We start from the raw sequence: 57,256 nt of genomic DNA on the forward strand, positions 1-57,256 counted from the left end.
AACTTCTTACGCCCCTGCGGAGCCCGGTCCGCTCGGATCTCGAAATCCATCGCACCCCTTGAGCTGGGGTGTTGCGACGACTACTAGAACCTAAGGTGGCCGTTGGGCCCCAGGGCCGTGGGGCCGCCGTGCGGGGCCGCCGTCATCCGCCGCCCCGCGCGGTGGTGCCGGGCCGGGGGCCGAGGTTGTGCAGGATCGTCTTGTGCAGGGCCGCGTGCAGCAGCGGTGCGGGGGTGAGGGAGGCGGCCGGGGTGCACGGTACGGCCCAGTGCGGGCCCGGCGGGTGCAGGCGGCTGCTGGGCGGTACGGTCACCCAGCTCGCGGTGGAGAGCACCTGCACGGCGGCGAACTCGTTGAACGACCAGTCGCGGGCGCTGCCCGGTTCGATGAGCCAGTAGAGCCTGCTGCCGTACGGGTCGCGGATGACGGCACCGGACGAGCCGCCGAGCCGGGACAGCACGTCCTCGCCCAGGTAGGCGGGCACCCGGACGGCGTCCCACCATTCCCCCGCGGGTAACAGCACGGCATCCAGGCCCTTCGGCAGCGGCCACCATACGGTCACGGCTTCTCCTGTGCTCTCGCGCGTCGTCGGCGTGTGAGGCGCTTTCTTCTCGACGCGCTCAGCGTGCCGACCGCACAAGCGGCAAAGTGTCACCGATGAGTGACACTTTGCTTGCTTTCTGTAGTCGTTCCGCCCAAGGCCGCCGCCTCACAGGCCGAGCCAGGCCGCCAGGCTGTCCAGGGTGTCGGGGGTGCGGCGGCGCTGGGCGACCAGTCCGTTGATGGTTTCGCGGGCGCCCGGGTGGTAGCGGGTCTGTTCGGGGGCCAGTTTCCGTGCCGTCATCACCGACTCCAGTGCGGCGTCGCACCGCCCGGTCTCCATCTCGGCGCGGGCCCGGTCCACGTAGAAGTGGGCGCGGCGGGACATCGGCCAGCCGTGCGGGAGGCGGACCTGGTGCGCCTTGTCGAGCGCGGCACCGTAGCGCCGCAGCTCCACCTGGGCCGACACCTCGTGGACGGCGACGTTGGCGGGGCCGAAGCTCAGCCAGTGGACGCGGCCGGCCTCGCCGGTGCGTTCGGCGACTGCGGCGGCCTCGTGCAGATGGGTGCGCACGGCGTCGGCGTCGTGGGCGCGGGCCGCGATGACGCCGGCGCCCAGGTGCAGTTGGCCGCGTACGGCGAGGGCGGCGCGGGCCTCCCGTTCGCCGCGGTCGGCGCGCTGGAGGGCCCGGTGGCCGGCGTCGATGAGGCGCAGCCCGATGGTGTGCTCGCCCTCGCGGAAGTAGGTGAGGGCGCGCATGTACTGGCGGACGGCGGCCAGTTGCGGGTCGGAGCCGCGTTCGGCGGCCCAGCCGAGCCGGTCGAGAGCGATGGTCGCCAGGTCGTAGAAGCCGAGTTTGGTGGCGATGTCGTGCGCCGTGCGGTAGGCGGAGCCGAGTGTCTGCCACAGCTGGGTGCTGGGCCTGCTGTGTGCGGCGGCGGTGACCTCCGCGATGAACGCGGGCAGCGCGTGCGCGGCCTTGCTCAGCTGGGTGGCGCGCACCATCCGGCACAGGTCGTCGGCCTGGACGGCGAGTTCGGCCGGGCTGCGGGGCGCCGCCGCCCCGGAGTCGTGGCCGGCGACGGGGCCGCCGGGAGGCCGCTGCCCCGCGGTGCGGCCGGCGGGGGGTGTGTATCCGTCGTCGAGGTCGTACAGGTCGAGCGCCTCGCGGATGGGGCGGATGAGCGCGGCGAGTTTGTCCTGCTGGAGCTCGGTGACGTACGGCTGGCCGGTCAGCACCGTCACATCGATCCGCAGGACTCTGGCGACCGCGGAGATCAGGTCGGGCGATGCGTTCTTGCGGCCTTCCTCGACCTGCCGTAACAGGCTGTAGGAGTAGGGGATCCTGGCGGCCAGCCCGCGCTGGGTCAGCCCGGCCAGTTTGCGTTGGTGGGCGATGCGGACGCCCGCGTGTTCTTCCTTCTGCCCGCGCATCCGCGACTCCGTTCCGCTCATCGGTGCCCCGGAACGGTACGCACGGCGCACCACGGCGCAGGCGCCCGGCGGTGAGGACCACCCGAACGTGTCGCGGGGAGTTGCGCGGGAAAGGGGTGGTGTGAGAAGTGCCGGTGAGGTGCCCCCGGAACGCGAACTCGGCGGTTCCCGTGGTGTGATGCGGCCATGTCCTCACGCGTCCTGTATCTGTTCGCCTGTGCGGCGCCTCCCGTTCTGCGCGTCGGCGAGGTCGTCGCCGACGCGCAGCGCGCGGGCTGGGACGTGTGCCTGGGGCTCACGCCGACCGCCGCGCGCTGGCTGGAGGACCGGCTTCCCGTGCTGGAGCGCCAGTGCGGGTACCCGGTGCGGTCCGCCTACAAGCTGCCGGGCCGGCCCGATGTGTGGCCGCCCGCCACGGTGGCCCTGGTGGCGCCCGCCACCTTCAACACCGTCAACCAGTGGGCGCTCGGTATCACGGACAAGTTCGTCGTCGGGTTCGCGGCCGAGGCGATCGGCAAGGGCATACCGCTGGTGACGATGCCGTGCGTGAACGCGGCCTACGCCCGCCACCCCCAGTTCGCCCGCTCCTTGGAGGTGCTGCGGCAGGCGGGGGTGCGGGTGCTGTACGGGGAGGGCGGTTTCGTCCCCAACCCGCCGGGCGAGGGCCGCCCCGGCGCGTTCCCCTGGGAGCTGGCGCTGGCCGCGGCGGACGAGGCCGCCCCGGCCCGCGGCGTGGCGGGGTGACACGGTGACGGGGCCGGGCGCGGGGAGACGGGCGGCGGGCTGACGCGGCGGCGGTCGCCCGGCCCAGGCCCACGGCCGCGGGCACCCCGACGGCGGTCGTACGACCAAGGGCCGAGCCGCCGGGCGAAATTCCGGGCCGGGGGCGGTTCGTTGTGCAGGGTGACGGTTGCAGCACGCAGCGCACCGGATTCCGCCGGGCGCGCCGCACCGATCCGAGCCCAGGGAGGCTGTCGTGCCCGTCCAGCTCAACCACACCATCGTGTACGCCGGTGACCAGCAGCGGTCCGCGGAGTTCTACGCCCGGCTGCTGGGACTGACGGTGCAGCCCCGCTTCGGCCCGTTCCTGCCGGTCACCACCGCCAACGGCGTCACCCTCGACTTCGCCGAGGCGGGCGAGGGGCCGGTCGCTCCGCAGCACTACGCGTTCCTCGTCACCGAGGAGGAGTTCGACGCGATCCTCGGCCGCATCGAGGAAGCGGGCCTGACCCACTACGCCGATCCCCACCTCCGGCGGGCCGGGGAGATCAACCACAACGACGGGGGCCGCGGGGTGTACTGGCAGGACCCGGACGGTCACGTCCTGGAGATCATCACCCGGCCCTACGGTTCGGCGGGGCGCACGGGCTGATCCCGTGCCGGGCGGACGCACGGGCACCCGCCGGGCCCCGGCACACCGTGCGGCGGTCCGGCGGGTGGCGTCAGTCCTGGCTGTCCTCGGCCCCGCGCTCGTCGGGGCAGGGGGTGCCGCGCGGCAGTTTGTAGGGGGCGGCGATGCGGTAGACGCCGGCGCGCGGCGCGTCCAGCACCGTCCAGGTGTCCAGCACCGGCTCGTCCTTGCCCTCCGGCGGCGGGCCGCCGAAGGTCGGTTCGGCCTCCCGCAGGCAGCCGTTGACGTTCTCGTCGTCGCGGTCCGGCGGCGCCACCCGGTCGCCGTCCGCGTCGACCAGCCCCAGCCACGGCGAGTACGGCACCCGCACCAGCACCCGGCCGCTCTTGCCGACCCGCACCGTGACGGACTCCGCGTCGGCGCGCTCGACCGTGGCGGAGGCGCCCACCAGCGGTACGGCGTCCTTGACGCGGAAGAGCCGCCAGCTGCTGTCGGACCAGATCTCCTCCAGATACGGCTGCCCCTGCCCCACCAGTCTGGCCTCCGCGACGCCACCGGCGATGTCGGGCGGGTCGGCGGGCAGGACGACGTAGTGGACCGCCCAACGGCGCAGCCACGCGTGGTAGCGCTCGGGGCTGAGGTCCTCCTCGTAGAAGAGGGGGTTGCGCTCCAGGTCGGCCTGCCGGTTCCAGCCGCGGGCCAGGTTCACGTACGGCGCCAGCGCCGAGGCCTCGCGGTGGCTGTTGACCGGCACCACCTCGACCCTCGCCCGGTCGGCGTGCACCTTCCGGAGCTGCTGCACCAGCGGTTTCAGCTCCCGGTTCCAGTCGGTGTCGGGGGTCGTGTGCAGGACGTCCCAGGTGGGCTTGGCGACCTGCCAGCCCATCGTCACCACCAGTGCCAGCACCATGGCCAGCCCCTTGCGGGACTTCCACGCGGCCGGGTTCCGGCCCACCACCAGGGGCGCCGCCGCCAGCAGCGCCACCGCGGCGAACAGCAGCCCGAGCCGTTCGACGTTGGAGCCGACCTGCGAGGGGATCGCCCAGGTCAGCACGATGCCCAGCGCGTAGATGGCGCCGCCCACCCGCACGGCCGTCCAGCTCCTGGGCACCAGCAGGGTCACCGCGACCGCGCCCAGCACCGGGAAGATCAGCGACACGAACGGCATCGGCTGCACCCCGGTGAACGGGAACAGCAGCGCCGAGCAGGCCACCACCAGCGGCGGCGGCACCGCGACGGCGAACATCGCGGCGGGCCGCCGGGCCAGCAGCAGCGAGGCCGCGACGACCTCCAGGAACAGTCCGGCGACCGGACTGGCCGCGGTCGCCAGCGCGGCCAGCAGTATGGCGAGCACCGCCCGCAGCCAGCGTGCCGTCCGGCTGGCCCGGCCGCCGCGCCAGCGCGCCGGCCACGTCCACACGACGGCGACCGCACCCAGCCCGAAGAAGATGCCCAGCGCGAAGGTGACCCGCCCCGAGGCGGCGTTGCACACCAGCGCGAACGCACCCCACAAGGACGGCACCAGCGGGTGGGGCACGGTCCGTGCGAGCAGCAGCGCCAGCAGTCCCGCCGAGAGCACCCCGGCCAGTATCAGCGTCGAGCGGACGCCGAGGACGGCCATCAGATAGGGCGAGATGACGCTGTAGGAGACGGGGTGCATCCCCCCGTACCAGGCGAGGTTGTACGCGGAGCCGGGGTGCTCCCCCGCGAACTCCGCCCAGGCGTCCTGCGCCGCCAGGTCGCCGCCGCCGCTGGCGAGGAACCACAGCCACAGCAGGTGCAGCACGGCTGCCGCGGCCGTTGCGGCGCCGACGACGAACAGCGGCCGGGACCGCGCCTCGCCGATCCGCCGCCACCACGGCACCGCCTCCGGCGACCGGGTCCCGGCCGCCGCGCCCGCACCCGGCAGCCCGGGCACCGGCTCCCCGGCGGCCTGGGCGATACCGGCGTCCTTGTCGGTTCCAGCAGTCCCCACGGCCGCACGGACGCCGCCGGCCTCACCGGCCTCGCGGGCCCTGCTCGTGGCATGGCCCCCGACGGCCTCCGTCACCCCGGCAGTACCGGCAGCCGCCGCCGCGGCACTGCCCTCGACAAGATCGGCCACCGCACCGCCCCCGGCGACACCCGCAGTCGCACGAGCCCCGGCAGCCCCCGCAGACGTTGCAGCCGCGGTGGCGCCCGCGGACATACCCGCCGCGGTGGCGCCCGAAGCCGTGGAGCGGTCCGCCGCGGGAGCGCCGGCGTCGGGCGGTCCGGCGGTGTCCGTGTCCCCGCGCGCCCCGTCGGCCTCCGTCGTCGTACGAGGCCCGGCGGTCCCGTCCGTGGCGGAGGCCGGGTCCGGTCGCAGGGGCTCACCGGCCGGCTGCCCGCCGGCACCGTCGATACCGGTGCCGGCGGGTGCCTTGTGCGTACCGGGGGTACGGGAGTTCTCCGCCCCGCCGTCCTCGCGGACAGGGGACGGCGGGGCGGCGTCCTCCGCAGGCGCCCGCTGGGGGCGCTGGCCGGGGACGGGTGTCCGAACGGCGTCCGCGGCGTCCTCCACGCCCGGACGTCCGGCTATGCCACCGGGGCCGGCGTCGGGGTCCGACTCCGGCGTCCGCGGTGGGTGCACGGTGGCCATCGCGTCTCTTCCCCCGTCCTCCCCGTACGGCTGTGCGGCTCAGATCCGCTTGACGTTACCGGACGCCGCCCGCGCCCTCGGCCGCCGCCCCACGCGCTCCCCGGATTTCCGCCACGGGGAGCGCGGGGCGCGCGGGCGGGTGCGGCCTGCCGGACCGGAACAGGGGACGCGGCCGGGCCCGGAAAGGTTCAGCCCACTCGCGTCAGCTTGTTCCCGAAGCCGGGCTCGGTCAGCTCGTCCTTGACGGCGACGGGGACGCGCACCTGGCCGGGCCCGTCGCCCGCGGTGAGGGTGCCCACCTTGGTGCCGGGGGCCGCCTCGTGCGGGACGGGCTTGCCGTTGCCGGTCAGGGCCAGCTTCACCTTCAGGCCGGACCAGCCCACGGCGGTCACGTCCTTGGTGGCCACCACGGGCGTGTGGCCGCCGAGCTGGTCGTCCACGTAGCCGACGACCTGGCCCTTCTTGACGACCGTCCGGGAGGTGAGGGAGTCCTGGGCGGAGTCGATCAGCTTCTTGCTGTTGGCCAGCACCGTGTCCAGGATGGACGGCTTGTACTGGCCCAGCATCGCGCCGACGATCAGCTGCCTGGTGCCGCCGATCTCTTTCTCGGCCGCGAACACCAGGTTGCCGCCCGCCTTGGTGGTGGTGCCGGTCTTGATGCCGACGACCCCGTCGAGCGGGACGAGCCGGTTCCAGTTGGGCTGGGTCTTGCCGTTGGCGTCCACGTAGTTCGGCTGCCGCACGACCTCGCGGAAGAGCGGGAACTCCATGACCTTCTTGGCCAGCTTCACCTGGTCCGCGGCGGTGCTGACGGTGGAGGCCGTCAGACCGCTGGGGTCGGTGTAGTGGGTGTTGGTCATGCCCAGGTCCTTGGCGGCGGCGTTCATCTTCGTCACGAACGCCTTCTCCGAGCCGGCGTCCCAGCGCCCCAGCAGCCGGGCCACGTTGTTCGCGGAGGCGATCATTATCGCGTTGAGCGCCTCGCGCTGCGAGATCCGCGTACCGGCCTTGACCTTGACCGTCGACTCGTTCTGAGCGCTGAGCCCGGCCTCCTTCTCGGCCTTCTTGTCGACGGGGATCATCGTGCCCTTGGTGCCCTTCTTGACCGGGTGGTCGCGCAGGACCACATAGGCCGTCATCACCTTGGCCACACTGGCGATCGGCACCGGCTTCTGCTCGCCGTAGGTGCCGAACGAGCCGAGCCCGTCCACCTCGATCACGGCCTGCCCCTCGGACGGCCAGGGCATCGAGGGCTTGGCGCCGTCGAAGGTGTAGGTGCTCCTGGCCGTCAGGGAGAGCGTCGGGTCCGGCAGCGGGCGCACCGACTGCACGACGACGAAGATCACCGCGAGCAGCAGCACCAGCGGCGTCCAGATCTTGACCCGCCGTACGACGGTGCGCATCGGCGTCTCGGGCGGCGGCGGGCTGTTGGTCAGCTGCGCCAGCAGGTCCAGCGGCTGCGGTTCCTGGCGGGCCGCCTCCGCCTCCGGGGTGCCCGGCATCGGCTGCTGGCGGGTGCGCTCCGCATCGGCCTCGGCCGCACCCTGTGTCTGCGCGCCGGGGCTGCCCGCGGGGCGCGGCGGGGCCGCGGCCCAGGGGTTGGCGGTGGGCGCCGGCGGGGCGTCAGGCCTGGCCGGCGCGGTGGGGGCGGCGGCCGTGGGCGGCAGCGTCCGCGCGGGGGTGCGCGGCTCGTCGGCCGAGCGGAGGGGGATGAACTGGCTGGTGCGCTCGGCGTCCGACTCGTCGGCGTCCGGCTTGCCCTTGCCGGTGTCCGTACCGGCCGGGGCGGCGGTGGCCGTCGCGGCGCGGGGGTCGGGGGTGGCTGAACCCTTTCTCCCGGAGGTTCCCGGCGCATCGTCCTTTTCGGACGTACCGGACTTCTCCGGCTGGCCCTTCGCCGTCTTCGCGGACTTGTCCCCGCCCTGCGGCGCGGCGGCCTTGCCCTTGCTCTCCTTCTTGTCCGCCTCGGCCGGCTTGCCCGCACCGTCCGCCGTGTCCGGCTTCTTCGGTGCGCGGCTGACGTCGGGCGCGCGGAAGACCGCCGTCGGCTGATCGACGGCGGGCTTCTTCCCGGCAGTGGCCGCCGCGGCACCCTCTCCGGAGGCCGTACCGCGCCCGCCGTCCGCGGGCTCACCCTTGCCGTTCTTGGGTGAACCGAAGAACGCCGAGGTCAGGCGCTCGGCCCGGTCGGCAGCAGCCTCCTCGCCGCCCTTCCCGGCGCCGCCTTCACCGCGCCGCACGATGCCGAACATCGCGGTCGCCGTGTCCGACGAGCCGTTCGATCCGGCGGCGTCGCCCGCCTGCCGGGGGGCGTCCTTCGCGCGGGACGCGTCCGCCGCGCCACTCCGGCCGGCTTCCTCCGCCGCGTCCGGGGCACCGGCGCCGCGGCCCTCGCCCCCGGCGGGCTTGCCCTCGCCGTCGGAGCCGCCCGTGCGGCCGTTGTCGCCCGCGACCCAGGCGGCGACGGCGGTCTTCAGCCGCGCGTCACCCTCGTCGGCCCCGTCGGCCTTGCCGCCCGTGCCGCTCTTGTCACCCGCGCTGCCGGCGCCGGTCTTGCCGGCCTCGTCGGAGTTGCCGGCCCGGCCGCCCTTGCCGCGCGCGTCGGGGCCGTCACCGCCTTTGCCGGTGCCGGTGCTCCTGCCGTGGCCGCCGGTGCCGCCGCTCTCGTGGGTCGCGCTCCCGTCGGCCTCCGCCGCCTCGTCGGCCCCCTCCGCTGCGTCGGGGCCGCCCGCTTCCTCCCCCGGGGGTGTCGGCGCGGGAATGCGGGAGGAGCCCTGGGGGTCGGCCGTGGAAGTGCCGCCCTTCTCCGGGGCCGCACCGCTCAACCGTTCGTTTTCGGCCGTCTCGCCGGGGCGCGCAACCGTGCCCCCGCTCCCCGTCGTCTCCCCCGACGACCTCTCCCGCTCCGACCTGTCGGGGGATTCGCCCGCCACCGATGCCTCCTGATGCTGCTGCTCGCCGCTCGCCATACCAGTTAACAGTGTCCCGTGCACCGAGGCCGCCACCGGCGTGACGGCACTCCTCCAGAGGGCGGCTCCAACGGCCTCCCACATCGGCAGACGAGAACGACATACCTACTGGTTCCCGCCCATAACGTCCAGGCACTCTCGACAGACCAATGTGAGAGGGGTCACCCTGTCATTCATCCACGCGGGGAGGCATGGATGGGCAGGAGCCGCAGAACAATTCCCGAGGAGCTTCTGCTGCTCGCTCTGGACCCGGCCACGGGTACCACGGCGCAGCCGCAGTCGCTTGACCTCGGCCTGGCCGGGGCGCAGCTAGTGGAGCTGGCTCTGGCGGGACGGATAGCCCCGGATGGGGATCGTATCGCCGTGGTGCTGCCACGGCCGACCGGAGATCCGACACTGGACTCCGCACTGGAACTGCTGCGCAGGCGCGGCAGCCCGGTGCGCGCCGTCCACTGGATCGGCGGGCCCCGGCTGGGGCTGCGCCAAACCTATCTCACACATCTGGAGCGGTGCGGCATGGTGCATGCCGTTTCCGGCCAGATGTGCGGGGTGCTGCCGACGACGCGCTACCAAGCCACGGACACGGCCATCAGCCGGGAGATCAGGGCCCGGCTCGACGCCGCGATCCGCACCGGGGTCCCGCCGGACCCCCGGACGGCGGCGCTCGCCGCGCTGGCCCACGCGGTCGGCCTCGGCAAGCACCTCTACCCCGGCAACGAGGGGCGGTCCTGCCGCTCCCGGCTGCGGGACCTGATCAGGCACGACCCGATGGGCGGCCTGGTGGCGCACGCGGTGATGGACGTGCAGAACGGCGTCGCGGCCCAGCCGCGGCGGGCCCCGGCGGGCGGCGCGGCTGCGGGCCGCTCCCCGGCCAGGGCGGCGTCCGCCCCCGCGGCACGGCGCGTGCCCCAACAGGCACGGCACCTGGCGGGCGGCATGGTCCGCGCGGGAGCACGCTGAGCCGCGGGCGCACCGAGGACCGGTACGGCACCCGGCCGTCCGACGCACCGGACGGCCGGTGGCCGGCCGCCGCCTCACGCGCGGCGGCGACGCGGCACCGGACGTGGCACCGGGTACGCCGGCGCCTTCGGGAACGTCTCTTCCCGGCGGGCACCACCGGCCCCGGTGCGGCGCCGTGATGCCGCCCTCGTTCGCGACGGCGCGACGCCGGGCACGCTGCGGCGCCGCGGTGCCGTGCACGGTCGCGGCGGCGGGCGTGCGGAAGCGGAAGCGGCGCCGGGCCGGCAGTGCGCGGCACCGAAGGCCGAATCCGCACCCCGCGCGTGCGTCTTTCGGCTAAGGCACCGCGATTTGTACTCGGTTACGCACTCTGTGTCGTCATTTCCCAGCGGGAGCGCCCCTTTTGATGGCAACCTGCTGGGAGTAGTCGTACTTACACGGAGGTGCGGTCCCGTGGCGTCGAACGTCAACCCCACAGTCCGGCGTCGCCGACTGGGCCAGGAGCTGCGCCGCCTGCGCGAGCAGCGCGGTATGACGGCCGAGGAGGTCGCGGACCGGCTTCTGGTGTCCCAGTCGAAGATCAGCAGACTGGAGAACGGCAGACGCAGCATCAGCCAGCGGGACGTGCGCGACCTGTGCGGGGTCTACGAGGTGGAGGACCGCCGGATAGTCGACTCCTTGATGCAGATGGCCAAGGAGTCGCGGCAGCAGGGCTGGTGGCACGCGTTCGGGGACATCCCCTACAGCGTCTACATCGGTCTGGAGACGGACGCCGCTTCGCTGCGCGTCTACGAACCGCAGGTCGTGCCGGGGCTGTTGCAGACGCAGGCGTACGCGGAGGCCGTTGTGGCCGGTGCGCTGCCGGAGGCCACGGCGGCGGACATCGAGCGCCGGGTGCAGGTGCGGATGCGGCGGCAGGACCGCATCAGGGACGAGCGCAATCCGCTGCGGCTGTGGGCGGTGCTGGACGAGTCGGTGCTGCGCCGTGAGGTCGGCGGCAAGCACACGATGGCCGAGCAGCTGGAATACCTCAACGAGATGTCGCAGCACCCGCATGTCACGCTCCAGGTGATGCCGTTCTCCATGGGCGCGCACCCGGGTGTGAACGGGCAGTACGCCATTCTGGAGTTCCCGGACGCCTCGGATTCCACCGTGATCTATCTCGAAGGCGTCACCAGCGACCTCTATCTGGAGAAGGCGAACGACGTCCAGAACTACAGCGTCATGTACGAGCACCTGCGGGCGCAGGCGCTGAACCCGGACCAGACGCGGGAGTTCATCGAGAACGTCGCCAAGGAGTACGCCCGGGGCTGAGCCCCGGACGCGGGAGCGCGGGCCCGCTCTTTTCCCGGCCGGAAATTGCCGCTGTGTCATGCCGCGTGCGGTGCCGGCCGTTCTGTGCCGTGCGCACGTCCTGTGCTGACATGCCCCTGGAAAAAGCCGGAGGCTACACCGCTCCGTACTCCCCGGGGAGGGCGCATTGGTACATGCCATCCGGTTGAGTGAACGTTTGCTTGCTGCGCACGAATCGCCGCGTAGTGTCGTTCGCACGTCAGGAACAACACGGATCAACCGGAGCGAACATGCCCATTCAGCAGGGAACGACGCACGCGTGGACGAAGTCGAGCTACTCGGGCGGTAACGGCGCCTGCGTCGAGGTGAAGTCCCCGGCGCCGGCCACGGTCGCCGTGCGCGACTCGAAGGAGCCGCAGGGCCCCGCCCTCAGCTTCCGTCCGGAGGCGTGGGGGGCGTTCGTGACGCGGGTGAACGACGGAGACTTCGGCCTCCCGGCCTGAGCCCGGGAGGCCGGCGGCCCCGTCCCGGCCCCGACGGCCCGCCCCCGTGGCGCGGGCCGTGGTGACGAGGGCCGCCGCGAGCAGTACCGAACCCCCTCGACCGGACCGCTCGTCCCGGCCGAGGGGAACCGGCGGTGAGGACCGTCCCGGCGCTCCTCACCGCAACCGGTCCACATAGGTGTCCGTGCCCGGGATCGTCGGGATGAACGGCGCCACCAGTTCCGTCCGGGCCGCACCGCCCCGGGCGACGGCCTCCTCCAGCCCCGTGAACCATGCCTCCCAGCACGCGCGCGGGTCCTTCTGGAGGAACCACAGCAGGGTGAGCCGGGTATCCACGCCCTCCACCTGCTTGACGTACGACATCCTGTCCCCCGGCAGCGGGGTGGGGCGGAAGACCGTGACCATGGCGGCGGGTGAGCCCGCCAGCCGGGCCGGGAGATGCGTGGTGCGCAGCCATTCCAGCACCGCGGTGCGCTCCTTCGGCCCCGCCGCGTCGATGACCTGGAGCACCAGGCCCCGGTAGGGGTGGTCGAGCGCGTGGTGGTCGCGCGGGCCGGCGGCGCCGTCGCGGTAGACGGTGGTCTCGTGGTCCTGGAAGCTGGTGAAGACGTGGGTGCGCTCGTGGTGGACGCGCCCGTCCTGGTTGAGCCGCCGGTTGATGGCGACGGTCCACTTCATGTGGTCCGCGTAGCGGCCCTCGGTCAGCCAGTAGGTGGACAGATAGCAGCCCGCCGTGACCGGCTGGGCGACGGCCGAGGCGGCGGGGTAGCGCAGCAGCTGGAGGTCGCGGGTGGCGACCCAGCGGCGGCCCGCGTAGATCCAGGGCATGGCCATGGCGCCGGCGATGTAGTGGTCGTCCTCGTACCAGCGGTTGTAGGCGTACTCGTGGCCCGGGTGCGGCTCGACCATCGTGATCAGGGCGTGCCCGGGTCGTACGCCGTAGGGGCCGACGGCGGCCAGGCGGGCGTAGGTGTCGCCGCCCGTGGCGGCGGGCGGCTCGGTCGGTTCGTCCATCGCGGCTCTTCCTCCCCCTTCGCTCCTCCCCTACGGTGTAACTGACTGAGCGTCAGAAATCGATGGCCGTGCGGGAGGGGATCGGGCGTGCTGCTCGCCAACAGGACCGTGGTGGTCTCCGGGGTCGGTGCCGGGCTCGGCCGCGAGGTGGCGGCCGTCTGTGTGCGGGAGGGCGCCCGCGTCGTGCTCGGCGCCCGTACCCGCGAGAATCTCGCCGCCTGCGCCGCCGCCGTCGATCCGGACGGCACCCGCAGCGCCTACCGGGTCACCGACATCGGCGACGAGGAGCAGTGCGCGCGTCTGGCCGAGCTGGCCGTGGAACGGTTCGGCGGTCTGGACGCCGTCGTGCACGTCGCCGCCCTCGACACCGTCATGGGCGGTCTGGAGGACGCCGACTTCGCCGAGTGGCAGCGCGTCCTGGACGTCAATCTGCTGGGCACCTTGCGGATGACCCGCGCCTGTCTGCCCGCGCTGCGTGAGGCCGGGGCGCGCGGTGACGGCTCCGTCGTCATGATCGGCACCCAGTCGTCGGTCGCCGCCCCCACCGAGGTGCGGCAGGCCGCGTACGCCGCGTCCAAGGGCGCGCTGGTGTCCGCCATGTACTCCCTCGCCCGGGAGCTGGGCCCCTACGGGGTGCGCGTCAACACCGTGCAGCCCGGCTGGATGTGGGGACCCATGGTCGAGGGCTACGTGGCGTGGGCGGCCGAGAGCGAGCAGGTGCCCCACCAGGCGGTGCGGCAGCGGCTGGACGCGCGGATGGCGCTGCCGCGCATGGCGGAGGACGGCGACGTGGCCGAGACCGTGGCGTTCTTCGCCTCCGCGCGCTCCCGCGGCATCACCGGCCAGTGCCTGATGGTGAACGCCGGGGAGCTGATGCGCTGAAGTCGGCTCAGGCCCTCGGGTACCGCGCCAGCCAGGCCGGGGAGGCGGCGCCGGGGCCGTGCAGGGCGGGGCCCTGGGTCATCTCCAGGGCGAAGTCGTCGGCCAGCTCCAGGATGGTGGCGCGGCCCTCCAGCTCGGCGACCCAGCCGGCCGGCAGGGCCGTCTCCCCGTGCATGGCGCCCAGCAGATTGCCGCAGACCGAGCCCGTGGAGTCGCTGTCGCCGCCGTGGTTGACGGCCAGCAGCAGTCCGTGCCGTACGTCCTCGGCGACGAGCGCGCAGTACACGCCGATCGCCAGGGCCTCCTCGGCGGTCCAGCCCTCCCCCAGCACCGCGACGCGTTCCGGGGACGGCATGCCCTGCCGTACGGCGCCCAGCGCCCGCTTGAGTGCCTCGGTGGTCTCCTCGTGGCCGGGGCGGGTGGCCAGGTGGACGAGGGCGCGCTGGACGGCGGTGTCCAGGTCGTCGCCGCGGGCCAGGGCGTGCACGATCGCGGCGAACGCGCCCGCCGCCAGATACCCGGTGGGGTGGCCGTGCGTCTGGGCGGCGCACTCGACGGCGAGCTGGAAGACCAGGCCCGCCTCCCAGCCGACGAGCAGCCCGAACGGCGCGGACCGCATGACGGTGCCGCACCCCTTGGAGCCGGGGTTCTTCGGCTGGTCGAGGGTGCCCATCCGGGTGTCGGCCAGCCCGCTGAGGCAGGCGTTGCCCGGGGCCCGCCGCGCGTACAGCCACTCCTGGCGGGCGAGCCAGCCGTCGCCCTCCCGGCGTTCGTCGGGGCCCCAGTCGCGCTGGGTGGCCGCCCAGCGCAGATACGCGGCGTGCACATCGGTGGGCGGGTGCCAGGCGCCGGTGTCGCGGCGGACGTGGGCGCGGATGAGGCCGTCCACGGTGAACAGCGTCATCTGGGTGTCGTCGGTGACGGCGCCGCGGCGGCCGTACGCGGGCACGTAGTCGGTCACGCCCTGGGGGCCGTGCGCCTGGCGGATCCGGTCGAGGGAGTCGAACTCGACGCCCGCGCCGAGCGCGTCCCCGATGGCGCCGCCCAGCAGGCAGCCGCGCACTCTGCTGCGGAAGTCCTGCTGTTCGGCACGGCCCCAGATGGCCGTCGTCCCGCTGTCCGCCCCACCCGTACCCGTCACGGTCGTCCCCCTTTTCCCGGCGCCTCCTTCGGCTGTGGCCCCCGCACTCTAGTGGACGGGGGCCGGCCCGGGGCGGCTCAGTCCAGCACGGGCAGCAGCTGTGGCAGGTGGCCGTCGGAGGCGTGCGCCGCGCGCATCCGCTCCTCGGGCACCTCGCCGTAGCCGGTGGTGCGGGCACGGGCCGGCCGGCCCGCCGCCTCGGCGATGGCGACCAGGTCCCGGATGGAGCGGTACGAGCCGTACGAGGACCCGGCCATCCGGGAGATGGTCTCCTCCATGAGGGTGCCGCCCAGGTCGTTGGCGCCGGAGCGGAGCATCTCCGCGGCACCCTCGGTGCCCAGTTTGACCCAGCTCGTCTGGATGTTGGGGATCCAGGGGTGGAGCAGCAGACGGGCCATGGCGGTCACCGCGCGGTTGTCCCGCGTGGTGGGGCCGGGACGGGCGATACCGGCGAGGTAGACGGGCGCGTTGGTGTGGATGAACGGCAGGGTGACGAACTCGCTGAACCCGGCCAGCCCCTTCTCCAGCGCCGACCGCTGGATGCGCGCCAGCAGCCGCAGATGCCCCAGCCAGTGGCGGGGCTGGTCGACGTGCCCGTACATCATCGTGGACGTGGTGCCCAGCCCCACCTCGTGCGCGGCCTCGATGACCTCCACCCAGGTGGCCGCCGGCAGCTTGCCCTTGGTGAGGACCCAGCGGACCTCGTCGTCCAGGATCTCCGCCGCCGTGCCCGGGATGGAGTCGAGCCCGGCCTCCTTGGCGGCGGTCAGCCACTCGCGGACGGACATCCCGGTGCGGGTGGCGCCGTTGACGACCTCCATCGGTGAGAACGCGTGCACATGGATGCCGGGGACGCGTTCCTTGACGGCCCGCGCGATGTCGAAGTAGGCGGTGCCGGGCAGGTCGGGGTGGATGCCGCCTTGCATGCACACCTCGACGGCGCCCACGTCCCACGCCTGCTGCGCCCGGTCGGCGACCTGCTCCAGGGAGAGCGTGTAGGCGTCGGCGTCGGTGCGGCGCTGCGCGAAGGCGCAGAACCGGCAGCCGGTGTAGCAGACGTTGGTGAAGTTGATGTTGCGGGTGACGATGTAGGTCACGTCGTCGCCGACCGCGTCGCGCCGCACGTCGTCCGCGATACGGCACAGGGCGTCCAGCGCCGGGCCGTCGGCGTGCAGCAGGGCGAGGGCCTGCTCGTCGGTGAGCCGCCGCGGGTCGTCGGCGGCCTGCGCGAGGGCCTCGCGCACGTCCGCGTCCACGCGCTGCGGCGCCATACCGGGGGCGGCGCGCTCCCGCAGCTCCGCCCAGTCGCCGTACACCTCGTCGAAGTCGTCGCGGCGGTCGGCGGTGCGGCCCTCGGTGTCGATGGTGCGGTGCAGATCGGTGCGGCCGGAGGGGACGAACGCCTCGTCGGGCTCCTGCCAGGGCAGCCCCCGGGGGCGTACGTCCTCGCGTGCCAGGCCCGTGACGGGGTCGGCGAGCGCCCGCACGTGCGGCATGACGCGCGGGTCCAGCCACGGTTCGCCCCGGCGGACGAACTCGGGGTAGACGGCGAGGCGTTCGCGCAGCTGGAAACCGGCCGCGGCGGTGCGCTCGGACAGCTCGTCGAGCTGCGGCCAGGGGCGCTCGGGGTTGACATGGTCGGGCGTGACCGGTGAGACGCCGCCCCAGTCGTCGATACCGGCGGCGATGAGCCGGCCGTACTCGGCGTCCAGCAGGTTCGGCGGGGCCTGGAGGCAGCCGGAGGGGCCGAGGATGTGCCGGGCGACGGCGACGGTCGCCACCAGATCGTCCAGCTCGGCGTCGGGCATACCGCGCATCGCCGTGTCCGGCTTGGCGCGGAAGTTCTGGATGATCAGCTCCTGGATGCCGTGGTACGCGCGCTGCACGCGGCGCAGCGCGAACAGCGACTCCGCGCGCTCCTCGTACGTCTCCCCGATGCCGATGAGCAGGCCGCTGGTGAACGGCACGTTCGAGCGTCCGGCGTCCTCCAGCACCCGCAGCCGCACGGCCGGCTCCTTGTCCGGGGAGCCGTAGTGCGGGGCGCCCGGCTCGCTCCACAGCCGCTCGGCGGTGGTCTCCAGCATCATGCCCATGGACGCGGCCACGGGCTTGAGCCGCTGGAAGTCCGTCCAGGACAGCACCCCGGGGTTGAGGTGCGGCAACAGCCCCGTCTCCTCCAGGATGCGGACGGAGACGGCCCGCACATAGGCGAGGGTGTCGTCGTATCCCTCGGCGTCCAGCCACTCCCGCGCCTCGGGCCAGCGGTCCTCCGGCTTGTCCCCGAGAGTGATCAGCGCTTCCTTGCAGCCGAGCTCGGCGCCGCGGCGGGCGATGTCGAGGACCTCGTCCATCGACATGTACATCCCGTGCCCCGCGCGCCGCAGCTTGCCGGGCACGGTCGCGAAGGTGCAGTAGTGGCACTTGTCCCGGCACAGGCGGGTGAGGGGGATGAAGACACTCTTGGAGTACGTGATGACGCCGGGCCGCCCCGCCGCCGCCAGGCCCGCGTCCCTGACCCGGGCCGCCGAAGCGGTCAGATCCGCCAGGTCCTCGCCCCGCGCCTGGAGGAGGACGGCGGCTTCCGTCCGGTCCAGCGCCACCCCGTCCCGCGCCCGCTTGAGCGCCCGCCGCATCGCATTGGCCGTAGGGGGCGCCGACGCCTGTCCGTGTGAGGTCATCCCCCCACCGTAACCGGGGGCCTCGGCATCGGTGCAGGCGGCAAGCGTGCGGGCCGCTTTCCGGGCGGTCTCACAGATACCGCACGTAATCGTCCAGGGTGCGCAGGACCTCGTCCCGGGTGCCGGAGGGGAGTTGGAGGACGACCTCCTCGGCGCCCAGGCCCCGGTAGTGGGCCAGTTTCCCGGGCGAGGGCAGCACGAAGCCGGGGACGAGGGCGGGGGTGCCCTCCCGTCCGGCCGTGCGCCAGGCGGCGTGCAGCTGTGGCACCGTCTCGGTGAGGCCGCGCCCGCCGACGGGGAGCCAGCCGTCGGCGTACTCGGCGATGTGGGCGAAGAGGGTGGGGCCCGCGGCGCCGCCCAGCAGCAGACGGGGGCCGCCCTCGCGGACCGGCTTGGGGTGGGCGAGGGAGGCGCGTACGGAGCCGAACTCGCCCTCGTACGCGGTCGGCTCGGCCGCCCACAGGGCCCGCATCAGCGCGATGCGGTCGCGCACCAGATCGCGGCGGCGGTGCCAGTCGACGCCGTGGTCGGCGGCTTCCTCCACGTTCCAGCCGAAGCCCACGCCGAGGGTGAGCCGGCCGCCGCTCAGCCAGTCGAGGGTGGCGATCTGCTTGGCCAGCACGATGGGGTCGTGCTGGGCGACGAGCGTGATGCCGGTGCCCAGCGTGAGCCGTTCGGTGACGGTCGCCGCGGCGGCCAGGCCGACGAAGGGGTCGAGGGTGCGCCCGTAGGGGCGGGGCAGCGGGTCGCCCATGGGGGCGGGCGTCTGCCGGCTGACGGGGATGTGGGTGTGCTCGGGCAGGTAGAGCCCGTCGAAGCCCCGCTCCTCCAGGGCGCGGGCGAGCGGGGCGGGCCGGATGGTCTCGTCGGTCAGGATGAGGGTCGTCGAGATCCGCATCCTGTCACTGTGCCCGCCCGGCGGTGCGAACTCCACGGCTCCGCACGACCGGTTGACCCCGGCGGGACGGGCCCGCGTCCCCCCGGTGTCGCCCGGGGTACTTCTCGGCGCCGCCCGCAGGGCGTACAACGTGCCCATGGAGCCCATGGACGCACGGCGGACCACCGGCGAAGGGGAGCGGCAGGGGACGCGGATGGACCGGCGCGGCGCGCTCCGGTTCTCCGCCGCGGCGGGCGCGGCAGCGGCGGCTGCCCTCTCCGGCGCCGGCCCGGCGCGGGGCGAGGAGCACGCCGCGGACGGCCACGCGGGGCGGGAGGAGCGGCGCGTGCTGCGCGGCCATCTGCCCACCGGCGCCCCCGATTTCGTGTACCTGCCCGTCAAGGTGCCCGAAGGGGTGCGGGAGATCTCCGTCTCCTACCGCTACGACAAGCCGGAGGTGCCCGCGGGCACGCCCGGCAACGCCCTGGACATCGGCATCTTCGACGAGCGGGGCACCGCGCCGCCGGGCCGCGGCTTCCGCGGCTGGTCCGGCGGGTTCCGCGACTCCTTCACCCTCGGCGCGCAGCAGGCCACGCCCGGCTATCTGCCGGGCCCGGTGCGGGCCGGCACCTGGCACGTGGTGCTCGGCCCCTACACGGTGGCGCCCCAGGGCCTGGACTACGAGGTGACGGTGGTGCTGCGGTACGGCCCGGCCGGGCGCACCCCGCGGCCCGTCCATCCGCCCGAGCGGGCCAAGGGCCGGGGCCGGGACTGGTACCGGGGGGACTGCCATCTGCACACGGTGCACTCCGACGGTGCCCGTACTCCGCGCGAGGTGGCCGCCGCCGCACGGGCCGCCGGGCTGGACTTCCTGGCCACCACCGAGCACAACACGGTCTCGGGGCACGCGGCCTGGGAGGGACTGTGGGGTGACGACCTGCTGGTGCTGTGCGGCGAGGAGGTCACCACGCGCAACGGGCACTGGCTGGCGCTCGGCACGGACCCGGGCACGTTCATCGACTGGCGCTACCGGGCGCGCGACGACGCCTTCCCGCGCTTCGCCCGCGCCGTCCACCGCGCCGACGGCCTGGTCGTCCCGGCGCATCCGAGCTGCCCGTTCGTGGGCTGCCAGTGGAAGTTCGGGTACGCGCACGCCGACGCGGTGGAGGTGTGGAACGGCCCGTGGACGGCCGACGACGAACTGGCGCTGGCCGCCTGGGACAACATGCTCGTCAGCCGCGAGGAGTGGCTGCCCGCGATGGGCAACAGCGACGCCCACAAGGAGGGCCAGGACGTCGGCCTGCCGCAGACGGTGGTGCTGGCCGACGATCTGGCGCGGCGCCCACTGCTGGCGGCGATCCGCGCGGGCCGCTCGTATCTGGCCGAGTCGTCCCGCATCTCGCTGGAGCTGGCGGCGACGACCGGCACCGCGGGGCACGCCGGGATCGGCGGCACCCTGCGGGCGGCTCCGGACGCCGGGGTGACGGTCGCCCTCACGGTGCGGGGCGCCCCCGACGGTGCCACGCTGCACCTGGTCACGGACGAGGGCACCATGTGCACCGGTCCGGCGCCGTCGTTGACGTGGCGCACCACGCCGTCGCTGGCCACCTATGTGCGGGCCGAGGTGCGGCATCCGGCCCGGCCGGGTTCGGGGCTGCCGGGGGCGATGGCGGCCATGACGAACCCGGTCTGGCTGGGCGGGCCCGCCTGACGGCCACCGCCCGGCCGGTCCGCGGGCGCCGGCGGCGGCCCGCGGGGATCAGCGGGTGCTGACGGTCTCCGTGTCGCGGCCCGAGCGCAGGACCGTGCCCGGCACGGCGCCCGTCACCTGGTCGTCGCGTACCGTCTCGACGCCGTTGACCCACACGCCGACGATGCCGGTGGCCCGCGAGTCGAGGCGTGGGCTGTCGCCGGGCAGGTCGTGGACGAGGGTGGCCGGCCCTGCGTCGATGCGCTCGGGGTCGAAGAGGACGAGGTCGGCGTGCCAGCCCTGCCGGACCCTCCCCCGCTCGCGCAGGCCGAAGAGCCGGGCGGGTTCGTCGGTGAGCATCTGGACGGCGCGCTCCAGGCCGACCAGCTTGCGCCCGCGCAGACAGTCGCCGAGGAACCGGGTGGTGTAGGGCGCCCCGCACATGCGGTCGAGGTGGGCCCCGGCGTCGGAGCCGCCGAGCAGTACGTCGGGGTGTTCCCAGGTGCGGCGGCGCAGCTCCCAGCTGTCGGGGTCGTTGTCGGTGGGCATCGGCCACAGCACGGTGCGCAGTTCGTCGGCGGCGCAGATCTCCACCAGGCAGCCGAAGGGGTCCTGGCCGCGTTCGGCGGCGATGTCGGCGACGACCCGTCCGGTGAGGCCCTCGTTGGCGGCGGAGTAGGTGTCGCCGATGACGTAGCGGTCGAAGCGGGCCAGGCGGCGGAAGACCCCGGCTTCCTTGCTGTCGGCGCGGCGGAGCATCTCGGCGCGGACGGCGGGGTCGCGGAGCCTGGCGATGCGCTCGGGCACCGGCAGGGAGAGGATGTCGCCCCAGCCGGGGATGAGGTTGAGGGCGCAGAAGGTGCCCAGGGACATGTTCATGGGCGTGAGGATCGGCATGGTGAGGGCGACGACGCGCCCTCCGGCCTCGCGGGCGCGTTCACTGGCCGCCAGCTGGCGCGGGACGCGTTCGGGTACGGCCGCGTCGATGGTGAGCACGTTCCAGTTGAGCGGCCGGCCGGACTGTGCGGACATGGCCACGAACAGGTCGATCTCTTCGTCGGAGAACTGGTCGAGGCAGCCGGCGACGATGGCCTCGATCTGGGTGCCCTCGTGGTCGGCGACGGCGCGGGAGAGGGCCAGCAGTTCGTCCGGTGCGGCGTGCCGGGAGGCGACGGGCCGGCCGTCGCCGTCGGAGTGGCTGGAGGACTGGGTGGTGGACAGCCCCCAGGCGCCGGCGTCCATGGCCTCGTGGAGGAGCCGCAGCATCGCGGCGAGCTGTTCCTCGGTGGGCCGGCCGCCGATGGCGTCCTCGCCCATGACGTGCCGGCGCAGCGCGCAGTGGCCGACCATGAAGCCGGCGTTGACGGCGGTGCGGCCCTCCAGTGCGTCGAGGTAGTCGCCGAAGCTGTGCCAGGTCCAGGGGGCGCCCTCCTCCAGGGCGACCAGGGACATGCCCTCGACCCTGGCCATCATGCGCCGGGTGTAGTCGGCGTCCTGGGGGCGGTCGGGGTTGAGGGGTGCCAGGGTGAAGCCGCAGTTGCCGCCGGAGACGGTGGTGACGCCGTGGTTCATGGAGGGCGTCGCGTACGGGTCCCAGAACAGCTGGGCGTCGTAGTGGGTGTGCGGGTCGACGAATCCGGGGGCGAGGACGAGCCCGGTGGCGTCCTGGCTGCTGCGGGCTTCCTCGCGGACGGTGCCGGGGGCGGCGACGAGGGCGATACGGCCGTCGCGGATGCCCACGTCGGCCCGGTAGGAGGGTGCCCCGGTGCCGTCCACGACGGTGACGCCGGTGATGAGGTGGTCAAGCATGCGTGCGCGTTCCTCCCTGTACCGTCCGGGGTGGTCGGGTCGGGTTCAGCCGCGGGCCGCGTTGCGGAAGCGGGTGGTGCGGTGCACGGGGTCGGTGTCGATCTGCGGGATGACGTGCTCGCCGATCAGCTTGATCGTGTTCATGGTGTCCTCGTACGGGATGCCGATGGGCAGCCCGAAGGAGAGCTGGTCGGCGCCGGCCTGCTCCCAGCGCTTGCACTGGCGCAGCACCTCTTCGGGGTTGCCGCAGATCATCAGCTCCTCGGCGATGAGCAGTTCGACGACCTCTTCGGTGTACTCGGGGATCAGCTCGGGCCACTCGGGGATGCCCTCGGGCCGCGGGAAGGTGTCGTGGTACCGGAAGAGGAGCGACTGGAGGTAGTTGAGGCCGCCCTCGACGGCGATCCGTTTGGCCTTCTCGGTCGTCTCGGCGCAGATGGCGGTGGAGGTGACCATCACGTTGTCGTTGACGTAGCCGCCGATGGGTTCCGCGTCCCGTACGGCTCCCTTGTAGGACTCGAGGACCCACTCCATGTCGGAGACCTTCTGCACGCTGAAGCCGAGCACTCCCAGGCCCTTCTTGGCGGCCATCGCGTAGGAGGAGGGCGAGCCGGCCGCGTACCACATGGCCGGGTGCGAACCCCCGTACGGCTTGGGGAGGATCTTGCGCGGGGGCAGTGACCAGTGCTTCCCGCGGAACCCCTGGTACTCGTCCTGGAGCCACATCTTGGGGAACTCGGCGATGGTCTCCTCCCAGATCTCCTTGGTGTGGTTCATGTCGGTGACGCCCGGCAGGAACCCGAGGATCTCGTGGGAGCCGGCGCCGCGTCCGGAGCCGAACTCGAAGCGTCCGCCGGAGAGGTGGTCGAGCATGGCGACCTTCTCGGCGACCTTCACCGGGTGGTTGACCTGCGGCAGCGGGTTGAAGATCCCGGAGCCGAGGTGGATGCGTTCGGTGGCGTGCGCCAGGTAGCCGAGGAAGACGTCGTTGGCGGACAGGTGGCTGTACTCCTCCAGGAAGTGGTGCTCGGAGGCCCAGGCGTATTTGAAGCCGGACTTGTCCGCCTGGATGACGTACTCGGTCTCCTCTACCAGTGCCTTGTGCTCGGCCTCCGGATCGGCCTGGGCCCGCGAGGCGGGCACGTACCCCTGAACAAAGAGCCCGAATTCCACGGTGTCATCTCTCCCTCGGCCAGTATCTGACGAGCCGTCAGATAGCGATGCGTCCGACTGTGGCACCGCCCGCCGAGGGCGTCAATACGGCGGGGCACCCCCGCCCGAAGGGGAGAACGGACCCCCGCCGGGCACCCCGGCGGGGGTCCGGGCACCCGGGAACACGACGTGAGGGAAGCGTGAAGAGATGATCACCAAACGCGTCAGGGCTTGCGAAGTCTTCCTGACGGAGATCTCCGCGGCGCACCCTTCGCCCCTGTGACCGTTTCAGACGCGAAGGAGCAAACTCGTATTCGAGCAATCCCCCGTGAGGGTGAAATCGCGCAGCCCGGCGGGGCGCGCCTCAACCGCGTCTCACACCACGGAGACCCCGGCCAGCCAGCCGCCGTCCACCACGAACGGCTGCCCCGTGACGTACGAGGAATCGGCACAGCTGAGGAAGAGCACCAGCCGCGCCACCTCCTCCGGCCTGCCCATCCGGCCCTGCGGCACCAGCTTGGCGTAGAACGCGTCCATGGCGGCCGGATCCGCCCCCGCCGCGTCCCGCGCCCCCTCATCCCCCAGCGGCAGCCCCGCGTCGGCCGCCGCGGCCGGATTCGTCATCGGCGTGTCGATCGCGCCGGGGCACACGGCGTTGACCCGCACGCCCCGCCCCGCCAGCTCCAGCGCAGCCACCCGGGTCATCCCGACCACGGCCGCCTTGCTCGCCGCGTACGCGGTCAGGAACGTCATGCCCGTCAGCCCCGCGTACGAGGAGGTGTTGACGATGGTGCCGCCGCCCGCCCGCTCGATGTACGGGGCCAGCGTCTTCATCCCCAGGAAGCAGCCGGTCTGGTTGACGTCCACCACCTCGCGGAACTCCGCCACGGGGGTGTCGGCCAGCGCGTTGAAGCGGAGGATGCCCGCATTGTTGACCAGCCCGCCGACCTTGCCGAACCGCTCCACCGCCACCCGGGCCGCCGCCTGCCAGTCCGCCTCCTCGCGCACGTCGAGCCGCACACAGCACGCCACGTCCCCGCCCAGCCCGGCGGCGACCCGCTCCCCCTGCTCGACCAGCACGTCCCCCAGCACCACCTTGGCGCCCTCCGACACGAACAGGCGTGCCTCCTCGGCCCCCTGGCCGCGCGCCGCCCCGCTGATGACGAAGACCCGTCCGTCCAGCTTGCCCATGTCTGCCTCCTCGGTGGACGACGGCACCGCACCCGTGTGCGGCGCCGCACAGTGCGCGGCCCCGCGCGGTCAGGCACCCACCAGTGCGGGCGCCACCCGGGTGGCGAACAGCTCCATCTGCTCGGTCAGCTCGTCCACCGAACGGGAACGGAACCGCACCTGGAGCTGGCTGACCCCCATGGCCCGGTAGGCGCGCAGCGACTCGGCGAGCGCCTCCGGTTCGCCGCTCAGGGTGCGGCGGCCCACCTCCCACCGCGGCTCGCCCACGTACAGCGGCTCGGCGATGGCGCCGACGGTGAACGGCTCGCCCTCCAGTCCGGCCTCGGCCCGCAGCCGCCGGATGCGGTCGATCTTGGCCGGGAGGGCCACGCGGGCATCGCCCTGCGGGAGCCAGCCGTCGCCGCGCAGTGCGGCGCGGCGTACCGCCGCGGGAGAGGAGCCACCGATCCACAGCGGCGGGCGGGGCCGCTGGACGGGCCGGGGCCGCTGGCCCAGACCGGAGAAGGAGAAGCGTTCGCCCTCCCACACGGGGAACTCCTCCTCGCCCAGGGCCGCCTTCAGCGCGTCCACCGTCTCGTCGAGGAGGGCGCCGCGGGAGGTGAAGTCGACCCCCAGCGCGTCGAATTCCTCGCGCACGTGTCCGGCACCCACACCGAGGACGAGCCGTCCCCCGGACAGGTGGTCAACGGTGGCGTACTGCTTCGCGGTCGCCAGCGGGTGCCGCAGGCCGACGACGGCGACGTGGGCGAGGAGGGCGACCCGTCCGGTGACGGCCGCCAGATGGGAGAGGGTGGCCACCGGGTCGTACCACACGGTGCTCATGGCACCGGCCAGGCGCCGCGGGACGCCCACGTGGTCGCAGCAGGCGACGTAGGCGAAACCGTGCTGGTCGGCGGCGCGCGCCACCGCCAGCAGTTCCGCGGGGCCGGCCGCCGCCTCCCAGGGCTCGGCGTACAGAGTGCTCTGCGACTGGACCGGCAGCTGGATCCCGTAGGCGAGCTGTCCGGGGGGATAGGTCAGCACGGCTCCCATGCTCGTTCCTGACGTCTCGTCAGACAAGAGTGTCGCACGGAGGTCCGAAAAATAGCTGATGACCGGTCAACCCCCAGGCCGTGATGGGCAGCAGCGGATTTGCTTCCACTAACCAAGAGGGTGTATTCCGCATACGGCTGCGAGAACCCGCGCCCCTGAGAGAACATAGCCGCAGCTGTTCCGTGACCGGCCCCCGACGAGGGCCCGTCCACCGCACGACAACCAATCGCTCAAGGACGCCGATGACCGAGATACCGGTGGCGCTCACCGTCACCCTGTCCGTGGGGACGGCGGCTGCCGTGGCGCTCGCCCTGCTGCTGGCGCGCTCGATGCGGGAGGCCAGGCGGTTGCGTCAGCGCTCCGCCACCGCAGAGAAGGAGCTCCAGGACGCCCTGCGCCACCAAGCCGCCCTCTCCGCCCGGACCCAGGCCGTCGAGGCGGAGGTGCGGCACCTGGCGGCGAACCGTGTGCCGGACCTGGCCGCGTCCCTCGCCCACCCCCACGTGCCCGTACGCGGTCTGCTCGACCCCGGCTTCCGCGGCACCGAGCTGGACCGCTCCCTCACCGCCGTGATGGACCAGGTCGTCGACGCCGTCACCAAGGAGCGGCTGCGCATGGACAGCGCGGCCCAGTCCGCCATGCGCGGCTCCACCACCACCATCCAGGCGCTCCTCTACCAGCTCCAGAGCAAGCTCCAGGCCATGCAGGAACGCTACGACGACCCCTTCGTCGCCGAGGACCTGCTGACCGCGGACTTCCTCAACGAGCAGGCGCTGCGCCGCATCCAGGCCACCGCCATCGTCTGTGGTGCCTGGCCGGGTCTCACCCGCCAGGACTCCCACCTGGGCGACATGGTGCTGGGCGCCATGTCCCGGCTGGTCGGCTACGAGCGCGTCCAGGTCACCAACCAGCTCCGCGACCCGCTCGGCGTGGTGGCCCGCGCCGTGGAGCCGGTGGTGGTCGCCCTCGCCGAGCTCATCGCCAACGCGCTGCACTACTCCCACCCCGAACTGCCCGTCGCGGTCACCATCCAGCAGGGCAACCGGGGCGCGTCGATCATCGTGGACGACGCGGGCGTCGGTATGCACGCCGAGGAGATGGAGCGCGCCCAGCGGCTGATGAGCGGCCAGGACCCGATGCTGCTGACCGAACTGGGCGACCCGCCCCGGACCGGTTTCGCCTCCGTCGGCCAGCTGGTGCGGCAGTACGGTTTCGCCGCGTCCGTCGAGGCCTCGCCCTACGGCGGCGTACGCGCCATCGTGCACATCCCCGGCGAGCCGCTGCTGACGCTGATGGACGTCGAGAAGCAGCCCATGTCGCCGATGACGCCGCCGCCCCGCGGCAGCTCGAGCGGCGCCCCGCCGATCCCCCCGGCGCTGCCCGGGGACACCACCTCCCAGCGCCCGCCCCGGCAGCCCGAGCCGGCTCCCGCGCACGGCGAGACGGTGCAGCTGGGCACCGTTCCCGAGCGCCCCGCCGCGGACACCACCGCCACCACCGGCACCGCGCCGTCCCCGGACCGGGTGCCCGCGCCCGACGGCGACCTGCCGCGCCGGCGCCGGCGCCGCGCGGTACCCGAGGCGGCGCTCGACCAGCCGTTCGGCGGCGCGGCCGAGGCCCCGCCGCAGCCGCGGACCCAGCCGGCCGCGCCCTCCGCACCGCCGGCGCAGTCGTCGCCGGAGGAGAGCGCCGAGCGCTGGGCGGCCTTCCAGCGCGGCACCGCCTCCGGCCGCGCGGCGGCCGACGAGGGCGCCGACGACTGGCCGCACCCCTCCCAAGGCCGGCACGCCGCGCCGCCGCACGCCGCAGACCCCCACGCCGATCCCCGTTCCGCTGAAGGGAATCCGCAGGAATGACAATCCCCGCACGCAGGTCACTGAGGGACGACACCTCCTGGGTGCTGGCACCACTGCTGGACCTGCCGCACGTCATCCACGCGGCCGTCATCTCCGGAGACGGCCTGATAGAGGGTCGCTCGCCCAACCTGGAGCGGGACGCCGCGGAGGGCGTGGCCGCGATGCTCTCCGCGCTCCAGGGCGCCGCCAGGACGACGACCTCGGCGTTCGCCGGCACCTACGAGACCCGGCTGCGGCAGACCGTCGTGGAGTCCGACCAGGGCTGGGTCTTCGCGATCCCGGCCGGTGAGAACACCACTCTGGCCGTCTTCGCCGGCCCGGACGTCAACATGGGCATCGTCACCCACCAGATGCAGGTGCAGGTCGCGTCACTGGGCAAGGCCATGAACAGCCCGGCCCGGAACGACAGGGCGACATGACCCCGCCGCCCGCCGACGACAGGCGTCTGGTCCCCGCCTTCCTGGCGACGACCGGACGCGCCCGGCCCAGCCGCAACACGCTCGACCGGCTCACCGTGCTGCACGGTGCGACGGACCCGGCGACGGTCACCGGGCTGCGCCCCGAGGAGACACGGCTGCTGGAACTGCTGCGCGGCGGCGCGCTCTCGCTCGCCGAGGCCGCCGCGCACCTGCGGCTCCCGGTCAGTGTGGTCAAGGTCCTGGTGGCCGACCTGGTGGACGGGGGCCGCCTGATGGCCCGCGCTCCGATTCCCGACGCCGAACTGCCGGAGCGGCAGATTCTGGAGAAAGTTCTCAATGGTCTCCGCACACTCAAGTCCTTCTGACCCGGACAGCCCGGACGGTCCGGGCGCCCCCTCGGGGAACGGCTCCATATATCTGGACGACAAGCCGCAGACGCTGGTGAAGCTGCTGGTCGCCGGACCGTTCGGGGTCGGCAAGACGACGTTCATCCGCTCGCTGTCCGAGACCCAGCCGCTGCACACCGAGGAGGTGATGACGCAGACCGGCGCCCTGGTGGACGACCTGGCCGGGGTGCGGGACAAGACCACCACCACGGTGGCCATCGACTTCGGCCGGCTCACGCTCCCCGGCGATCTGGTGCTGTACATGTTCGGCACCCCGGGGCAGCGGCGGTTCCGCCCGCTGTGGCAGGACATCGCCCGCGGCGCCCTGGGGGCCCTGGTGCTCGCCGACACCCGGCGGCTCGCGGACTCGTTCGAGGTGATGGACATGATCGAGGAGGCGGGGCTGCGCTACGCGGTGGCCGTCAACTCGTTCCCGGACTCCCCCGCCCACCACCCCGAAACCCTCCGCGACCACCTGGACCTGCACCCGGACACCCCGCTGGTGATGTGCGACGCCCGGGACCGCGAGCAGTCCGCGGACGCCCTCATCGCACTCGTCGGCCACGTCCTGGAGGTCCTGGACCGTCAGCAGGAGGCCGGCATCGTGCCGCAGTACCAGCCACAGCCCCAGGAGACCGCGTGAGCATCCCGCCAGCGCCCGGCCGGCAGGCCGCAGACGCCCAGACCACCGGCCAGCTGCCCCCGCCGCTGGCCCGGCCGGCCCATGAGGTCACCCCGCTGTACGGTGCGGAGTTCGCGGCCGACCCGTACGCGGTCTACGAGCGGCTGCGCCGGTACGGGGCCCTCGCGCCCGTGGAGATCGCCCCCGGGGTCGGCGCCATGCTGGTGATCGACTACCGGGCGGCGCTCGACCTGCTGCACGACCCGGTCACCTGGTCCAAGGACCCGAGCGGCTGGCAGGAGACGATCCCGCAGGACTCGCAGGTGCTGCCGATGATGCGGGCCCGGCCCAACGCGCTGTTCACCGACGGCGAGATACACGCGCGGTACCGCAAGGTGATCTCCGACAGCTTCGACCGGCTGGAGCCGCACGAGGTGCGCCGCAACGTGCGGGAGGTCTCCGACCAGCTGATCGCCGAGTTCGCGCAGGACGGCGAGGTCGATCTGATCGGGCAGTACGCGCGGCTGCTGCCGCTGCTGTTCTTCAACCGGGCCTTCGGCCTGGCCGACGACCGCAGTGACCTGCTCATCCAGGGCATCGCGGGGATGTTCGACAGCAACACCCCGGAGGAGGCGGCGGCGGCCGACGCCGCCTACACCCGGTACATCACCGAGCTGACCCAGGCCAAGCAGCTGGAGCGGGGCCAGGATCTGACCTCCTGGTTCATGGACCACCCCGCGGGGCTGAGCGTCGAGGAGATCATCCAGCAGATCGTGCTGACGCTGGCCGCCAGCTACGAGCCGCTCTCCAACCTCATCGGCAACGCGCTCAGCCGGATGCTCGTGGACGACCGGTACTACCGGGACCTGTCCGGGGGCGCCCTGACCCCGCGCGACGCGCTGGCCGACGTGCTGCGCAACGAGCCGCCGATGGCCAACTACTCGGCGCACTTCCCCAAGCGGGACGTCTACTTCCACGGCCACTGGCTGCGCGCCGGCCAGCTGGTGCTGGTCAGCTATGCGGCGGCCACCACCCAGGCCGGGCGGGCCGCACCCGGGGAGAGCACCGGGGCCGCGGCGTCCGGCGGCGGCGCCCACCTGGCGTGGGCGGCGGGCCCGCACGCCTGCCCCGCACAGCAGCCGGCGCTGCTGATCGCCACCACGGCGATCGAACGGCTCACCGCGTGGCTGTCCGACATCCGGCTGTCGGTGCGCTACGACGAGCTGCGGTGGCGGCCGGGGCCCTTCCAGCGCGGGCTGGTGGCGCTGCCCGCGCACTTCAGCCCCGTCTCCCCGGAGCAGGCGAAGGGCATGACATGGCAGAACCGGGACCGATAGCCGGGCGGTCCTCGGCCTGACCCCGCCGCCGGCGGTTCTTCCCGAGCCGGAGACGGCGGGGGGCGGGCGGCCCGGAGGACAGGGCCGGGCCGCCGCTTTCCGCCGTCTCCCCGACCGGCCCGGGCCGCCCCCTCACGGCCCGGGCCACAGCCCTTCGTCCGTCAGGCTCAGCAGGTCGATGGCGTTGCCGCGCACGATCCGCTCCACCACGTCGCCGGGCAGATGGCCCATCTGGGCCTCGGCGACCTGCCGGGACTTGGGCCAGGTCGAGTCGGAGTGCGGGTAGTCCGTCTCGTAGAGGACGTTGGGGACGCCGATGGCGTCCACGTTGCGCAGGCCGAACGCGTCGTCGAAGAAGCAGCCGTAGACGTGCTCGGCGAACAGCTCCGACGGCGGGCGCAGCACCTTGTCGGCGACCCCGCCCCAGCCGCGGTTCTCCTCCCACACCACGTCGGCCCGCTCCAGGATGTACGGGATCCAGCCGATCTGGCCCTCCGCGTACATGATCTTCAGGTTGGGGAAGCGTTCGAAGACGCCGCTCATCAGCCAGTCGACCATCGAGAAGCAGCAGTTGGCGAAGGTGATCGTGGAGCCGACGGCGGGTGGCGCGTCGTCCGAGGTGGAGGGCATCCGGCTGGAGGAGCCGATGTGCATGGCGATCACGGTGCCGGTCTCGTCGCAGGCCCGCAGGAACGGGTCCCAGGCGTCGGTGTGCACGGACGGCAGACCCAGCCGGGGCGGGATCTCGGAGAAGCACACGGCCCGCACCCCGCGTTCGGCGTTGCGCCGCACCTCCGCGGCGGCCAGTTCCGCGTCCCACAGGGGTATGAGGGTGAGTGGTATCAGGCGTCCACGGGCGTCCGGACCGCACCACTCCTCGACCATCCAGTCGTTGTAGGCGCGGACCCCCAGCAGGCCCAGTTCGCGATCGGTGGCCTCGGTGAAGGTCTGGCCGCAGAAGCGGGGGAAGGTGGGGAAGCAGAGCGCCGAGGTGACGTGGTTGACGTCCATGTCGGCCAGCCGCGCGGTCACGTCGTAGGACCCGGGCCGCATCTGCTCGTAGGTGATGGCCTCCAGCCGCACCTCGTCCCTGTCGTAGCCGACCGCGGTGTCCAGCCTGGTCAGCGGGCGGTGCAGGTCCTCGTACACCCACCAGTCGGCCACCGGCCCCTCGTCGCCCGGCTCGCCCATCTTCGGGGCGAATTTTCCGCCGACGAAGGTCATCTCCTTCAGCGGGGCCCGCACGATGCGGGGGCCCACCTCGCGGTACTTGGACGGCAGCCGGTCCGTCCACACATGGGGCGGTTCGACCGTGTGGTCGTCCACCGAAATGATCCTGGGGAAGGCATCCATGCCGACCACCGTAGCTCTCATCTGACGACCCGTCAGCTAGCTGCGCGCCGCCCGCGGCCCGGCCGCCGGGCGCCCTGCCGGCCTCGCCCGAATACGAAGGCTTCGTAGAGAGGCCGGTACCCGAGCTGACGTAATCGGCATGGACAAGGCAGACTGACCCGTGCGGGGAACGGAGGAGTGCGGATAAGCAGGGGGCACACCAATGGGCGCCGGGGATCATGCGCGGAACGGAACGGAGCACCACGAGCGCCGACTTCGCTTCGCCGTGCTCGGCCCCGTACGCGCCTGGCGCGGGGACCAGCCCCTCAACCTGGGCTCCCCCCAGCAGAAGGCGCTGCTCGCCGCCCTGCTGCTGCGCGGCGGCCAGACAGCCACCGCCGAGGAACTCATCGACGCCATCTGGGGCGAGGAGCCGCCGGAACAGGCCAAGGCCGCCCTGCGCACCTACGCCTCCCGCATCCGCAAGGCCCTCGGCCCCGACGCCTCCCTCCTCGTCAGCGAATCCGGCGGCTACGCCCTGCGCACCGGGCCCGAGGCGCCGCTCGACCTGGAGACCGCGCAGGAGACCGCGCAGCGCGCCGAGAAGGCCGCCGGTGCCGGGGACCGCGCCCAGGCCCGCGAGTTGTACACCGAGGCCCTCGCCCACTGGGACGGCGAACCCCTCGCCCGCATCCCCGGCCCCTACGCGGAACACCAGCGCGTCCGCCTGGAGGAGTGGCGCCTGGGCCTGCTCGAAGTCCGGCTCGACCTCGACCTCCAGGTCGGCGGCCACGCTGAGGCCGTCAGCGAACTGACCGCGCTGACCGCGGCGCACCCGCTGCGCGAACGCTTCCGCGAGCTGCTCATGCTCGCCCTCTACCGCAGCGGCAGGCAGGCCGAGGCCCTCGCCGTCTACGCCGACACCCGCCGGCTGCTGGCCGAGGAGCTCGGCGTCGATCCGCGCCCCGAGCTGTCGGAGCTCCAGCAGCGCATCCTGGAGGCCGACGACGACCTCACCTACCAGGCCGACGAGCCCGCCACCGCCGGGCGGACCACCGTCACCCGGCCCGCCCAGCTGCCCGCCACCGTCGCCGACTTCACCGGCCGGGCCTCCTTCGTCGCCGAACTCGGCGACCAGCTCGCCCAGGCCGACGGCACCGTCATGGCCGTCTCCGCGGTCGCCGGTATCGGCGGCGTCGGCAAGACCACCCTGGCCATCCACGTCGCCCACGCCGCCGCCGACCGCTTCCCCGACGGACAGCTCTACGTCGATCTCCAGGGCGCCGGGTCCACCCCCGCCGACCCCGAAGCGGTCCTCGGCTCCTTCCTGCGCGCCCTCGGCGTCGCCGACTCGGCCATCCCCAGCGGCGTCCACGACCGCGCCGCGCTCTTCCGCTCGCTGCTCGCCGGCCGCCGCGTCCTGGCCCTCCTGGACAACGCCCGCGACGCCGCGCAGGTCCGCCCGCTGCTGCCCGGCACCGCCGGCTGCGCCGCCCTGGTCACCAGCCGGATGCGCATGGTCGATCTGGCCGGGGCGCACCTCGTCGACCTCGACGTGATGAGCCCCGACGAGGCCCTGGCCCTCTTCACCCGCATCGTCGGCGAGGAGCGGGTGCTGTCCGAACGCGACGCCGCCATGGACGTCGTCGCCGCCTGCGGATTCCTGCCGCTCGCCATCCGTATCGCCGCGGCCCGGCTCTCCGCCCGCCGCACCTGGACCGTCTCGGTGCTCGCCGCCAAACTCGCCGACGAGCGGCGCCGACTGGACGAACTCCAGGCCGGCGACCAGGCCGTCAAGGCCACCTTCGAACTCGGCTACGGGCAGCTCGACCCCGAGCAGGCCCGCGCCTTCCGGCTGATCGGCCTCGCCGAGGGACCCGACATCTCCCTGGAGGCCGCCGCCGCGCTCCTGGACCGCTCCCCCGAGGACGCCGAGGACCTGCTGGAGTCCCTCGTGGACACCTCGCTCCTCGAATCCGCCGCGCCCCGCCGCTACCGCTTCCACGATCTGGTCCGGCTGTTCGCGCGGGCCTGCGCCGAACGTGACGAGCAGCCGCCCAGCGAGTGCGACGCCGCGCTGGAGCGGCTGGTGGACTTCTACCTGGCCACGGCACGGCACGTCTTCGCCGCGGACCACCCGGGCGACCGGACCGTCGCGCACCTGGGGCCGCCCCGGCAGGAGGGGCTGGCCTTCCCCGGCCAGGAGAAGGCCCTGGAATGGCTCTTCGCGGAAGGCGAGTGCCTCATGTCCGCCGTCCGGCAGAGCGCCGACCGCGGGCTGCTGCGGCCCGCCGCGGACCTGCTGGTGGCCACCAAGGACCTGGCGGACTCGGGCATCCACTCGCTGCGGTACGAACGCGCCGCCGGCGCGGTGCGCGACGCGGCCGAGCGGGCCGGCGACAACCGCGCGGGCGCCCGCGCCCGCATCATGCTCACGCACGCCTACGCGCTCGGCGGTCGCTTCCCCGAGGCGCAGGAAGAAGCCCTGCGCGCCATGGAGCTGGGGCGGCTGGCCGGTGATCCGGTCTCCACCTCCTACGCACCCAACGACCTGGGCATCATCAGCACCTACCTCGGCCGGTACCACGAGGCGGAGAAGCATCTGGAACAGGCCATCGAGGCGTTCCGCGCGGACCGCAACCGGCCGTCCGAGGCGAGCGCGCTGTGCAATCTGTCCCGGGTGCACATCGCGCTGGGTCTGCACGACAGCGCCATCGAGCTGGCCAAACGGGGTGTGACCATCTACGAGGAGATGGACAGCACCCTGCGGATGGCGAACGCGCGCTATTCGCTCGGCTGCGCCCTCTCCCAGGCGGGCCGGGTGACCGAGGGGCTGCGCGATCTGATGATCGCCCGGCAGATCTTCCACGACAGCCGGCAGTCGCTGTGGGAGGGCGTCACCCACTACCGCATCGCCGAGGCCCATCTGCTGGACGGCGACGCCGCCCGTGCGGCCAGCCACGCCGAGCAGGCCATCGCGCTGCGGGTCATCGGCGGCGAGTGGCGCAGGGGCACCGTGCTGGTGGTGCTGGGCAAGGCGCTGTCGCAGCTGGGGCAGTTCGGCCGCGCGCGGGCCTGTCTGACCGAGGCGTCCACGATCTTCGACTCCCTGGACGCGCCGGAGGCGGCGGAGGTCCGCGACCTGCTGACCCTCGTACCCGACCGCTGAACGCCCGGCGTACAAGTCGTTCATCATTCGTTTATCGCCGTGGGCGATGCTCTTATCCAACGATCCGCCGCGTCGGGGGGCAGGCGGGTCAGGGGGGAAGCCGCTGCCCTGTACGGTGAGCGGCCGTAACACACCCGTCCGGCGGTCCACGGGGGAGCCGCTGGGCGGGTGGCCGTCGCACCACCGTTCACGTCGAGGAGCTAGCCACCATGGCCACTCACGAGCAGACAGAAGAGAAGCCGAGCCGAACGACCACCACCGGGACCGAGAACAACCACGGGACGAGCGTGCCGAGCCCGGACAACAACCACGGCACCTCCGAGCCCGTGAGCGTCCAGAACAACCACGGCACCATCCGTCCCGAGGTCGCCCAGAACAACCACGGCACGGCCCTTCCCGAGGCACTGCAGAACAATCACGGCACCGCCCGTCCCGAGGTTCTGCAGAACAACCACGGCACCATACGTCCCGAGGTGCCGGCCGAGGAGCAGGAAGCCACCGCCCGCTGAGGCGGGCGTTTCGCACGGGGGGAGACGCGGGCTGCCATCGACGGCGTAGAGGGGGAGCCGTCGATGGTGGCCCGCGCGGTTTACCGCCCGGCGCCCCGGGGCCGTCGTCGTTCATGAGTGGCCGACGAGCGGCGGTCGACGGAGGCGGGGCGCAAGGTGGGTAGCTACTAACCAGCAACGCCCGGAAGAGAACCGAACACAACGGCCGATCCCCTGGAGTTCATCGTGACTGTCCTGAAGAGAATCCTCGCCGCGTCCGCCCTCGCCGCCGCCGTGCTCGGCGGGCTCGCCGGGCCCGCACTGGCCGACAGCACGGCGCCGTCGGCGTCGGCGGGCCATGTCGTGACCACCGTCGGGATCGACAACAACCACTCCAGCTGACACGGCACCCGCACGTCACACGGTGGGGCCGCCCCTGGGAAGGGGGCGGCCCCACCGGCTTCTCCCCCCAGGCTCCCCGGCTCCCCGTCCCGCTCAGCTTCCTGGGCCCTCCCGGCCGCGTTCGGGCAGACGGGTCCTTTCGCGCAGGCGGGTCTTGAGGACCTTGCCGCCCGCGTTGCGGGGGAGTTCGGGGACGAACTCGACCTCCCGGGGGACCTTGTAGTTGGCCATCTCGCGGCGGGACCAGGCGATCAGGTCGTCGGCGGTGACGGTCGCGCCCGGGTGGCGGACGGCGTAGGCCTTGGCGACCTCGCCCAGGCGCGGGTCCGGGATGCCGACGACGGCCGCCTCCGCGATGCCCGGATGGTGGGCCAGCACCTGTTCGATCTCGGCCGGGTAGGCGTTGAAGCCGCCGACGATGAACATGTCCTTGATGCGGTCGGTGATGCGCAGATTGCCGTCGGCGTCCAGCACGCCGACGTCGCCGGTGCGCAGCCAGCCGTCCGGGGTGAGGACCTTCGCCGTCTCCTCGGGTTCCTCGAAGTAGCCGGACATGACGTGGTAGCCGCGCACCAGGACCTCGCCGGGTTCGCCGGGCGGCAGCGGGGTGCCGTCGGGAGCGGCGACCCGTACCTCGGTGCCGGGGATGGCCCGCCCCGAGGTGGCGGCGACGGTCTTCGCGGGGTCGCCGCGGCGGCACATGGTGACGGTGCCGGACGCCTCGGTCAGCCCGTAGGCGGTCAGTACGGTGCCGACCTCCAGCTCGGCGCGCAGCCGCTCCACCAGTTCCAGGGGGACGACGGCGGCGCCGGTGACGACGAGCCGCAGTGCGGACAGGTCGTGCCGGTGGCGGGCCGGGTGGTCCAGGACGGACTGGTGGAGGGTGGGGGGTCCGGGCAGCACGGTGACGCGTTCGGCGGCGATGTGGGCCAGCGCGGTCTCCACGCTGAAGACGGGCTGCGGGATCATCGTGGCGCCGCGCAGCAGGCAGGCGATGACGCCGGCCTTGTAGCCGAAGGTGTGGAAGAACGGGTTGACGATCAGATAGCGGTCGCCCTCGGTGAGTCCCGCCAGTTCGCTCCAGGTGCGGTAGACGCGCACGGTCTGTTCGTGGGTGATGACCGCGCCCTTGGGGTGCCCGGTGGTGCCGGAGGTGAAGGTGATGTCGGAGGGGTCGCCGGGGGCGATGCTCCCCGCCCGCTCCCGTACGGCCTCCACCGGAACGTCCGCGCCGCGCGCCAGGAAGGCGGGCCAGGTGGTGAAGGTCTCGGGTGCGTCGGAGGCCAGGACCACGACCTCGCGCAGGTGCGGCAGCCCGGGCAGCGGGCCCGCACCGGGGCCTTCGGCGGCGGTACGGCGCAGGGCGGCCACGTACGAGGTGCCCAGGAAGGTGCCGGTGACGAACAGCAGCCGGGCCCGGGTCCTGGCCAGCACATAGGCGGCTTCCCGCCCCTTGAACCGGGTGTTGAGCGGGACGAGGACGCCGCCGGCGGTGACGGCGCCGAGAGCCGCGACGATCCAGTCGAGGGTGTTGGGCGCCCAGACGGCCACCCGGTCGCCGGGCTCCAGCCCGTGGGCGAGGCAGGCCGCCGCCGCCTCCTCCACCCGCCGGCCGAGCTCGGCGTAGGTGAGCCGGGTGCGCCCTTCGACGACGGCTTCGCGGGGCCCGAAGCGGGCCGCGGCGTCCTGGACGAGAGCCGGGACGGTGCCGGGGGCGGGCCGGTCCCGCCCTGTGGTGCCGTTCGCGGGTGACGGGGCCGGGTCGCTCACCGTGCGCCTCCTCCTGCCGTGCCGGCGGGCCAACCGCCGCGGCCCGCTGGGCGTGGCCGGACGGTGCTCGGTCAGGCACCGGGACCTGACACACCGTCAGGTTAGCTGTAGCCTCCCGCACTGTCAGCAGCGATGCAGCGATCAGGTCGCCAGAGGGAGGACGCCATGAAGGACGCCACGGCGATCGTCGGGATAGGACAGACGCCGTTCGCCAAACAGCTCCCCGAATCCGAGAAGACCCTCGCCTGCCGCGCGATCCTGGCCGCGCTCGACGACGCCGGGATCGCCCCCCACGAGGTGGACGCCTTCGCCTCGTACACCATGGAGGAGACCGACGAGGTCGAGGTCGCCAAGGCCATCGGCGCCGGCGATGTGACCTTCTTCTCCAAGGTCGGCTACGGCGGCGGCGGTTCGTGCGCCACCGTCGCCCACCTGGCGGCGGCCATCGCCACCGGCCAGGCCACCGTCGGGGTCGCCTGGCGGTCCCGCAAACGCGGCTCGGGAGCCCGCCCCTGGAAGAACACCACCGTGCAGTTGCCGACACCCGCGCAGTGGACGCGGCCGTTCGGCCTGCTGCGGCCGGCCGACGAGATCGGCATGCTCGCCCGCCGCTACATGCACGAGTACGGCGCCACCCGCGACCACCTGTTCAACGTGGCCCTGGCCTGCCGCAACCGTGCCAACCAGAACCCGGCCGCGATGATGTACGAGAGGCCGCTCACCCGCGAGATGTACATGACGGCCCGCTGGATCAGCGAGCCCCTGTGCCTGTTCGACAACTGCCTGGAGACCGACGGCGCACTGGCCTGCGTCCTGGTCTCCGCCGACCGGGCCCGCGACTGCCGCCGCCGCCCCGTCTACGTGCACGCCGCCGCGCAGGGCCTGCCCGCCCAGCACCACGGCATGGTCAACTACTGGAACGACGACCCGCTGCGCGGACCCGCCTGGACCGCGGCGCAACAACTGTGGAAACACGCCGACTTCTGTCCACAGGATGTGGATGTCGCCCAGATCTACGACGCGTTCACCGTGCTGATCCCGCTCTCGCTGGAGGGCTACGGCTTCTGCGGACGCGGCGAGGGGGCGGCCTTCACCGAGGGCGGCGCACTGGAGATCGGCGGACGGCTGCCGCTCAACACCTCCGGCGGCGGACTGAGCGAAGCGTACGTGCACGGCTTCAACCTGATCACCGAAGGGGTGCGGCAACTGCGCGGCACCTCCACCGCACAGGTGCCCGACGCCGCCACCTGCCTGGTGACGGCGGGCGAGGGCGTACCCACTTCCGCGCTGCTGCTGAGGAGCTGAGGACGATGAGCGCACCGACGGCACCGACAGCCCTGACAGCCCTCACGAAGGACGGGCTGCTGCTGCCGGTCCCCGACGACGACGGCGCACCGTTCTGGTCGTACGCCGCCGCCGGTGAACTGCGCGTACAGGCGTGCGCCGGCTGCGGCACACGCCGCTTCCCGCCGCGGCCGTGCTGCCCGCGCTGCCAGTCCTTCGACACCGAGTGGCAGCGCATGAGCGGGCGCGGCCGGATCTGGTCATACGTGATCGCCCATCCGCCGCTGCTGCCCGGCTACGCGAGGACCGCGCCCTACGACGTGCTCGTGGTGGAACTGGCCGACGACCCCGCCATCCGGCTGGTGGGCAACCTGGTCGCCGCGCCGGACGCGCCGCTGGGTTCCGTGCCCGCCGCCAGACTGCGCATCGGCGCCCCGGTCAAGGCCGTCTTCCCGGTGCTCGGCGAGGGCGAGAACCGGGTGACGGTGGTGCGCTGGATGCTGGAGCGCCCGTGAGCATCCGCCTGTCCGTACGGGACGGGGTCGCGACGGTGACGCTCGACCGCCCCGAGAAGCACAACGCGCTCGACCTGGCCGACGCCCGCGAATTGGGCCGGGTGTGGCAGCGGCTGCGGACCGACGCCGCCGTCCGGGCCGCGGTGGTGACCGGCGCCGGCTCCCGGGCGTTCTGCACCGGCATCGACCGGGACGCGGTCGCCGACCCGGACGCCGTGCCGCAGCCGCACTCGCCGTTCGCCGTCGAGGACCCGCTGCTGCGGATCGGCCCCAAGAGCAACGACCTGTGGATCCCCGTACTGGCCGCCGTCGAGGGGATGGCCTGCGGCGGCGCCTTCTACCTGCTGGGCGAGGCGGAGTTCCTGATCGCCACGGAGGAGTCCGTCTTCTTCGACCCGCACACCACCTACGGCATGGTCAGCGCCTACGAGGCCATGGGGATGGCGCAGCGGATGCCGTTCGGCGAGGTGGCGCGGATGGCACTGATGGGCACGGCCGAACGGATCTCCGGGCGGCGCGCGTACGAGACGGGGCTGGTCTCCGAACTGGCCCCGCCCGGCGGGGCACTGGAGGCGGCACTGCGCTGCGCCCGGGTGCTGGCCGGCTATCCGCCGGCCGCGGTGCAGGGCACGGTGCGGGCCGTGTGGGCGGCCAGGGAAGCGGCCCGCGAACGGGCCATGGCCCACGCCCCGTCCCTGATCGCCCTCGGCAACCTGCCGCCGGACCGGCAGACGGACCTCTTCCACGGCCGGCCGCGGGGCGCCCACAGCGCCCCGCGCATCCGCTGAGGCCCGGCCGCCCCGTCGTGAGGAGACGAGGGTCCCCCTCACGACGGGGCGGGACGGGCCTCGCCGGGGGCGTGGGCGTACCCAGGGGCAGGACGGCACCGCCAGGAGAGGGGGGAGGGCGTTCCCAAGCAGCGGGCCCCACCTTCCCGAAGGGCGGGGCCTCGCCTCCGGTTGGCACGGGCCCCACCTCCCCGAGGCGCGGGCTTCACCTCCCCCGGGGCACGGGCCTCACCTCCCCGAGGCACCGGCCCCGCCTCCCCCGAGGCACGGGCCCCCAGGCACCGGCCCCGCGTTGCCGCGTCGGCCCGAAGGGGGCCGGCACGGGAGACGGTTCAGACGAGCAGGACGCGGCGACCGCGCGCGTGGCCGGCCTGGCTGTCGGCGTGCGCCGCCGCGGCCTCGGCCAGCGGGTACGACTTCTCGACCGGGATGTGGAGCTTCCCCCGCGAGATGAGGTCCACCGCCTCGGCCAGCGCCGCCGGAACGCTCCCGGCCACACCGGAGAAGCGGACACCGGACCGGGGCGCGTCCAGATCGGCGATGGAGACGACCTTGTGCGGGTCTCCCGTCAGCTCGACGAGTTCGCGGATCACCCCGGAGCCGGCCAGGTCGAGGGCCGTGTCGACGGGGCCGAGCTGCCGCACCCGCTCGACCCAGCCCTCACCGTAGGTGGTGGCCCGGGCGCCCAGGCTGCGCAGATAGTCCTGGTTGGCGGCTCCGGCCGTGCCGATCACCGGGATGCCGCGCTCGCGGGCGATCTGCAAGACCGCCGAGCCGACTCCCCCGGACGCGCCGCTGACCAGCAGCGTGTGCCCGGGCCGCGCGCCGACCTCGCTGAGGATGCGCAGCGCGGTCTCCACCACCGAGGGGTATCCGGCCGCCTCTTCGAAGCTCAGCCCCTCGGGCATCCGGGCCCAGGCCGTCAGCACGGCGAACTCGGCGTAGGTGCTCGCGCCTTCGCCGAACACCCGGTCGCCGACCGCGACCCCTTCGACGCCCTCGCCGACCTCGTCCACCACCCCGGAGGCGTCCAGCCCGACGCCGGAGGGCAGCGCGATCGGATGGGCGGAGAGGACCTGGCCCTCACGGATGCGCCAGTCGACGGGGTTGACGCCCGCCGCCCGTACGGCGATGCGTATGCGGCCGGGGCCCGCGTGGGGCTCCTCGGCGTCCACGAGTCGGAGCACTTCGGGGCCGCCGAACTCGGCGAAGATCACTTTTTTCATACCGGCACCGTAACACTAACCGTTAGGTTTTCCTGCCCGTTAGTTTTTCCTCACTGTTGTGATTTCGCATTTGATAGGGTCCAGCCCATGACCGTGCCGACCGGACGACGTGAGCGCAAGAAGGCCGCGACCCGCCGGAAGATCGCCGACACGGCCCTGCGGCTCTTCCTGGAGCGCGGCTACGACGCGGTGGGCATCCGCGAGGTGGCCGCCGAGGCGGACGTGGCCGTCACCACCGTCTTCTCCCACTTCGCCTCGAAAGAGGCCCTGGTCTTCGAACAGGACGAGGGCTTCGAACAGCGCCTCGCGCAGGCGGTCACGAACCGGGCGCCGGACGAGCCCCTCATCCCCGCGCTGCGCCGCGAGGTCCTGGCCCTGGTGCGCCACTGCACGGCGGACGGCGCCGCCCCGATCCAGCGCATGATCGCCGCGTCACCCGCTCTGCGGCAGTACGAGGACTCGATGCGGCTGCGCCACGCGGAGTCGCTGGCGGCGGCCGTCGCCGCCGACCCCGCCCTGGCACGGACCGGCACGGTCTGCCGGACACTGGCCCGGTTCGTGGTCGACGCCTACGCGCTGGCCCGCGAGGCGGACGACCCGGACGCCGCGGTGGACGAGATCTTCCGCATGATCGAGGCCGCCTGGGAAGTCACCGCGCCCTCCAGGTAGCGCGGCGGCCGGGGCCGCAGGACACGCACGGGCGGTCATGCGAACGCCCCCGCCAGGAGGTGGGGGCGTTCGCGGGAGCAGGGGCGGGGCTCCGGGCGGGGACCGGGCCGCCGCCGGTCACCCGACGGAGGCGACCTCGCACTCCTTCACCTTGCCGACCAGGCTCGGGGTGTCCATGGGCACCTTCACCGTCCTGGAGCGGCCGTCCTCGACGGTGGTGACGGCGGAACCGGAGTCGACGAGGCCGCCGTCGGCGTCGAGGAAGTTCACCCGCACGGTGAAAGTGCCCCTGGCGGTACCGGTGTTGCGCACCCGTACGGTCGCCGCCGGCTTCCCGCCGGGGACTTCCCGGGCGCACTCGGTGACGTGACCGGAGCCGTCGGCCCTGGTGCCGCCGGAGGACGACGAAGAAGACGAAGAAGAGGACGACGAGGACGAGCCGTAGGAGGAACCGGAGGAGCCGTAGGAGCGGTCCCAGTCGCTGTCGGACGAACTGTGGCTGCCGGACTTCTCGCTGCTGCATCCGCCGCCACCGCCGCCGTGGCTCTTGCTGCCGCCACCGCGCCCGCCGGAGGAGCGGGCCTGGCTGAAACCGCTCAGTGCCAGCAGCACCACGGTGACCGCGGCGATCAGTTTCAGGTGGCGCAGACGCTTCATGAGGACCCCCCGGTAGTGCGCGACCCATTACTTGTCGCGTCCTGTACAACTTATGTCATCGGCTCCAGACGCCCTCAGTGGCGAGCGGGTTCCCGGCGGCGTAGCGTCGGAAGCGGATCACGCATTCGGACGGCGTCCGCGTGACGCCGGGGAAGCGAGACGAGACCATGATCCGGAACGCGATCGGGTCGCTCCTCGCCCTCATCGGAGCGGCGGCCGTCGTCTACAGCCCCTTCCGCCCCTGGTACAACGGCCGCCTCGGGCGCGACTTCAGGCTCGACCAGCTCTTCCAGGCAGGCGGCATCACCCGCGCCGCCGCCGCGCTCTTCACCGGCCTGTTCGTGCTGATGCTGATCGCCGCGGTGGTGGCGGTCCTGGGGATACTGGCCCGTTCCCGCACGGTGGTGCTGATCGCGGGCGTGCTCGCCCTCGGCTTCACCGTCCTGTGGATGGTGCGGCAGGGCCAGGCCGCCGGCAGTCTGACCGCCGGCAATGCCGGAGGGCTCGCCTCCGGTGCCTGGCTCGCCCTGGCCGGCGGGGCGCTGCTGCTGATCGGCGGCGCGCTGATGGCGGGGCGCCGCGCGGTGGCCCGCCGCCGTCGCGGCGCGGAACCGGCCGCCGCGGGTGCCGCGGGTACCGCTGCTGTCCCGGGCGGTGCGGCCGGTGCGGGGGCACAGCCGTACGGCAGCCCGCAGGAGGACACCCTGGAGCAGCCGTACGCGGGCCAGCCGCCCCCGGCCGGGCCCCGGCCCGGGGCGCCGCCGCAGGAGCCCTACCCGGGCCAGGAGCCCTATCCGGGGCAGCCCGGGATGCGCGGCGCGGCCGGAGGGCCCGGGGAGCAGGAGCCGTACGAGTCCATGCCGGGCACCCAGGGGGCGCCGCTGGACGAGCCGCAGGAACCCAGGTCCCCGCAGCCGGGCCAGGGCCGGGCCGAGGAGCAGGGCCGCGCTCCGGAGGGCGAGGAGGAACTGCCCGACAACACCCGGCCGTTCCCCAAGGCGCCGCCGGCCGCGCCGGGCCAGCCGGGGAACGCCGACGACGACACCTGGCCGCACGGCCGGCGGGACGCGGCCTGACCTCCCCGTCCGCCTCTTCCGCCCGCCCGTCCGCCGGACGGACGGGCGGGCACCGTCGTGTCGCTGCCGCCGGGGTGCCGGACGGTCAGCCGGCCTGCCGGGACTGGCCGGTGCCCTTGGTGGCGTCCAGGGCGTAGACGCAGCGGTCCTTGCTGCACGCGTACACCACGCCGGCCACCACCACCGGTGAGCCGGTGATCTCCCCGCCGGTGGCGAGCTTCCAGCGCAACTGGCCGCCCACCGCGTCCACGGTGTACAGACAGTGGTCGGCCGAGCCGAAGTGCACCCGGCCGTCGGCGACCACGGGTGCGCCCACCACGTCGGCGCCGGTGGCGAACCGCCAGCGCGGGGTGCCGCTGACCGCGTCCAGGGTGTAGACGGCGCCGCCGCTGCCCAGGTGGACGAGGCCGTCCGCGGTGACGACCGGTTCCGTGGAGTGGCGGGCCTCGGTGGCGATCCGCCAGCGGTCGTTGCCGTTGCCCGAGTCGAGCGCGTAGACCGTGCCCAGATAGTCGGCCAGGTAGACGCCGCCGCCGGTCACCCCGGGGCCGGGCACGAACGCCGGCGGGGACAGGAAGGCGGCCGGCGCGTCGAACCGCCACCGCTCCCGCCCGGTGGCCGCGTCCAGCGCGAACACCCGGGAGCCGGCGCACACGTAGACCGAACCGTCCTCGGCCGCCGTCACCCGCACCGGCACCCCGCCGGTCGCCGCGGCGTCACCCACCGGGTACGACCACCGCTCGGTGCCGGTGCGCGCCTCGAAGACGTACAGCCTCCCGTCCGCCCAGGTGTAGACGGCACCGTCCGCGATGACGGGCCCGCCCTCCGGCGTCTCGAAGTCGGCCTGGGCGCCGGTGAGGTCCCACAGCTTCTCGCCGCTGGCCGCCTCCCACGCCTGGACGCCGCCGCCCCGGGTGCCGGTGACCACGGTGCCCCGGTCGACCTGGAGGGAGTAGACCCAGCCGTCGGTGGCCAGCCGCCAGCGCTCGGAGCCGTCCGCGGCGTCCAGGGCGTAGAGGCTGGGCCCGTCGGAGGCGTGCACCCGGCCGCCGGAGACGGCCATCGACCAGGCGACCTCCCGCGTCTTGAACTGCCGGCGCCCGCTGGCCACGTCCAGCGCGTGCACCTCGAACGAGGTGACGTACACCAGATCGTCGGCCACCACCGGGGAGCCCCACACGTCGTTCGACATCCGGAACCGCCACGGCCGCCAGCGCTGCGCCCCGCCGGTCTGCCCGCCGCCGGTGGGACGGGCGGAGGGTGCCGGTCCGGGCGGCGGCGCCGGTGCCCCCGCCGACTGCGGCGACGGCGCCGACACCGGCGCGGGCGGGACGGAGGGGGGCTGCTGGAGCGGGTGCGCACCGGGCGGCTGCCCGGCGCCGTGCTCGGCCGCGCCGGCGTGCCTCGGCCCGGGGGCGTACGGCGGGACGGACGGCGGTGCGGGCGGCACCGCGGGCGCGGCCTGGGAGGGTGCGGGGCCGGGCGGCGGTGTGGGCCCCGCCTGCGGCGGAAGGTGCGGGTACGGCTGCGCGTACGAGGCGGGCGGGGCGCCGTCGGGGGAGCCCTCGGGCGGGCGGACCCAGCCGGTGGAGGGGTTGGTGCCGGTGTCCCGCCCGGTCTCGTCGGGGCGGCGCGGCCCGGGTCCGATCGGCACCTGCGCGCCGGGGAGCTGGACGGGGCCCGCCTCGGCGCCGGGTGGCTGCGCGGGCGGCCGGGAGACCACGGGAGCCGCACCGGCACCGTCGCGGCCCGTACCGTCGCGGCCGGCGCCGGAGGGGCCCGCCTCGGCGGAGCCCGCGCCCGAGGGGCCCGCCTGGGCGCCTCCCGCGCGGGGCCCCGGCGGAATGCCCTGGTCCCAGTCGGCGCCACCGCCCGCCCCGGAGCCGTGCCGCGCCGCGCCAGGACCGGCCGACGCCGCACCCTGGGCGGCCGGACCGGGGGTGAAGGCCGCGGCGTTCCCGGAAGCCGCGCCGTTCCCGGCGGCGGCCCCGCTCCCGGAGGCACCGCTCCCGGAGGCGGCGGCACCCGGACCGGCGGCCTGCGCCCACGCCGGGGCGCCCGCCTGCGGGCCGGGGGCCTGCGCACCCGGTCCGGCGGAGCCGCCCGCGGCTCGCGCACCGACCGCGGGCGGGCCACCGGGGCCGACCGGCGCCGACGGCGAGCCGCCCGGGGCGCTGCCCGCACCGACGGCGGCGGGCTCGTTCCCGGCCGCGGCGGCGCCGTCCCCGGACCCGGCGGCCTCCCGGCGACGCAGGGAACGGCCGCCGCGACGGCGTTCGATCAGGGAGACGGCCGTGGAGGGCAGCCAGGCGGACACCGTGCCGCTGTCGTCGCTGCCCGCGCCGAACAGGTGCGGGGCGAGCTGGGCCTGGAGGTCGGCGGGCGTGGGCCGCTCCTCCGGGTTCATCCGCATGCAGGACTCGATCAGCCCGTGCAGCTCGTCCGGCAGCCCCTCCAGGTCCGGGCCCTCGCGCAGCAGCATGAAGACGGTCTCCACCGGGTTGGCGCCGTGGAAGGGCGCATGCCCGGTGGCGGCGAACACCAGGGTCGAGGCGAGGGAGAACACATCGCTGGCGCCGGTGACGCTGCGGGAGTCGCGCGCCTGCTCGGGCGACATGTAGGCGGGGGTGCCCACGGCGACGTTGGTCATCGTCAGCCGGGTGTTGGAGACGCCCGAGGCGATACCGAAGTCGATCACCCGCGGCCCGTCCTCGACGACCAGCACGTTGGACGGCTTCAGATCGCGGTGCACCAGGCCCGCGCCGTGGATGGACTGGAGCGCCTCGGCGACCCCCGCCGCCAGCCAGCGCACCGCCTGCACCGGCAGCGGTCCGCACTCGGTGACTATCTCCTCCAACGACGGGGAGGGCACGTACGCGGTGGCCAGCCACGGGATGGCGGCGCGCGGATCGGCGTCCACCACGGCGGCGGTGTAGAAGCCGCTGACCGCGCGCGCCGCCTCGACCTCACGGGTGAAGCGCACCCGGAAGAGCTGGTCCTCGGCCAGTTCCGTGCGGACCGTCTTGATCGCGACGCGGCGGCCGGAGGCCGAACGTGCCAGGTAGACCAGCCCCATACCGCCGGAACCGAGACGGCCCAGCACCTCGAACGGGCCGATCCGCCGCGGATCGTGCTGTGTAAGCTGCTCCACCACTTGTCCTGCCACCTCCCCGTAGGGGCCGTAAAATCTGCCCGCTCCCGCCCCGTGCAGCCTCTCACTGCCGTGCCGGACCCGGCGGTCCGGACGCCGATTCTTCCTGGCGAAGGCGCCGGTTGCGAACCCGGGGGCGGCACGTACGTGTCTTCGTGCTCCGACAAAGGCGGGTATGACCGGGCCCTACCGGCATGATCGGCTGGTCGCCCCTCACCCCAATTGCCCCTCCCCCGCCTCCCGGAGCGGGCACACCCCATTTGCCCGCGGACGAATCGCGGGCCGATCACCCCTCGGTAAGCTGACGGCATGACAGGACAAGTTCGAACCGTCGACGGCCGGGTGGCCGGACGCCGCGGTCAAGCGACGCGGCAGAAGCTGCTCGACTGCCTCAGCGAGATGCTCAGCTCGTCGCCGTACCGCGATGTCAAGGTCATCGACGTCGCACGGAGAGCGGGCACGTCCCCGGCGACCTTCTACCAGTACTTCCCCGACGTCGAGGGCGCCGTTCTGGAGATCGCCGAGTCCATGGCCAAGGAGGGCGCCTCCCTCACCGAGCTGGTGGCCGGCCGGTCCTGGACGGGCAAGGCCGCCTGGCAGACGGCCGAGGACCTGGTCGAGGGCTTCTTGGCCTTCTGGCGCAAGAACGACGCGATCCTGCGCGTGGTGGACCTGGGCGCGGCCGAGGGCGACAAGCGGTTCTACAAGATCCGCATGAAGATCCTCAACTCGGTCAACAACTCGCTGGCCGACGCGATCAAGGATCTCCAGTCCCGGGGCCGGGTCGGCAAGGAGGTCAACGCCGCCGCCGTCGCGGGCTCCCTCGTCGCCATGCTGGCCTCCGTCGCGGGCCACCAGAAGGGGTTCCAGAGCTGGGGCGTCAAGCAGTCGGAGCTCAAGCCGAGCCTGGCGCTGCTCGTCCACCTCGGTGTCACGGGCAAGAAGCCCACCAAGTGATCCCGTAATCCCCCCAGGTATCCCGCGCCGCCCGGACGGCACCGTCGGCTCGTCCGCGCAACGCGCCCCGTGCGCACCGCGTTCTTCGTGCGCACCACCGCAGTACCAGCGCGTACCCGGACCGCGACAGTGCGTCCAGGACACTCTTCCGCGCCACTCCCCCCGCCGTTCCCCGCGCCGCTCTCCGCGCCGCTCCAGGCGCCCCCGCCGCCATGACGGGCCCGGCCCCGCGCGGCGGTCAGTCCCCGGCCCGCTCCTCCAGACGGAAGACCCGTATCCGCCGGTCGATCCGCGCCTGGTAGACCTCGTACGGCGGCCAGAACCGCACCAGCTCCCGCCACGCCTCCGCGCGCTCCTCCCCCTCCAGCAGCCGTGCCCGCACCGGGATGTCCCTGCCCCGGTAGACGATCCGCGCCTCCGGGTGCCTGCGCAGGTTCGCCGTCCAGCCCGGATGCTCACGCTTGCCGAAGTTGCTGCCGATCAGCAGCCAGCTCCCCCGTTCCGGCTCCGGCATGCACGCCAGCGGTGTGCGCCGCGGCTCGCCGCTCCGCGCCCCGGTCGAGGTCAGCACCACGCCGGGCAGCATCCGGGTGCTGAGCATCGTCCGCCCGCCGGACAGCCGGTGGACGGCCCGGTCGAGCACGGGGATCACATGCGGGGCGACCCGTGCGAACGTCCTGGTGGACGAGATCCGCTGGACGGCTGCCCGTCCGTTGCTCCTGGTCACCCGTCCGTCCCTCCTGGCCATCAGACCGCGACCGCCTCTCCGTCCCGCCGCTCGGACGCGCGCCGGGTACGGGGCGCGAACAGTCCCGCCCGTGCGGCGGCGCGGGCCCGCAGCAGATGGGCGGGCCCGAAGAGCAGCGTGTCACCCGCCGCACGCTTGAAGGCGAGGTGCGCGGGGTGCTCCCAGGTGAAGCCCACACCGCCGTGCAGCTGCACCGTCTCGGCCGTGGCCGAGCGCAGCGCCTCCAGCGCCTGGGCGAGCGCCAGCGGCCCGTCCACCGGCGCCTCGCCGGGCCCGCCTCCTGCCGGACCCGGGCGGCCGGGCCCGGCGCCGTTCGCTCTTCCTTCCGCCGGGTTCGCCCGGTCCACCCCGTTCACCCGGCCCTCCGGGACGGCGGCGGGCCCGTCCCCCGGGGACGCCGGAAGGGCGGAGGACAGCGGGGGCGCCGTCTCCGCGCGAGCGGCGGCCTCGGTGCCCGCCGCCCAGGCCGCGTAGTACGCCGCCGAGCGTGCCGCCTCCACCCGCACGTAGACGTCCGCCAGCCGGTGCCGTACCGCCTGGAAGGAACCGATGGGCCTGCCGAACTGGTGGCGCACGCCCACGTAGGCGACCGTGCGCCGCAGCGCGCCGTCGGCGGCGCCCACCGCCTCCGCCGCCAGCACGGCGGCCACCCCGGGGCCCACCGCGGCCAGCGCCGGGCCCGCGTCGTCCTCGGGCGGTCCCAGCGGCTCGGCGGGCACGTCCCGCAGTTCGAGGCGGGCGACGGGCCGCGTCTCGTCCAGCGCCGTCTGCCGGATCCGGGTCAGCCCCGGCGCGTCGGCGGTGACGAGGAAGAGGACGGTGCGGCTGCGGGCGAAGCCGCCGGTGTGCGCGGCGACGAGCAGCAGCCCGGCCGTGTGCCCGCACAGCACCTGGCCCACCTCCCCGTACAGCCGCCAGCCCCCGTCCGCCGGCCGCGCCTGGATCCCGCCGGCCCGGCCGCCTCCCGCCCAGCTTCCGCCGGAACCGTCGGCACCCCGCCCGTCGGCGCCGAACCCGGTGGCGGCAAGTCCCGTGGCGCCGAACCCGCCCTCCTGGGTCCCCCGTCCGTGGCGCCCGCCGCTGATGCCCGTCCACGGGGCCTGGCCCGTGCCGTTGCCGGTGACGTCACCGTCACCGTCCCCGGTGCCGGTGAGGCCGAGGGCCGAGGTGAGGGTGCCGGCCGGGACGGCGAGCGTGGCGGTCAGCTCTCCCCGGGCCAGGGCGGGCAGCAGCCGGTCGCGCTGCCTGCGGGTGCCCAGCGCGTGCAGCAGGGACGCCGCCAGTACGGCGGTCGGCAGCAGGGGGGAGGGCAGCAGGGCGCGGCCCGCCTCCTCGGCCGCCAGCGCCAGTTCGAGAGTGCCGCAGCCGGCGCCGCCGTACGCCTCGGGGAGGGCAAGTCCGGGCAGCCCCAGTTCGTGCGCGAGGGTGTGCCACAGGGCGGTGTCGTAGCCCTGCGGGGCCAGGACCGCGGCCCGTACGTCCTCGGGAGTGCAGCGCCGGGCGAGCACGTCCCGCACGGTGCGGCGTATCCCGTCCTGTTCCTCGGTGAACGCGGTGTCCATCGGCGGCGCCCCCTCGGCACTGACGGTGACTGCGACATCTGACGGCTCGTCATATTAGGCAGGCCGCACGCCGATGCCCAGAGGGCCGCACCGCCTGATCCGCCCCCTCCCCGGCCGTCCATAACTGATGTACCGTCAGATTCATGCCGTCTGCCAGCAGCACACACCGCTCCATGGGCGGCGGACGCCGCGTCGCGGTCGCCGGAGTCGCGCTCTCCGACGTGGGACGGGTCGACTCGGCGACGCCGTACGCCCTGCACGCCCAGGCGGCCCGCCGCGCCCTGGCCGACGCCGGCATCGACCGCTCCCGCGTGGACGGCCTCGCCTCCGCCGGACTGGGCACCCTCGCCCCCGTCGAGATCGCCGACTACCTGGGGCTGCGGCCCACCTGGGTGGACTCCACCTCGGTGGGCGGCGCCACCTGGGAGGTGATGGCCGCGCACGCCGCCGACGCGATAGCCCAGGGCCACGCCGAAGCGGTACTGCTCGTCTACGGCTCCACCGCACGGGCCGACCTCAAGGCGGGGCGCCGCACCGCCGACCTGTCGTTCGGGGCACGCGGCCCGCTCCAGTTCGAGGTCCCCTACGGGCACACCCTCATCGCCAAGTACGCGATGGCCGCCCGCCGCCACATGCACCAGTACGGCACCACCCCCGAGCAGCTCGCGCAGGTCGCCGTACAGGCCCGCGCCAACGCCGCCGGCAACCCCGACGCCATGTACCGCGAACCGATCACCGTGGACGACGTCCTGTCCGGGCCCCTGGTCGCCGACCCGTTCACCAAACTGCACTGCTGCATCCGCTCGGACGGCGGCTGCGCCGTCCTGCTGGTGGCCGAGGACCTCGTACCCGGCCTCGCGGCGCGCCCGGTGTGGATCCTCGGCGCGGGCACCGCCGTCTCGCACACCACGATGTCCGAGTGGGAGGACTTCACCGTCTCCCCCGCCGCCGTCTCCGGACGGTCCGCCTTCGCACGGGCCGGGGTCACCCCTGACGACATCGACCTGGCCGAGCTGTACGACGCCTTCACCTACATGACGCTGGTGACCCTGGAGGACCTGGGCTTCTGCGCCAAGGGCGAGGGCGGCGGCTTCGTCGAAGGGGGCCGGCTGCTGCGGGACGGCGCCCTCCCCGTCAACACGGACGGCGGCGGGCTGTCCGCCTGCCACCCGGGGATGCGCGGGCTGTTCCTGCTCGTCGAGGCCGTACGGCAACTCCGCGGCGAGGCCGGCGAGGAACGGCAGGTACGGCGGCGCGACGGCTCCCTGCCCGAGCTGGCCGTCGCCTCCGGCACCGGCGGCTGGTTCTGCTCCTCCGGCACCCTCGTCCTGGGCCGCGGCTGACCCGGGACGGCCCCCGGGGCCCGGACTCAGAACCGCTGGTACATGATGTGCAGGCCCACATAGCCGTGCCGGGGATGGCGGAACCCCTCCTCCAGCGTGGCGACAGTCTCGAAACCGAGCGACTTCCACAGGGCGACGGCCCGGGTGTTGGTCTCCACCACGGCGTTGAACTGCATGGCCCGGTAACCGGACGTGCGCGCCCAGTCCAGGACGTGCTCCCCCAGCGCCCGGCCCACCCCCTTGCCGCCGTGCTCCGGCGCGACCATGAAACTGGCGCTCGCGATGTGGGAGGCGCCGCCCATGTGGTTGGGGTTCATCTTGGCGGAGCCGAGCACTGTGCCCGCCTCGTCCACGGCCACCACGGTGCGGCCCGGCGGACTGAGCAGCCAGCTCTCACGGCCCGCGGCCTCGTCCATGTCCCGCGGATAGGTGTAGGTCTCGCCCGCGGCGACGATCGTGTGGAAGAAGGGCCAGATGGCGGGCCAGTCGGCGGCTGTCGCTTCACGAATCTGCACGCCCCCAGCTTGCCGCGCCACCCTGCCGGGCACCAGCGCCTGTCCGTGCCCCGGGCACGAGGGGGTACGCGGCTCCTCTGCCGTTCCGGCAGGGAGCAGGAGGGCACACGCGGCAAGCCGCAGAAAGTCGACGGCCTCTTCCGCCGATGCGACGCCCCCTCGGCCGCCCGAACGCCCTCATGCTTCCGCATGGTCTTCCCTCAGGTGCGCACGGAGCATGACGTTGACGTCCGACACCTTCGAGTAGTCCCCCACCGACCGTGCGTTGGCCCGGGTCACGGCGAAGCCGAGACATTCCCGGCAGCTTGCCACGGGCTCCGGCTCCCGGCCCGGTGCCGTCAGGTGAACCGGCCCCGTGATCGTCGTCTTCGGTGTGCTCATTCCCCACGGCCTCCCGCACTTCGTAGTTGCCGAAGCATCGTCCCGTGGCGTGCGCGTCGCCCCGCGCTTCATGCACGTTGTGGACTGAAGTTCACGCACGGCAGCCGGCCGCCCATTCGGCGAGTCTCGCGCGGAATTCCTCGCCGAAGACCGCGCACGTCTCGTATTCCGCGAATTTCTGCAAGGAAGCCCGCACGTCCCGCCCGTCACGCAGTACGAGACTTCCCGCAGAGGTTTCGATTGTGACCAGGGAAGCGTCGTAGATGGTGAAGGTGTTCAATGGCACGCGAGGGGTTTCCGCTCCCATGGGGATCACACCGATGCGCACGTTCGGAAAGTGGGACAGGGAGGACAGGCGGTCCATCTGAGCGGCCAGGACCAACGGTGGGACGACAGGCCATCGGACGGCCTGCTCGGTCAGCAGGAACGTGAACCGCTTCGACACATCGTGGAGAACGGCTTGCCGTTCCAGTTTTCCCGCCACTGCTTTGCTCACATCCGCCGGAGAGTGGGCGAGGCTCGCCCGTACGTATTCCGGTGTGGCGAGCAGACCCGTCACCATCGAGAGCAGGAAATAGCGCATATGCGTCGAGGAGGCCTCAAGGCCCTTCAGTTGCGCCTGTCGGGTTCCGAGTCCCTTGCGGCGCAGTTCCCGCAGGTTCCGCCACTCCGTGTTGGCCATCCTGGCAAGAGCGGATGCCTCGGCGACGAGTTCGGGCGGCGCCTGCACGGCTCTCAGGATCGCCTCGACGTCGACCAGGGACGGCCGCGTGCGGCCGTTCTCGATCCGGCTCACCTTGGACTGGGACATGTTGCAGCGCGCGGCGAGCCGGTCCCCGGAGAGACCAGCTCGCTTGCGTAGCTCGCGGAGCAGCACGGCGAGTTCCGGTCCGGACCCGCCGAGCTGCTCGGCCTCGAACGTCACCCCTTCACGTACTCCAGGAACGGGACCGACTCGGCGACGGCGATGCGCTGGTACTCGACGAAGCGGGCCGGATCGCCCTCGTACAGCTCCCGGCACACCTGGGTGCCGTCGCTCTCGTAGTGCATGAGAACGACCTTCGTCCGATCGAACATCCAGAAGTCCTGGACGTCGGGCAGCGGGTTCTCCCGCTCGGTCACGTCGAGGATCCTGATGTCTTCCCCCGCGTGCACGTGCGGCGTGTAGTACCGGGAGAACTCGAATTGCAGGTACGCGGAGAGCGGCCGGGTCACGATGTGCACGCGCCCCTTGCGCTTCCCCTCACCGCGAAGCCTTCTCAACTCCTCGGTGTACGGCGACGAGTAGGTGACCGGATCGATTCTCTTCCCCACCCGGAAGGCCGCGATCTCCGCCGTTTCCTGCGGTACGAGATATTGCGGCAAGGTTTCCAGCCGCCATGCCTCGGACCGGAAATCCCGAATGGCCCTTTTCCAATTGTGACCATCCAAGAGCACGGAATGCCTCCCGGAGAACGTGCTCGGGAATTTCGACAAGTCCCTCGCCCCGCGGCGGTGCGAAGGCGGCGGACACGTCGCCCTGCACGAGGAACGTTCCCCGCTCGGTCCGGTACACGTTGGAGCAGTCGTCTTCACCGCACTCGCCGTTCCCGTCACCGGTGAGCCGAGTCAGCTTTTCGCGTGCCATGCAGTCCCCTTGGTCCAGCCCTACGGGCCGTTGCTCACGACCGTACGAGCGTCGTACCCAGGCGTCCATGCACATTCGCGGGTATGCACGTTGTTGCATGAAACCGCCCCGCACAGCAGGCGGGGGGACCGGCCGTCGCTCAAGCCGGGCGGAAGACCGGGATGGCCGGGGCCGTCCCGGGAGGCTCCGTGCTTGCAAGGGGGCGGAACGTGACCCGCAGGGGCATGCCCACGTGCAGCGTCTCGTGGGGGGCCTCGACGATCTCCGTCATCATGCGGGGGCCCTCGGCGAGTTCGACCACGGCCGCCACGTAGGGGACGCGCTCGCCGAACGGTGGCAGGTCGTTGCGGTGGACGACGGACCAGGTGTAGAGGGTGGCCCGGCCACCGGCTTCCTCCCAGACGACGTCCTCGCTCCAGCAGCGGGGGCAGAACTCGCGCGGGTAGTGGTGCGCCGCGCCGCAGCCCTCGGCTCGGCAGCGGCGCAGCAGGAGCCGTCCTTCGGCCGCGGCCTGCCAGTAGGGCGCGGTGAACGCGTCCGCTTCCGGGATGTCGAACCGCGGCTGCGCCTCTCCGGCCATTCGCCCGCATCTCCCGTCGTCTCGCCGTGCCTGCCCGCTGGAACTGACTGACCGTCAGTTTCGGTGTGCCGCAGCACCCGCGCAAGGGGGCGGCGGCCGGATCGGTGGTCTTGCGGGCCGCACTACGCTTATCGGCATGTCCATGCCGTCAGCCGTGCCCGAGAGTGCCGGACCCGACAGCGGTGCGCCCGTCCACGTCATCGGCGCCGGACCCGGAGGGCTCGCCGTGGCCGCCGCGCTGCGGGCGCGGGGCGTCGACGCGCTCGTACTGGAGAGGTCCGACGCGGTCGGCACCTCCTGGCGCCACCACTACGAGCGTCTGCACCTGCACACCACGCGGGCCGGCTCGGCGCTGCCCGGGCTGCGCATCCCCCGCCGCTACGGCCGCTGGGTGGCCCGCGCCGATCTGGTGCGCTATCTCGAACAGTACGCGGAGCACCACCGGCTGCGGGTGGCCACCGGTGTGGAAGTGCGCCGGCTGGAGCGGACGGCGGGCCGGCAGTGGGTGCTGCACACCGCCGGGGGGCGGCGGCTGACCGGCCCGGCCGTCGTCGTCGCCACCGGCTGCAACCACACCCCGTACCTGCCCGACTGGCCGGGCCGGGACGGTTTCCGCGGCACACTGCTGCACGCGGCCCGCTACCGCGACGCCGCGCCGTTTTGGGGCAAGGACGTCCTGGTGGCCGGCGCCGGGAACACCGGCGCCGAGATCGCCGTCGATCTCGTGGAGGGCGGCGCCGCCCGGGTGCGGCTGGCCGTGCGCACCCCGCCGCACATCCTGCGCCGCTCCACGCTCGGCTGGCCCTCGCAGCGCAGCGCCGTACTGTGCCGCCGGCTGCCGGTGCCGCTCGTGGACCGGATGGCCGCGCGGGTCTCCCGGCTCTCCGTGCCGGACCTGACGCCCTACGGGCTGCCGCGCCCCGAGGCGGGGCTCTACACACGGGTGCGGCAGGGCGCCCTTCCGGTGCTGGACGTGGGGATCGTCGAGGCGGTACGGCGCGGGGCGGTGGAGCCGGTGGCCGCCGTCAGCGCTTTCGAGGGGGAGAAGGTGGTGCTGGCCGGCGGGACCACGCTCGCCCCCGACGCGGTGATCGCCGCGACCGGCTACCGGCGGGGACTGGAGGGGCTGGTGGGGCATCTGGGGGTGCTCGACGCGGACGGACGGCCGCTCGTCCACGGCCCGGACACCCATCCCGGCGCGCCGGCCCTCCACTTTCTCGGTTACTCGAACCCGATCAGCGGCACCCTGCGCGAGCTGCGGCTGGACGCCCGGCGCATCGCGCGGCGGCTCGCCCGGGCGGCGCACTGACACCGGGGCGTGGCCCCGCGGTGGCGGAACGGTGCGGTGCGCGAGGTCTTCCTGACGACCCGTCAGTTCAGTAACCTGACACAGCGTCAGTTCTTGTCGGCCACCACACGGGAGTGGGCGAGTAACGATGCTCGGATCGACTCACGGGACCCTCACCACCACCCACCGCTCCGCCGCCCGCGTACTGGCCTGCGGGGAGGGGCCCGGTGGCGCCGTGCACAGCCGGACTCCCGACGACCCCGGCGCCGAGCGCGACGTCAGCGGCCGGCCGCTGCGCGCCCCCGTACCGGACCTCGACCGCTTCTTCCGGCCCGAGTCCGTGGCCGTGGTGGGCGCCTCCGACGCGGACGGGCGCCCCAACACCGGCATCACCCGCCAACTGCTGGCCTGGGCCGAGCGCGTGGGCGCGCGCGTGCACCCCGTGCACCCTGGGCGGCGCGAGGTGTTCGGCCTGCGCTGCGTCCCCGACGTCACCGAACTGCCCGAACCGGTGGACGTCGCCGTCCTCCTGGTCGCCGACCCGCTGCCGGTACTGGAGCAGCTGGCCGGCACCAAGACCCGGTTCGCCGTCGCGTTCGCCTCGGGCTTCGCCGAAACCGGCCCCGAGGGCGCCGCGGCCCAGGAGAAGCTCGCCGAGGCCGCCGCCCGCGCGGGCGTCCGGCTGCTGGGCCCCAACACCAACCTCAACGCGTTCGAGCGGTTCCGCGACGACCTGGCGGGCCCGGCCATCGCGCTCATCACGCAGTCGGGCCACCAGGGCAGGCCCGTCTTCGCCCTCCAGGAACTGGGCGTACGGCTCTCCCACTGGGCGCCCACCGGCAACGAGGCCGACCTGGAGACCGCCGACTTCCTCTCCTACTTCGCCGGGCTGCCCGAGGTGGGGGCGGTGGCCGCCTACGTGGAAGGGCTCAAGGACGGCCGCGCCTTCCTGCTGGCCGCCGACCGGGCCGCCCGCCGCGGGGTGCCCGTCGTCGCCGTCAAGGTGGGCCGCACCGAGGCGGGGGCGCGTACGGCCGCCTCGCACACCGGCAAGCTCACCGGGGCGGACGCGACCGTGGACGCGGCGATGCGGCAGTTCGGTGTCATCCGCGTGGACGGGCTGGACGAGTTGCAGGACACCGCCACCCTGCTGGCCCGCGCCCGCCCGCCCCGGGCCGACGGTGTGGCCGTCTACGCGATCTCGGGCGGCACCGGCGCCCATCTGTCCGACATGGCCACCGCCGCGGGCCTCACCCTGCCGGTCCTCTCCGAGGCGAAGCAGGCCGAGCTGCACCAGTGGATCCCGGAGTACCTGTCGGTCGCCAACCCGATCGACAACGGCGGGCACCCGGTGGGCGACTGGCGGGGCCGCAAGATCATCGACGCGATCCTGGCCGACCCGGACGTCGGCGTCCTCATCTGTCCCATCACGGGCCCCTTCCCGCCGATGAGCGACAGGCTGGCCCAGGACCTGGTGGACGCCGCCGAGCAGACCGACAAACCGGTCTGCGTCATCTGGGGCTCGCCCGTGGGCACCGAGGACGCCTACCGCACCACGCTGCTGGGCTCCTCCCGCGTGGTGACGTTCCGCACCTTCGGCAACTGCGTGCGCGCGGTCCGCGCCTACCTGGACCACCACCGCTTCACCCGCGCCTACCGTTCCCCCTTCGACGACGCGCCCCGCACCCCCTCGCCCTCGCACCGCAAGGCGCAGAGCCTGCTGCGGCCCGGACAGCAGCTGAGCGAGCACGGGGGCAAGCAACTGCTGCGCGCCTACGGCATCCGCGTGCCCCGCGAACAGCTGTGCACCAGCGCGGCCGGCGCGGTCCGGGCGGCGGCGCAGGTCGGCTACCCGGTGGTGATGAAGGCGTCGGCGCCGCATCTGGCGCACAAGAGCGACTACGGCCTCGTCCGCCTCCGTCTGACCTCCGCCAGCCAGGTCCGCGACACCTACCGGGAGCTCACCGACAT

General features: G+C 73.5%; 47 protein-coding genes and 1 pseudogene (1 of these 48 cut by a window edge). 24 read left to right on the top strand and 24 right to left on the bottom strand.

The window, feature by feature from the left end:
- Nucleotides 1–142: 142 nt before the first annotated feature.
- Nucleotides 143–562, bottom strand: a complete 420-nt coding sequence (locus IO40_RS0115510) for a hypothetical protein (protein WP_016472544.1) — start codon at nt 560–562, stop codon at nt 143–145.
- 147 nt (nt 563–709) lie between these two features.
- Complete coding sequence (locus tag IO40_RS0115515) at nt 710–1,975, bottom strand: helix-turn-helix domain-containing protein (protein ID WP_016472543.1); 1,266 nt, start codon at nt 1,973–1,975, stop codon at nt 710–712.
- Nucleotides 1,976–2,161: 186 nt separating this feature from the next.
- On the opposite strand from IO40_RS0115515, the gene IO40_RS0115520 reads away from it, so the two are divergent.
- On the top strand, nt 2,162–2,719 hold the full coding sequence (locus tag IO40_RS0115520) for a flavoprotein (RefSeq protein WP_016472542.1): 558 nt from the start codon (nt 2,162–2,164) through the stop codon (nt 2,717–2,719).
- Between the two features lie 232 nt (nt 2,720–2,951).
- Nucleotides 2,952–3,347 carry a VOC family protein gene (locus IO40_RS0115525; protein WP_030406820.1) on the top strand — a complete coding sequence of 132 codons (396 nt, stop codon included), beginning with the start codon at nt 2,952–2,954 and terminating at the stop codon, nt 3,345–3,347.
- 70 nt (nt 3,348–3,417) lie between these two features.
- Here the strand turns inward: IO40_RS0115525 and IO40_RS0115530 are convergent, their stop codons facing one another.
- Together IO40_RS0115530 and IO40_RS0115535 are read right to left on the bottom strand one after the other, a co-directional pair.
- On the bottom strand, nt 3,418–5,946 hold the full coding sequence (locus tag IO40_RS0115530) for a hypothetical protein (RefSeq protein ID WP_031175579.1): 2,529 nt from the start codon (nt 5,944–5,946) through the stop codon (nt 3,418–3,420).
- 188 nt (nt 5,947–6,134) lie between these two features.
- Nucleotides 6,135–8,915: a serine hydrolase gene (locus IO40_RS0115535; protein WP_234336548.1), complete on the bottom strand. Its 2,781-nt coding sequence runs from the start codon at nt 8,913–8,915 to the stop codon at nt 6,135–6,137.
- A 195-nt stretch (nt 8,916–9,110) separates the two neighbouring features.
- Between IO40_RS0115535 and IO40_RS0115540 the strand changes: the two genes are divergently transcribed.
- The 3 genes from IO40_RS0115540 (at nt 9,111) to IO40_RS0115550 (ending at nt 11,671) form a co-directional block, all read left to right on the top strand.
- On the top strand, nt 9,111–9,875 hold the full coding sequence (locus IO40_RS0115540; RefSeq protein WP_016472538.1) for a GOLPH3/VPS74 family protein: 765 nt from the start codon (nt 9,111–9,113) through the stop codon (nt 9,873–9,875).
- A 453-nt stretch (nt 9,876–10,328) separates the two neighbouring features.
- Nucleotides 10,329–11,189, top strand: coding sequence for a helix-turn-helix domain-containing protein (locus IO40_RS0115545; RefSeq protein WP_016472537.1), 861 nt, complete (start codon nt 10,329–10,331; stop codon nt 11,187–11,189).
- A 269-nt stretch (nt 11,190–11,458) separates the two neighbouring features.
- Nucleotides 11,459–11,671, top strand: a complete 213-nt coding sequence (locus tag IO40_RS0115550) for a DUF397 domain-containing protein (protein WP_016472536.1) — start codon at nt 11,459–11,461, stop codon at nt 11,669–11,671.
- Between the two features lie 156 nt (nt 11,672–11,827).
- Here IO40_RS0115550 and IO40_RS0115555 read toward each other — a convergent pair whose 3' ends face one another.
- On the bottom strand, nt 11,828–12,685 hold the full coding sequence (locus IO40_RS0115555; protein ID WP_031175581.1) for a hypothetical protein: 858 nt from the start codon (nt 12,683–12,685) through the stop codon (nt 11,828–11,830).
- Between the two features lie 87 nt (nt 12,686–12,772).
- On the opposite strand from IO40_RS0115555, the gene IO40_RS0115560 reads away from it, so the two are divergent.
- The gene (locus IO40_RS0115560) at nt 12,773–13,567 is read left to right on the top strand and encodes an SDR family oxidoreductase (RefSeq protein WP_016472534.1); all 795 of its coding nucleotides are present in this window, start codon (nt 12,773–12,775) and stop codon (nt 13,565–13,567) included.
- Between the two features lie 7 nt (nt 13,568–13,574).
- On the opposite strand, the gene IO40_RS0115565 is transcribed toward IO40_RS0115560, so the two are convergent.
- From IO40_RS0115565 to IO40_RS0115575, 3 genes are all read right to left on the bottom strand, one after another.
- A complete protein-coding gene (locus IO40_RS0115565) occupies nt 13,575–14,708 on the bottom strand; it encodes an ADP-ribosylglycohydrolase family protein (RefSeq protein WP_031175582.1) in 1,134 nt (377 codons plus the stop codon).
- A gap of 77 nt (nt 14,709–14,785) precedes the next feature.
- Nucleotides 14,786–17,386 carry a bifunctional FO biosynthesis protein CofGH gene (locus IO40_RS0115570; protein WP_016472532.1) on the bottom strand — a complete coding sequence of 867 codons (2,601 nt, stop codon included), beginning with the start codon at nt 17,384–17,386 and terminating at the stop codon, nt 14,786–14,788.
- Nucleotides 17,387–17,456: 70 nt separating this feature from the next.
- Nucleotides 17,457–18,284 (bottom strand): TIGR03619 family F420-dependent LLM class oxidoreductase, encoded by an 828-nt coding sequence (locus IO40_RS0115575; protein ID WP_030406813.1) that lies wholly within the window; start codon nt 18,282–18,284, stop codon nt 17,457–17,459.
- Between the two features lie 193 nt (nt 18,285–18,477).
- Here IO40_RS0115575 and IO40_RS0115580 point away from each other — a divergent pair, with 193 nt between their 5' ends.
- On the top strand, nt 18,478–19,974 hold the full coding sequence (locus IO40_RS0115580; RefSeq protein ID WP_031026500.1) for a CehA/McbA family metallohydrolase: 1,497 nt from the start codon (nt 18,478–18,480) through the stop codon (nt 19,972–19,974).
- A gap of 48 nt (nt 19,975–20,022) precedes the next feature.
- Here IO40_RS0115580 and IO40_RS0115585 read toward each other — a convergent pair whose 3' ends face one another.
- From IO40_RS0115585 to IO40_RS0115600, 4 genes are all read right to left on the bottom strand, one after another.
- The gene (locus IO40_RS0115585) at nt 20,023–21,762 is read right to left on the bottom strand and encodes an N-acyl-D-amino-acid deacylase family protein (protein WP_031175583.1); all 1,740 of its coding nucleotides are present in this window, start codon (nt 21,760–21,762) and stop codon (nt 20,023–20,025) included.
- 45 nt (nt 21,763–21,807) lie between these two features.
- A complete protein-coding gene (locus IO40_RS0115590; RefSeq protein ID WP_031026504.1) occupies nt 21,808–22,935 on the bottom strand; it encodes an LLM class flavin-dependent oxidoreductase in 1,128 nt (375 codons plus the stop codon).
- A 354-nt stretch (nt 22,936–23,289) separates the two neighbouring features.
- Nucleotides 23,290–24,105, bottom strand: a complete 816-nt coding sequence (locus IO40_RS0115595) for an SDR family NAD(P)-dependent oxidoreductase (protein ID WP_031175584.1) — start codon at nt 24,103–24,105, stop codon at nt 23,290–23,292.
- 69 nt (nt 24,106–24,174) lie between these two features.
- The gene (locus IO40_RS0115600; RefSeq protein ID WP_016472526.1) at nt 24,175–25,137 is read right to left on the bottom strand and encodes a TIGR03619 family F420-dependent LLM class oxidoreductase; all 963 of its coding nucleotides are present in this window, start codon (nt 25,135–25,137) and stop codon (nt 24,175–24,177) included.
- Nucleotides 25,138–25,379: 242 nt separating this feature from the next.
- Between IO40_RS0115600 and IO40_RS0115605 the strand changes: the two genes are divergently transcribed.
- The 5 genes from IO40_RS0115605 to IO40_RS0115625 are packed head-to-tail and all read left to right on the top strand — an operon-like array spanning nt 25,380 to nt 29,757.
- A complete protein-coding gene (locus IO40_RS0115605) occupies nt 25,380–26,993 on the top strand; it encodes an ATP-binding protein (protein WP_031175585.1) in 1,614 nt (537 codons plus the stop codon).
- Complete coding sequence (locus IO40_RS0115610) at nt 26,990–27,412, top strand: roadblock/LC7 domain-containing protein (RefSeq protein WP_016472524.1); 423 nt, start codon at nt 26,990–26,992, stop codon at nt 27,410–27,412. Before IO40_RS0115605 ends, IO40_RS0115610 begins: the two co-directional genes overlap by 4 nt.
- Nucleotides 27,409–27,777 (top strand): DUF742 domain-containing protein, encoded by a 369-nt coding sequence (locus tag IO40_RS0115615; protein ID WP_016472523.1) that lies wholly within the window; start codon nt 27,409–27,411, stop codon nt 27,775–27,777. The genes IO40_RS0115610 and IO40_RS0115615 overlap by 4 nt, the downstream gene beginning before the upstream one ends.
- A complete protein-coding gene (locus tag IO40_RS33595) occupies nt 27,749–28,441 on the top strand; it encodes a GTP-binding protein (RefSeq protein WP_031175586.1) in 693 nt (230 codons plus the stop codon). The genes IO40_RS0115615 and IO40_RS33595 overlap by 29 nt, the downstream gene beginning before the upstream one ends.
- A complete protein-coding gene (locus tag IO40_RS0115625) occupies nt 28,438–29,757 on the top strand; it encodes a cytochrome P450 family protein (protein ID WP_031175587.1) in 1,320 nt (439 codons plus the stop codon). Before IO40_RS33595 ends, IO40_RS0115625 begins: the two co-directional genes overlap by 4 nt.
- A gap of 132 nt (nt 29,758–29,889) precedes the next feature.
- Here the strand turns inward: IO40_RS0115625 and IO40_RS0115630 are convergent, their stop codons facing one another.
- The gene (locus IO40_RS0115630; protein WP_031175588.1) at nt 29,890–31,110 is read right to left on the bottom strand and encodes an amidohydrolase family protein; all 1,221 of its coding nucleotides are present in this window, start codon (nt 31,108–31,110) and stop codon (nt 29,890–29,892) included.
- A gap of 202 nt (nt 31,111–31,312) precedes the next feature.
- On the opposite strand from IO40_RS0115630, the gene afsR reads away from it, so the two are divergent.
- From afsR to IO40_RS37650, 3 genes are all read left to right on the top strand, one after another.
- Entirely contained in the window at nt 31,313–34,258 is a 2,946-nt protein-coding gene (afsR, locus tag IO40_RS0115635) for an SARP-family global regulator AfsR (RefSeq protein ID WP_031175589.1), read from the top strand.
- Between the two features lie 209 nt (nt 34,259–34,467).
- Entirely contained in the window at nt 34,468–34,767 is a 300-nt protein-coding gene (locus tag IO40_RS0115640; protein ID WP_016472518.1) for a hypothetical protein, read from the top strand.
- A gap of 225 nt (nt 34,768–34,992) precedes the next feature.
- Nucleotides 34,993–35,148, top strand: coding sequence for a VENN motif pre-toxin domain-containing protein (locus tag IO40_RS37650; RefSeq protein ID WP_016472517.1), 156 nt, complete (start codon nt 34,993–34,995; stop codon nt 35,146–35,148).
- Between the two features lie 93 nt (nt 35,149–35,241).
- On the opposite strand, the gene IO40_RS0115650 is transcribed toward IO40_RS37650, so the two are convergent.
- On the bottom strand, nt 35,242–36,918 hold the full coding sequence (locus tag IO40_RS0115650) for a FadD3 family acyl-CoA ligase (protein WP_031175590.1): 1,677 nt from the start codon (nt 36,916–36,918) through the stop codon (nt 35,242–35,244).
- A 165-nt stretch (nt 36,919–37,083) separates the two neighbouring features.
- Here IO40_RS0115650 and IO40_RS0115655 point away from each other — a divergent pair, with 165 nt between their 5' ends.
- From IO40_RS0115655 to IO40_RS0115665, 3 genes are read left to right on the top strand one after another with little or no spacing between them, the layout of a single operon-like run.
- Complete coding sequence (locus IO40_RS0115655; protein WP_016472515.1) at nt 37,084–38,223, top strand: lipid-transfer protein; 1,140 nt, start codon at nt 37,084–37,086, stop codon at nt 38,221–38,223.
- A 5-nt stretch (nt 38,224–38,228) separates the two neighbouring features.
- On the top strand, nt 38,229–38,717 hold the full coding sequence (locus IO40_RS0115660) for a Zn-ribbon domain-containing OB-fold protein (RefSeq protein WP_041969141.1): 489 nt from the start codon (nt 38,229–38,231) through the stop codon (nt 38,715–38,717).
- Nucleotides 38,714–39,505, top strand: a complete 792-nt coding sequence (locus IO40_RS0115665) for an enoyl-CoA hydratase/isomerase family protein (RefSeq protein WP_031175592.1) — start codon at nt 38,714–38,716, stop codon at nt 39,503–39,505. Before IO40_RS0115660 ends, IO40_RS0115665 begins: the two co-directional genes overlap by 4 nt.
- A 332-nt stretch (nt 39,506–39,837) precedes the next feature.
- Here the strand turns inward: IO40_RS0115665 and IO40_RS0115670 are convergent, their stop codons facing one another.
- The gene (locus IO40_RS0115670; protein ID WP_031175593.1) at nt 39,838–40,731 is read right to left on the bottom strand and encodes an NADP-dependent oxidoreductase; all 894 of its coding nucleotides are present in this window, start codon (nt 40,729–40,731) and stop codon (nt 39,838–39,840) included.
- 87 nt (nt 40,732–40,818) lie between these two features.
- Between IO40_RS0115670 and IO40_RS0115675 the strand changes: the two genes are divergently transcribed.
- Nucleotides 40,819–41,400, top strand: a complete 582-nt coding sequence (locus IO40_RS0115675; protein WP_016472511.1) for a TetR/AcrR family transcriptional regulator — start codon at nt 40,819–40,821, stop codon at nt 41,398–41,400.
- A gap of 117 nt (nt 41,401–41,517) precedes the next feature.
- On the opposite strand, the gene IO40_RS0115680 is transcribed toward IO40_RS0115675, so the two are convergent.
- Nucleotides 41,518–42,057, bottom strand: coding sequence for a hypothetical protein (locus tag IO40_RS0115680; protein ID WP_031175594.1), 540 nt, complete (start codon nt 42,055–42,057; stop codon nt 41,518–41,520).
- A 167-nt stretch (nt 42,058–42,224) separates the two neighbouring features.
- On the opposite strand from IO40_RS0115680, the gene IO40_RS0115685 reads away from it, so the two are divergent.
- Nucleotides 42,225–43,133, top strand: coding sequence for a hypothetical protein (locus IO40_RS0115685; protein ID WP_031026524.1), 909 nt, complete (start codon nt 42,225–42,227; stop codon nt 43,131–43,133).
- Between the two features lie 85 nt (nt 43,134–43,218).
- Here IO40_RS0115685 and IO40_RS0115690 read toward each other — a convergent pair whose 3' ends face one another.
- Nucleotides 43,219–46,287 carry an outer membrane protein assembly factor BamB family protein gene (locus IO40_RS0115690; RefSeq protein ID WP_031026526.1) on the bottom strand — a complete coding sequence of 1,023 codons (3,069 nt, stop codon included), beginning with the start codon at nt 46,285–46,287 and terminating at the stop codon, nt 43,219–43,221.
- Nucleotides 46,288–46,593: 306 nt separating this feature from the next.
- Between IO40_RS0115690 and IO40_RS0115695 the strand changes: the two genes are divergently transcribed.
- Complete coding sequence (locus IO40_RS0115695; RefSeq protein ID WP_030406798.1) at nt 46,594–47,241, top strand: TetR/AcrR family transcriptional regulator; 648 nt, start codon at nt 46,594–46,596, stop codon at nt 47,239–47,241.
- Between the two features lie 238 nt (nt 47,242–47,479).
- Here IO40_RS0115695 and IO40_RS0115700 read toward each other — a convergent pair whose 3' ends face one another.
- Together IO40_RS0115700 and IO40_RS0115705 are read right to left on the bottom strand one after the other, a co-directional pair.
- Nucleotides 47,480–47,989, bottom strand: a complete 510-nt coding sequence (locus IO40_RS0115700; protein WP_016472505.1) for a nitroreductase family deazaflavin-dependent oxidoreductase — start codon at nt 47,987–47,989, stop codon at nt 47,480–47,482.
- Nucleotides 47,989–49,551 carry an acyl-CoA dehydrogenase family protein gene (locus tag IO40_RS0115705; RefSeq protein WP_031175595.1) on the bottom strand — a complete coding sequence of 521 codons (1,563 nt, stop codon included), beginning with the start codon at nt 49,549–49,551 and terminating at the stop codon, nt 47,989–47,991. The genes IO40_RS0115700 and IO40_RS0115705 overlap by 1 nt, the downstream gene beginning before the upstream one ends.
- Nucleotides 49,552–49,694: 143 nt before the next feature.
- On the opposite strand from IO40_RS0115705, the gene IO40_RS0115710 reads away from it, so the two are divergent.
- Nucleotides 49,695–50,894: a thiolase C-terminal domain-containing protein gene (locus IO40_RS0115710; RefSeq protein ID WP_078659726.1), complete on the top strand. Its 1,200-nt coding sequence runs from the start codon at nt 49,695–49,697 to the stop codon at nt 50,892–50,894.
- A 26-nt stretch (nt 50,895–50,920) separates the two neighbouring features.
- On the opposite strand, the gene IO40_RS0115715 is transcribed toward IO40_RS0115710, so the two are convergent.
- From IO40_RS0115715 to IO40_RS0115735, 5 genes and pseudogenes are all read right to left on the bottom strand, one after another.
- A complete protein-coding gene (locus IO40_RS0115715; protein WP_030406794.1) occupies nt 50,921–51,409 on the bottom strand; it encodes a GNAT family N-acetyltransferase in 489 nt (162 codons plus the stop codon).
- A gap of 472 nt (nt 51,410–51,881) precedes the next feature.
- Nucleotides 51,882–52,715: a helix-turn-helix domain-containing protein gene (locus IO40_RS0115725; RefSeq protein WP_031175596.1), complete on the bottom strand. Its 834-nt coding sequence runs from the start codon at nt 52,713–52,715 to the stop codon at nt 51,882–51,884.
- Nucleotides 52,712–53,227, bottom strand: a complete 516-nt coding sequence (locus IO40_RS0115730; protein WP_031175597.1) for a DUF6879 family protein — start codon at nt 53,225–53,227, stop codon at nt 52,712–52,714. Before IO40_RS0115730 ends, IO40_RS0115725 begins: the two co-directional genes overlap by 4 nt.
- Nucleotides 53,214–53,417: pseudogene (locus IO40_RS38790) on the bottom strand (hypothetical protein); the annotation flags it as partial. The gene IO40_RS0115730 and the pseudogene IO40_RS38790, both read right to left, overlap by 14 nt.
- A 139-nt stretch (nt 53,418–53,556) precedes the next feature.
- Complete coding sequence (locus IO40_RS0115735) at nt 53,557–53,997, bottom strand: Zn-ribbon domain-containing OB-fold protein (protein WP_031175598.1); 441 nt, start codon at nt 53,995–53,997, stop codon at nt 53,557–53,559.
- A 136-nt stretch (nt 53,998–54,133) separates the two neighbouring features.
- Here IO40_RS0115735 and IO40_RS0115740 point away from each other — a divergent pair, with 136 nt between their 5' ends.
- Both IO40_RS0115740 and IO40_RS0115745 read left to right on the top strand, forming a co-directional pair.
- Nucleotides 54,134–55,306 (top strand): flavin-containing monooxygenase, encoded by a 1,173-nt coding sequence (locus tag IO40_RS0115740; RefSeq protein WP_031175599.1) that lies wholly within the window; start codon nt 54,134–54,136, stop codon nt 55,304–55,306.
- Between the two features lie 127 nt (nt 55,307–55,433).
- Nucleotides 55,434–57,256 carry the 5' portion of an acetate--CoA ligase family protein gene (locus tag IO40_RS0115745; protein ID WP_031175600.1) on the top strand. The gene runs 454 nt beyond the window's last position, so only the first 1,823 of its 2,277 coding nucleotides appear in the window; its start codon is at nt 55,434–55,436; the stop codon falls past the right edge of the window.

The sequence above is a fragment of the Streptomyces albus subsp. albus genome (assembly GCF_000725885.1).
In the GTDB taxonomy this organism is placed as follows: Bacteria; Actinomycetota; Actinomycetes; order Streptomycetales; family Streptomycetaceae; genus Streptomyces; species Streptomyces albus.

Excerpts from the sequence above, each read along its gene's own strand:
- IO40_RS0115740 (WP_031175599.1), top strand. The coding sequence starts at position 54,134 with ATGTCCATGCCGTCAGCCGTGCCCGAGAGTGCCGGACCCGACAGCGGT.
- IO40_RS0115685 (WP_031026524.1), top strand. The coding sequence starts at position 42,225 with ATGATCCGGAACGCGATCGGGTCGCTCCTCGCCCTCATCGGAGCGGCG.
- IO40_RS0115630 (WP_031175588.1), bottom strand. The coding sequence starts at position 31,110 with ATGGATGCCTTCCCCAGGATCATTTCGGTGGACGACCACACGGTCGAA.
- IO40_RS0115615 (WP_016472523.1), top strand. The coding sequence starts at position 27,409 with ATGACCCCGCCGCCCGCCGACGACAGGCGTCTGGTCCCCGCCTTCCTG.
- IO40_RS0115535 (WP_234336548.1), bottom strand. The coding sequence starts at position 8,915 with ATGGCGAGCGGCGAGCAGCAGCATCAGGAGGCATCGGTGGCGGGCGAA.
- IO40_RS0115610 (WP_016472524.1), top strand. The coding sequence starts at position 26,990 with ATGACAATCCCCGCACGCAGGTCACTGAGGGACGACACCTCCTGGGTG.
- IO40_RS0115660 (WP_041969141.1), top strand. The coding sequence starts at position 38,229 with ATGAGCGCACCGACGGCACCGACAGCCCTGACAGCCCTCACGAAGGAC.
- IO40_RS0115575 (WP_030406813.1), bottom strand. The coding sequence starts at position 18,284 with ATGCGGATCTCGACGACCCTCATCCTGACCGACGAGACCATCCGGCCC.
- IO40_RS0115600 (WP_016472526.1), bottom strand. The coding sequence starts at position 25,137 with ATGGGAGCCGTGCTGACCTATCCCCCCGGACAGCTCGCCTACGGGATC.
- IO40_RS0115570 (WP_016472532.1), bottom strand. The coding sequence starts at position 17,386 with ATGACCTCACACGGACAGGCGTCGGCGCCCCCTACGGCCAATGCGATG.
- IO40_RS0115735 (WP_031175598.1), bottom strand. The coding sequence starts at position 53,997 with ATGGCCGGAGAGGCGCAGCCGCGGTTCGACATCCCGGAAGCGGACGCG.
- IO40_RS0115655 (WP_016472515.1), top strand. The coding sequence starts at position 37,084 with ATGAAGGACGCCACGGCGATCGTCGGGATAGGACAGACGCCGTTCGCC.
- afsR (WP_031175589.1), top strand. The coding sequence starts at position 31,313 with ATGGGCGCCGGGGATCATGCGCGGAACGGAACGGAGCACCACGAGCGC.
- IO40_RS0115595 (WP_031175584.1), bottom strand. The coding sequence starts at position 24,105 with ATGGGCAAGCTGGACGGACGGGTCTTCGTCATCAGCGGGGCGGCGCGC.
- IO40_RS0115555 (WP_031175581.1), bottom strand. The coding sequence starts at position 12,685 with ATGGACGAACCGACCGAGCCGCCCGCCGCCACGGGCGGCGACACCTAC.
- IO40_RS0115675 (WP_016472511.1), top strand. The coding sequence starts at position 40,819 with ATGACCGTGCCGACCGGACGACGTGAGCGCAAGAAGGCCGCGACCCGC.
- IO40_RS0115710 (WP_078659726.1), top strand. The coding sequence starts at position 49,695 with ATGCCGTCTGCCAGCAGCACACACCGCTCCATGGGCGGCGGACGCCGC.
- IO40_RS33595 (WP_031175586.1), top strand. The coding sequence starts at position 27,749 with ATGGTCTCCGCACACTCAAGTCCTTCTGACCCGGACAGCCCGGACGGT.
- IO40_RS0115695 (WP_030406798.1), top strand. The coding sequence starts at position 46,594 with ATGACAGGACAAGTTCGAACCGTCGACGGCCGGGTGGCCGGACGCCGC.
- IO40_RS0115705 (WP_031175595.1), bottom strand. The coding sequence starts at position 49,551 with ATGGACACCGCGTTCACCGAGGAACAGGACGGGATACGCCGCACCGTG.
- IO40_RS0115515 (WP_016472543.1), bottom strand. The coding sequence starts at position 1,975 with ATGCGCGGGCAGAAGGAAGAACACGCGGGCGTCCGCATCGCCCACCAA.
- IO40_RS0115700 (WP_016472505.1), bottom strand. The coding sequence starts at position 47,989 with ATGGCCAGGAGGGACGGACGGGTGACCAGGAGCAACGGACGGGCAGCC.
- IO40_RS0115530 (WP_031175579.1), bottom strand. The coding sequence starts at position 5,946 with ATGGCCACCGTGCACCCACCGCGGACGCCGGAGTCGGACCCCGACGCC.
- IO40_RS0115540 (WP_016472538.1), top strand. The coding sequence starts at position 9,111 with ATGGGCAGGAGCCGCAGAACAATTCCCGAGGAGCTTCTGCTGCTCGCT.
- IO40_RS0115580 (WP_031026500.1), top strand. The coding sequence starts at position 18,478 with ATGGACCGGCGCGGCGCGCTCCGGTTCTCCGCCGCGGCGGGCGCGGCA.
- IO40_RS0115520 (WP_016472542.1), top strand. The coding sequence starts at position 2,162 with ATGTCCTCACGCGTCCTGTATCTGTTCGCCTGTGCGGCGCCTCCCGTT.
- IO40_RS0115550 (WP_016472536.1), top strand. The coding sequence starts at position 11,459 with ATGCCCATTCAGCAGGGAACGACGCACGCGTGGACGAAGTCGAGCTAC.
- IO40_RS0115605 (WP_031175585.1), top strand. The coding sequence starts at position 25,380 with ATGACCGAGATACCGGTGGCGCTCACCGTCACCCTGTCCGTGGGGACG.
- IO40_RS0115680 (WP_031175594.1), bottom strand. The coding sequence starts at position 42,057 with ATGAAGCGTCTGCGCCACCTGAAACTGATCGCCGCGGTCACCGTGGTG.
- IO40_RS0115640 (WP_016472518.1), top strand. The coding sequence starts at position 34,468 with ATGGCCACTCACGAGCAGACAGAAGAGAAGCCGAGCCGAACGACCACC.
- IO40_RS0115670 (WP_031175593.1), bottom strand. The coding sequence starts at position 40,731 with ATGAAAAAAGTGATCTTCGCCGAGTTCGGCGGCCCCGAAGTGCTCCGA.
- IO40_RS0115585 (WP_031175583.1), bottom strand. The coding sequence starts at position 21,762 with ATGCTTGACCACCTCATCACCGGCGTCACCGTCGTGGACGGCACCGGG.